At 60.5% G+C, this 54,994-nt stretch carries 56 protein-coding genes and 4 pseudogenes (1 of these 60 cut by a window edge); 42 read left to right on the forward strand and 18 right to left on the reverse strand.

What is annotated here, in order from left to right:
- From SB765_RS22120 to SB765_RS22175, 12 genes are all read left to right on the forward strand, one after another.
- Positions 1-228, forward strand: the 3' portion of a protein-coding gene (locus SB765_RS22120; RefSeq protein ID WP_410931942.1) for a host specificity factor TipJ family phage tail protein. It extends 2,829 nt beyond the left edge of the window; the window shows 228 of its 3,057 coding nt (coding positions 2,830-3,057); the start codon falls outside the window, past its left edge; its stop codon occupies positions 226-228.
- 40 nt (positions 229-268) lie between these two features.
- Entirely contained in the window at positions 269-2,983 is a 2,715-nt protein-coding gene (locus SB765_RS22125) for a hypothetical protein (protein ID WP_410931943.1), read from the forward strand.
- Between the two features lie 442 nt (positions 2,984-3,425).
- Positions 3,426-5,168, forward strand: a complete 1,743-nt coding sequence (locus SB765_RS22130) for a hypothetical protein (protein WP_410931944.1) — start codon at positions 3,426-3,428, stop codon at positions 5,166-5,168.
- A gap of 68 nt (positions 5,169-5,236) precedes the next feature.
- A complete protein-coding gene (locus tag SB765_RS22135) occupies positions 5,237-5,683 on the forward strand; it encodes a structural protein P5 (RefSeq protein WP_410931945.1) in 447 nt (148 codons plus the stop codon).
- Positions 5,680-6,189 carry a DUF2514 domain-containing protein gene (locus tag SB765_RS22140; RefSeq protein WP_410931946.1) on the forward strand — a complete coding sequence of 170 codons (510 nt, stop codon included), beginning with the start codon at positions 5,680-5,682 and terminating at the stop codon, positions 6,187-6,189. The genes SB765_RS22135 and SB765_RS22140 overlap by 4 nt, the downstream gene beginning before the upstream one ends.
- A gap of 134 nt (positions 6,190-6,323) precedes the next feature.
- Positions 6,324-7,424 (forward strand): hypothetical protein, encoded by a 1,101-nt coding sequence (locus tag SB765_RS22145; RefSeq protein ID WP_410931947.1) that lies wholly within the window; start codon positions 6,324-6,326, stop codon positions 7,422-7,424.
- On the forward strand, positions 7,421-7,747 hold the full coding sequence (locus tag SB765_RS22150; protein ID WP_410931948.1) for an STAS-like domain-containing protein: 327 nt from the start codon (positions 7,421-7,423) through the stop codon (positions 7,745-7,747). The genes SB765_RS22145 and SB765_RS22150 overlap by 4 nt, the downstream gene beginning before the upstream one ends.
- On the forward strand, positions 7,747-8,289 hold the full coding sequence (locus SB765_RS22155; RefSeq protein WP_410931949.1) for a hypothetical protein: 543 nt from the start codon (positions 7,747-7,749) through the stop codon (positions 8,287-8,289). Before SB765_RS22150 ends, SB765_RS22155 begins: the two co-directional genes overlap by 1 nt.
- A gap of 72 nt (positions 8,290-8,361) precedes the next feature.
- Complete coding sequence (locus SB765_RS22160) at positions 8,362-8,586, forward strand: hypothetical protein (RefSeq protein WP_410931950.1); 225 nt, start codon at positions 8,362-8,364, stop codon at positions 8,584-8,586.
- Between the two features lie 73 nt (positions 8,587-8,659).
- Positions 8,660-8,953, forward strand: coding sequence for a hypothetical protein (locus SB765_RS22165; RefSeq protein WP_410931951.1), 294 nt, complete (start codon positions 8,660-8,662; stop codon positions 8,951-8,953).
- Positions 8,950-9,210 carry a hypothetical protein gene (locus tag SB765_RS22170; RefSeq protein ID WP_410931952.1) on the forward strand — a complete coding sequence of 87 codons (261 nt, stop codon included), beginning with the start codon at positions 8,950-8,952 and terminating at the stop codon, positions 9,208-9,210. Before SB765_RS22165 ends, SB765_RS22170 begins: the two co-directional genes overlap by 4 nt.
- Before the next feature lie 615 nt (positions 9,211-9,825).
- Positions 9,826-10,113: a DUF1778 domain-containing protein gene (locus SB765_RS22175; protein WP_341798062.1), complete on the forward strand. Its 288-nt coding sequence runs from the start codon at positions 9,826-9,828 to the stop codon at positions 10,111-10,113.
- 180 nt (positions 10,114-10,293) lie between these two features.
- Here the strand turns inward: SB765_RS22175 and SB765_RS22180 are convergent, their stop codons facing one another.
- On the reverse strand, positions 10,294-11,163 hold the full coding sequence (locus tag SB765_RS22180; RefSeq protein WP_410931953.1) for a GyrI-like domain-containing protein: 870 nt from the start codon (positions 11,161-11,163) through the stop codon (positions 10,294-10,296).
- Positions 11,164-11,292: 129 nt separating this feature from the next.
- On the reverse strand, positions 11,293-11,709 hold the full coding sequence (locus tag SB765_RS22185; protein WP_341798064.1) for a GFA family protein: 417 nt from the start codon (positions 11,707-11,709) through the stop codon (positions 11,293-11,295).
- A gap of 216 nt (positions 11,710-11,925) precedes the next feature.
- On the opposite strand from SB765_RS22185, the gene SB765_RS22190 reads away from it, so the two are divergent.
- From SB765_RS22190 to SB765_RS22210, 5 genes and pseudogenes are all read left to right on the forward strand, one after another.
- Positions 11,926-12,453, forward strand: coding sequence for a DUF3455 domain-containing protein (locus SB765_RS22190; RefSeq protein WP_341798065.1), 528 nt, complete (start codon positions 11,926-11,928; stop codon positions 12,451-12,453).
- A gap of 108 nt (positions 12,454-12,561) precedes the next feature.
- A complete protein-coding gene (locus SB765_RS22195; protein ID WP_410931954.1) occupies positions 12,562-13,110 on the forward strand; it encodes a sigma-70 family RNA polymerase sigma factor in 549 nt (182 codons plus the stop codon).
- On the forward strand, positions 13,107-13,814 hold the full coding sequence (locus tag SB765_RS22200) for an anti-sigma factor domain-containing protein (protein ID WP_410931955.1): 708 nt from the start codon (positions 13,107-13,109) through the stop codon (positions 13,812-13,814). Before SB765_RS22195 ends, SB765_RS22200 begins: the two co-directional genes overlap by 4 nt.
- Before the next feature lie 94 nt (positions 13,815-13,908).
- Positions 13,909-14,154, forward strand: a pseudogene (locus SB765_RS22205) (MerR family transcriptional regulator); the annotation flags it as partial.
- Positions 14,147-14,941: pseudogene (locus SB765_RS22210) on the forward strand (tRNA-dihydrouridine synthase); the annotation flags it as partial. The pseudogenes SB765_RS22205 and SB765_RS22210, both read left to right, overlap by 8 nt.
- 28 nt (positions 14,942-14,969) lie before the next feature.
- Here SB765_RS22210 and SB765_RS22215 read toward each other — a convergent pair.
- From SB765_RS22215 to SB765_RS22230, 4 genes are all read right to left on the reverse strand, one after another.
- Positions 14,970-16,193 carry an amidohydrolase family protein gene (locus SB765_RS22215; protein ID WP_410931956.1) on the reverse strand — a complete coding sequence of 408 codons (1,224 nt, stop codon included), beginning with the start codon at positions 16,191-16,193 and terminating at the stop codon, positions 14,970-14,972.
- Between the two features lie 47 nt (positions 16,194-16,240).
- Complete coding sequence (locus SB765_RS22220) at positions 16,241-16,498, reverse strand: DUF2790 domain-containing protein (protein WP_061203827.1); 258 nt, start codon at positions 16,496-16,498, stop codon at positions 16,241-16,243.
- A 66-nt stretch (positions 16,499-16,564) separates the two neighbouring features.
- On the reverse strand, positions 16,565-17,035 hold the full coding sequence (cynS, locus tag SB765_RS22225) for a cyanase (protein ID WP_241799459.1): 471 nt from the start codon (positions 17,033-17,035) through the stop codon (positions 16,565-16,567).
- 26 nt (positions 17,036-17,061) lie between these two features.
- Positions 17,062-17,721 (reverse strand): carbonic anhydrase, encoded by a 660-nt coding sequence (locus tag SB765_RS22230; RefSeq protein WP_016500698.1) that lies wholly within the window; start codon positions 17,719-17,721, stop codon positions 17,062-17,064.
- A 112-nt stretch (positions 17,722-17,833) separates the two neighbouring features.
- Between SB765_RS22230 and cynR the strand changes: the two genes are divergently transcribed.
- Positions 17,834-18,745: a transcriptional regulator CynR gene (gene cynR, locus SB765_RS22235; RefSeq protein ID WP_341798069.1), complete on the forward strand. Its 912-nt coding sequence runs from the start codon at positions 17,834-17,836 to the stop codon at positions 18,743-18,745.
- A gap of 80 nt (positions 18,746-18,825) precedes the next feature.
- Here cynR and SB765_RS22240 read toward each other — a convergent pair whose 3' ends face one another.
- The 3 genes and pseudogenes from SB765_RS22240 to SB765_RS22250 form a co-directional block, all read right to left on the reverse strand.
- A complete protein-coding gene (locus SB765_RS22240) occupies positions 18,826-19,311 on the reverse strand; it encodes an AAA family ATPase (protein WP_410912125.1) in 486 nt (161 codons plus the stop codon).
- A gap of 98 nt (positions 19,312-19,409) precedes the next feature.
- Positions 19,410-19,900: pseudogene (locus tag SB765_RS22245) on the reverse strand (GNAT family N-acetyltransferase).
- A gap of 75 nt (positions 19,901-19,975) precedes the next feature.
- Positions 19,976-20,368, reverse strand: coding sequence for a tautomerase family protein (locus SB765_RS22250; protein ID WP_410931957.1), 393 nt, complete (start codon positions 20,366-20,368; stop codon positions 19,976-19,978).
- Positions 20,369-20,477: 109 nt separating this feature from the next.
- On the opposite strand from SB765_RS22250, the gene SB765_RS22255 reads away from it, so the two are divergent.
- A complete protein-coding gene (locus SB765_RS22255) occupies positions 20,478-21,359 on the forward strand; it encodes a LysR family transcriptional regulator (RefSeq protein ID WP_410931958.1) in 882 nt (293 codons plus the stop codon).
- 117 nt (positions 21,360-21,476) lie between these two features.
- Here the strand turns inward: SB765_RS22255 and SB765_RS22260 are convergent, their stop codons facing one another.
- Entirely contained in the window at positions 21,477-23,066 is a 1,590-nt protein-coding gene (locus SB765_RS22260; protein ID WP_410931959.1) for an NCS1 family nucleobase:cation symporter-1, read from the reverse strand.
- Positions 23,067-23,292: 226 nt separating this feature from the next.
- Between SB765_RS22260 and SB765_RS22265 the strand changes: the two genes are divergently transcribed.
- Positions 23,293-24,327, forward strand: a complete 1,035-nt coding sequence (locus SB765_RS22265; RefSeq protein ID WP_341798073.1) for a L,D-transpeptidase — start codon at positions 23,293-23,295, stop codon at positions 24,325-24,327.
- A gap of 85 nt (positions 24,328-24,412) precedes the next feature.
- Positions 24,413-25,129: a murein L,D-transpeptidase catalytic domain family protein gene (locus SB765_RS22270; protein ID WP_410912117.1), complete on the forward strand. Its 717-nt coding sequence runs from the start codon at positions 24,413-24,415 to the stop codon at positions 25,127-25,129.
- A gap of 69 nt (positions 25,130-25,198) precedes the next feature.
- Here the strand turns inward: SB765_RS22270 and SB765_RS22275 are convergent, their stop codons facing one another.
- Together SB765_RS22275 and SB765_RS22280 are read right to left on the reverse strand one after the other, a co-directional pair.
- The gene (locus tag SB765_RS22275; protein WP_338746672.1) at positions 25,199-25,903 is read right to left on the reverse strand and encodes an SDR family oxidoreductase; all 705 of its coding nucleotides are present in this window, start codon (positions 25,901-25,903) and stop codon (positions 25,199-25,201) included.
- Between the two features lie 97 nt (positions 25,904-26,000).
- A complete protein-coding gene (locus SB765_RS22280; RefSeq protein ID WP_341798865.1) occupies positions 26,001-26,894 on the reverse strand; it encodes a LysR substrate-binding domain-containing protein in 894 nt (297 codons plus the stop codon).
- A 213-nt stretch (positions 26,895-27,107) separates the two neighbouring features.
- On the opposite strand from SB765_RS22280, the gene SB765_RS22285 reads away from it, so the two are divergent.
- The 6 genes from SB765_RS22285 (at position 27,108) to SB765_RS22310 (ending at position 32,668) form a co-directional block, all read left to right on the forward strand.
- The gene (locus SB765_RS22285) at positions 27,108-27,662 is read left to right on the forward strand and encodes a helix-turn-helix domain-containing protein (protein WP_016500678.1); all 555 of its coding nucleotides are present in this window, start codon (positions 27,108-27,110) and stop codon (positions 27,660-27,662) included.
- A gap of 27 nt (positions 27,663-27,689) precedes the next feature.
- A complete protein-coding gene (locus tag SB765_RS22290) occupies positions 27,690-29,036 on the forward strand; it encodes a glutamine synthetase family protein (protein ID WP_233692861.1) in 1,347 nt (448 codons plus the stop codon).
- A 75-nt stretch (positions 29,037-29,111) separates the two neighbouring features.
- Entirely contained in the window at positions 29,112-29,885 is a 774-nt protein-coding gene (locus SB765_RS22295; RefSeq protein WP_016500676.1) for a gamma-glutamyl-gamma-aminobutyrate hydrolase family protein, read from the forward strand.
- Positions 29,886-29,955: 70 nt separating this feature from the next.
- A complete protein-coding gene (locus SB765_RS22300) occupies positions 29,956-31,314 on the forward strand; it encodes an aspartate aminotransferase family protein (RefSeq protein ID WP_410931960.1) in 1,359 nt (452 codons plus the stop codon).
- A gap of 133 nt (positions 31,315-31,447) precedes the next feature.
- The gene (locus SB765_RS22305) at positions 31,448-32,002 is read left to right on the forward strand and encodes a helix-turn-helix domain-containing protein (protein ID WP_016485777.1); all 555 of its coding nucleotides are present in this window, start codon (positions 31,448-31,450) and stop codon (positions 32,000-32,002) included.
- A 108-nt stretch (positions 32,003-32,110) separates the two neighbouring features.
- Positions 32,111-32,668 carry a GNAT family N-acetyltransferase gene (locus SB765_RS22310; protein ID WP_410912111.1) on the forward strand — a complete coding sequence of 186 codons (558 nt, stop codon included), beginning with the start codon at positions 32,111-32,113 and terminating at the stop codon, positions 32,666-32,668.
- Positions 32,669-32,682: 14 nt separating this feature from the next.
- On the opposite strand, the gene SB765_RS22315 is transcribed toward SB765_RS22310, so the two are convergent.
- Both SB765_RS22315 and SB765_RS22320 read right to left on the reverse strand, forming a co-directional pair.
- Positions 32,683-33,243 (reverse strand): nucleotidyltransferase family protein, encoded by a 561-nt coding sequence (locus SB765_RS22315; RefSeq protein ID WP_016500673.1) that lies wholly within the window; start codon positions 33,241-33,243, stop codon positions 32,683-32,685.
- Between the two features lie 102 nt (positions 33,244-33,345).
- Positions 33,346-35,406, reverse strand: coding sequence for a TonB-dependent siderophore receptor (locus SB765_RS22320; protein WP_410931981.1), 2,061 nt, complete (start codon positions 35,404-35,406; stop codon positions 33,346-33,348).
- Positions 35,407-36,122: 716 nt separating this feature from the next.
- Between SB765_RS22320 and SB765_RS22325 the strand changes: the two genes are divergently transcribed.
- The 9 genes and pseudogenes from SB765_RS22325 (at position 36,123) to SB765_RS22365 (ending at position 44,894) form a co-directional block, all read left to right on the forward strand.
- Positions 36,123-36,755 (forward strand): hypothetical protein, encoded by a 633-nt coding sequence (locus SB765_RS22325; RefSeq protein ID WP_341798079.1) that lies wholly within the window; start codon positions 36,123-36,125, stop codon positions 36,753-36,755.
- Positions 36,756-36,987: 232 nt separating this feature from the next.
- Entirely contained in the window at positions 36,988-37,245 is a 258-nt protein-coding gene (locus tag SB765_RS22330) for a hypothetical protein (RefSeq protein WP_410912107.1), read from the forward strand.
- Between the two features lie 103 nt (positions 37,246-37,348).
- Positions 37,349-37,465, forward strand: a pseudogene (locus tag SB765_RS22335) (DUF3077 domain-containing protein); the annotation flags it as partial.
- 176 nt (positions 37,466-37,641) lie between these two features.
- Positions 37,642-38,736 carry a dimethylsulfone monooxygenase SfnG gene (gene sfnG / locus SB765_RS22340; protein ID WP_410931961.1) on the forward strand — a complete coding sequence of 365 codons (1,095 nt, stop codon included), beginning with the start codon at positions 37,642-37,644 and terminating at the stop codon, positions 38,734-38,736.
- Positions 38,737-38,830: 94 nt separating this feature from the next.
- Positions 38,831-39,412, forward strand: coding sequence for a hypothetical protein (locus tag SB765_RS22345; RefSeq protein WP_341798082.1), 582 nt, complete (start codon positions 38,831-38,833; stop codon positions 39,410-39,412).
- 367 nt (positions 39,413-39,779) lie between these two features.
- A complete protein-coding gene (locus SB765_RS22350) occupies positions 39,780-40,262 on the forward strand; it encodes a formate dehydrogenase subunit gamma (protein WP_016500667.1) in 483 nt (160 codons plus the stop codon).
- Positions 40,256-41,815, forward strand: coding sequence for a formate dehydrogenase beta subunit (locus tag SB765_RS22355; RefSeq protein WP_410931962.1), 1,560 nt, complete (start codon positions 40,256-40,258; stop codon positions 41,813-41,815). Before SB765_RS22350 ends, SB765_RS22355 begins: the two co-directional genes overlap by 7 nt.
- Positions 41,812-44,694: a formate dehydrogenase subunit alpha gene (gene fdhF, locus SB765_RS22360; RefSeq protein WP_341798084.1), complete on the forward strand. Its 2,883-nt coding sequence runs from the start codon at positions 41,812-41,814 to the stop codon at positions 44,692-44,694. The genes SB765_RS22355 and fdhF overlap by 4 nt, the downstream gene beginning before the upstream one ends.
- Positions 44,691-44,894, forward strand: a complete 204-nt coding sequence (locus tag SB765_RS22365; protein ID WP_174369982.1) for a formate dehydrogenase subunit delta — start codon at positions 44,691-44,693, stop codon at positions 44,892-44,894. Before fdhF ends, SB765_RS22365 begins: the two co-directional genes overlap by 4 nt.
- A 47-nt stretch (positions 44,895-44,941) precedes the next feature.
- Here the strand turns inward: SB765_RS22365 and SB765_RS22370 are convergent, their stop codons facing one another.
- Positions 44,942-45,805, reverse strand: coding sequence for a universal stress protein (locus SB765_RS22370; RefSeq protein ID WP_341798085.1), 864 nt, complete (start codon positions 45,803-45,805; stop codon positions 44,942-44,944).
- Between the two features lie 157 nt (positions 45,806-45,962).
- Here SB765_RS22370 and SB765_RS22375 point away from each other — a divergent pair, with 157 nt between their 5' ends.
- On the forward strand, positions 45,963-46,580 hold the full coding sequence (locus SB765_RS22375; protein WP_410931963.1) for a tRNA-(ms[2]io[6]A)-hydroxylase: 618 nt from the start codon (positions 45,963-45,965) through the stop codon (positions 46,578-46,580).
- A 22-nt stretch (positions 46,581-46,602) separates the two neighbouring features.
- On the opposite strand, the gene SB765_RS22380 is transcribed toward SB765_RS22375, so the two are convergent.
- Positions 46,603-46,923 (reverse strand): YqjD family protein, encoded by a 321-nt coding sequence (locus SB765_RS22380; protein ID WP_341798086.1) that lies wholly within the window; start codon positions 46,921-46,923, stop codon positions 46,603-46,605.
- A 129-nt stretch (positions 46,924-47,052) separates the two neighbouring features.
- On the opposite strand from SB765_RS22380, the gene SB765_RS22385 reads away from it, so the two are divergent.
- A complete protein-coding gene (locus tag SB765_RS22385; RefSeq protein ID WP_049273556.1) occupies positions 47,053-47,316 on the forward strand; it encodes a hypothetical protein in 264 nt (87 codons plus the stop codon).
- Positions 47,317-47,333: 17 nt separating this feature from the next.
- Here SB765_RS22385 and SB765_RS22390 read toward each other — a convergent pair whose 3' ends face one another.
- Positions 47,334-47,816: an LEA type 2 family protein gene (locus SB765_RS22390; RefSeq protein ID WP_410931964.1), complete on the reverse strand. Its 483-nt coding sequence runs from the start codon at positions 47,814-47,816 to the stop codon at positions 47,334-47,336.
- A gap of 135 nt (positions 47,817-47,951) precedes the next feature.
- On the opposite strand from SB765_RS22390, the gene SB765_RS22395 reads away from it, so the two are divergent.
- Positions 47,952-49,076, forward strand: coding sequence for a sigma-70 family RNA polymerase sigma factor (locus SB765_RS22395; protein ID WP_410931965.1), 1,125 nt, complete (start codon positions 47,952-47,954; stop codon positions 49,074-49,076).
- Between the two features lie 213 nt (positions 49,077-49,289).
- Positions 49,290-51,716 carry a TonB-dependent receptor gene (locus SB765_RS22400; protein WP_410931982.1) on the forward strand — a complete coding sequence of 809 codons (2,427 nt, stop codon included), beginning with the start codon at positions 49,290-49,292 and terminating at the stop codon, positions 51,714-51,716.
- Positions 51,717-51,754: 38 nt separating this feature from the next.
- On the opposite strand, the gene SB765_RS22405 is transcribed toward SB765_RS22400, so the two are convergent.
- Entirely contained in the window at positions 51,755-52,645 is an 891-nt protein-coding gene (locus SB765_RS22405) for a LysR family transcriptional regulator (RefSeq protein ID WP_410931966.1), read from the reverse strand.
- Positions 52,646-52,747: 102 nt separating this feature from the next.
- On the opposite strand from SB765_RS22405, the gene SB765_RS22410 reads away from it, so the two are divergent.
- A complete protein-coding gene (locus SB765_RS22410) occupies positions 52,748-53,827 on the forward strand; it encodes a polyamine ABC transporter substrate-binding protein (protein WP_016500655.1) in 1,080 nt (359 codons plus the stop codon).
- A gap of 25 nt (positions 53,828-53,852) precedes the next feature.
- The gene (gene speB / locus SB765_RS22415) at positions 53,853-54,818 is read left to right on the forward strand and encodes an agmatinase (RefSeq protein ID WP_410931967.1); all 966 of its coding nucleotides are present in this window, start codon (positions 53,853-53,855) and stop codon (positions 54,816-54,818) included.
- The last annotated feature ends 176 nt before the right edge of the window (positions 54,819-54,994 follow it).

Genomic DNA, 54,994 nt, shown 5'->3' on the forward strand with positions numbered 1-54,994 from the left:
ACTGCCACGCAGGTGGATCAGTACACGGTCAGGGTTGACGCCCTTGACTTCACGCCCGTGGTCGACGGCCCGCTTGAGCCGCCGCACATCCTGTTCGGCCCGGCTGCCCGGTGGGCGTACCCAACCCTGATCACCAGCTCAGACCCAGCCAACGGCAACGTCGCCATGAAGGGCATGCCCTACGACGCCCGCGTTTACACCTACGACGACCAGTCGCCATCCGCCTGATTTAACACCGCCCGGCCCACCGGGATATGAGAGGAAACATATGACCGGCGCAGAATCCCTGCAGCTGTTCCAGCAGCTTGTGGCCAATGCAAACTCGCTGTTCCTGTCCGATGCCGATTTTGTCGCCATCAACGGCATCTCCAAGCCGACACTGAAAAAGATCTACGCCGAGTTCCTTGCCAGCATGGGGACCTATACCACTGTGGCCGCCGGCTTGGCCGCCACCAGCGGCACCGGCACCAGCAATCGCTTCTTCTCGGTACCAGGCACCGGCGACGTATTCGAAACTCGCTATAGAAACGACGCTGGGGTCGCGGTCGAGGTCTCGTCGTTGCTGTCCTGGCTGGCGGATGCGCTGACCATCAACAAAGGCAAGGCCTACCCGCTTCGCCCGATGAACCGGGGTGGCGTGACATCGCCAGCAAACCCGGTGATGAACCGCTTCCTGCTGAACTGCGAAGTGCTTGGGGCTGATCTGACCAAGTATTACCTCATCTCTCTCCAGAAGAACGGCGCCAGTTTGGGGGGGAGCTATGAATTCGGCTGGATTCTGTACGAGGCCGACCCAGCGACCTATGCATCTACCGGCGCAGTCACGGAAATTCACTCGTATACCAATCCGGCGCCGAACATCGATCGAACTGGCGGAGTTCAGACGCTGATCGTTACGCCGAATCTGCGGCCAGATCTCCGATTCAAGATCGTGGTAGATGCCAGTGCACTGCCTGCCTCTGGAACTGCTATCGACTCTAGCAGCACGGGCACAAATGGCCGAAGCTGGATCATAGATCCATCTCGTTACTCGGCCCCCCCAGTCATCAGAGATGACTCGTTGAGTATCAACCGGGGTAAGGTCTACCCGCTGCGCAAGATGACCCGCAACGGCACCACCAGTGCCGAGCCGACCGCCTTCAGCAAGGCGATCCTGAACATCTGCATCATCGGCGCACGCCCAGGTAAGTACTACCGTCTGGCCTACTTCGTGAACGGTAGCACCGCTTTGCCCTCGGCCAAGCCTGACGGCTGGATCATCGAAGAGATTGACCAGGCCAACTACGAGACGGCCGCCAACGTTGCTACCCAAGTCATTAGTGTGGTAGATGCGGGCACCCCTACAATTGCTCGGGACGGCATCCAGACAGTGGTGCTGGCCAGTACGGTGGCGATCGACCTGCGAATCCTGATCACCCTGGACACGGCCCAGCTGCCGGCCTATGGCACCTTCATCGGTGCGGCTAACACGATCAACCCGGGCTACAGCTACATCATTGACCCGAGCCGCTACATCCCGGCCAAAAGCGAATCGACCAACTCGATCAGCCTCAACGCTGGGCAGATCGTGCCTTTCCGCAACACCAGTCGCGGCGGCTCGGTATCGACTCCAAGCCCGCTGCAGACTAACGTGATCCTCAACGCTCGGGTCATCAACGCCAAGCGTGGCAAGTACTACGGCCTGCGGTATTTCCAGAACGGCAACGCTGCCGTGGTTCCGGCAGCTGATGGCTGGATCGTGGAAGAGGTAGACATTGCGGGCTATGACGTCTCGGCCATCACTACAGGCAACAGCATCTCGGCCTTGTCCGACCCGCAGCCGACGATCGACCGCACCTTGGGCATTCAGACGCTGCTGATCAACACCAAGACCGATGTGCGCATCGAGTTGGTGCTGGACGCTTCCAAGCTGCAGGCTTATGGCACCCAATACGGGATGAATGCCACTTTCCAAAACGGGTACTCGCAGGTAATCGACCCGGCCTGCTACGAGTTCCCCGTAACAAGCGGCGGCACGCCCTCCCGAGTGACCTACAGCGTTGATTCGTCGATGCGCCTTACCCTGAGCTGGCCGGATGGGGTCGGTACTCGAGGCTTCGTCTTCGGCCTGAACGGTGCCAACAGCCTGGCCAACTTTGCCCAGGTGATCCTGAATGGTGGGGTAATCAGCTCGTTCGCTACCGACTGGTTGCCGCCCATGATCTTCGACGCCGTGAACAACGGCGACGCTTGGCCAACCCTTGAGTTCACCGGTGGCAACCACCTGGTGGACGGCAAGGTGACGGCTGCTTCAGTCGCCTACGTGATTGAGGCCGATGGCGTCACCCTGGTGCCCGGGTCGAGCGGAACGGCCAGCCGGGTCACTTGCCGCATCCTCAATAAGCTGATGGCTGGTAACACTGTGAGTCTGGGGCGGTACCCGCTGCTGCAGGCCTTCCAGGTCGATTTCATGCCCGGCGTTGCCGGGGTGCACGCCGAGATCATGGCGCTGGAGGACGTGGATATCTACATCGACTACGCCTGCCAGATCGTGACAAGCGGCGTCAACGACACGCTGTTCTACCTGGGCGGTCAGTTCCCCACACCGATTCCGTTCGACGGCACGGTCAACTCTGGTGCGCCTTCGGCGTATCCCGATGCGTGGGCCGTGCTCACCACCAGCGCCAATGGCCAGCTGGGGGCATGGATCGACCGGAACTATGGGGTGGCTGCCGAGGAGCATATCTATGAGGGCTACGGGAAGATCATAGGTGGCGGATCGGCGAGCTCCAAGCAGTACACCTCAGCTATCCACAAATTCCTGCAGCGAGACCCAGCCAATGCGATGCGGCTGCAGGCAGGCAAGTCTTACCAATGGCGAGGCGGCTACTCCTGGGGGCCGGTCAGCCTGCCGGATGGCATGGTTGCCACTCTGCGCTACATGGACGAGTGGCGGATCCGCCGAGCGTTCGCAGTTTCGGCAAACAAGGTGCTAAAACCGTAGGTCCTGCCTCATATCAATGCCCGCATTCGCGGGCTTTTTTATGCTTGGAGAAAACATGGCCAGACTCACCGAAACCCAGGCCGGAGGCGCGAACGTCTCCCGGATTTTGGACCCGTTTGTCTTTTCTGAAGATACATCTTCGATTGAGCCCTGCGATAGGGCTTTTGGTCGATGCGGTGGACCTAAAGACGGCCAGCGAGGCGGAGGCTGAAATGCCAACGGACTGGTGCACGGTTCTGCGTACTGCTGAGCCGTGCGCCAGAGCAGGCCAGTTGGCCAACTGAAGTTGACTGGTCGGCGCTACCGCCTGACTTGCGGCAACACCTAAACCCAACCGCCACCCGGCGGTACTTTTTTGCCTGGAGAAACCCATGCCTTTCTTCGTTAACGTAACTATTTCTGTAACCAACCCTCTCGAACAAATGGTAGAGGGGGACGTCTAATGGCTATTTCGGATAATATGACCAATAGCACAGATGCTCTGCCACAAGTCGGCGAAGTGAACGATGCTGAAAATGTACTATATACTCCTAATTGCCCAGGTCAGCTGAGTCGCTCTGTTCAGGAAAGACTTCGCGATGTGGTCTCAGTTAAAGACTATGTTGAAGTTTCTGGCTCAGCAGTCAGTCAAGTTGGCTTGGAATCAGCTATCGCTGTTGCAGTTTCTAATGGTGCGGATCTCTATTGGTCGAATGGAGTCGTTCCATTAGTGAGTGATCAGCCTATATCAGGCCTTCATTCTGTTCGTCACGCTGGTGCAGGAAGTATTAGAGCTGGCTCTAATGTGTTCAATCTTAAGCCGTTGAGTACCGACATCAACAAGCTTTACATGGCGCCGGGAGGTACAGGAGATGGCTTGGGTCCTGAGCGTCCACTTAATGGCTTTGCTGGCGCCATAGCGGCATTGCGGAATTACATGCCGCTTACAGGAAGATGGATCATCGTAGGTTCCGCTGGTGTCTACAATGAGGCGGTAACTTTGCCAGACTGGTTGGCCAATGGCGCTAATTATCTTGCGTTTGACTTTCCGGCGGTTGGAGGTGCCCAGGTGGAGCCAAGCGCGTATACCGCGTTCCTTGATGGAACTGGTTTAACCGCAATAAGTGGCTTTACTTCTGGTCAGGGCAACCGAATCAGTATCAGTAACCTCTGTATGAGAAACTGGTACGATCAAAATTTGTCGAACGTTAAGCAGGTTCGACGTGCACTGGCGGTCTCTTCAGGGAGCGTAGCGTTCATCCAGAATTGCGGATTCTACAGTAACGGATTGTCCAATATTTCCGCGCTTCCAGGTGGGTCTGTAACGGTGTCTGGGGGGATTTTGGATGGGGCCAGATATGGCCTGGATAATACGGGTGGGCGAATGTCGCTAAGTGCGACAAGTTCTACTTATACCGTAGTCAGGAATGCCCTTGAATACGGTTTGTACTCCAAGCATGACTCCAGTACGGTTCTTGATTATACGGAGTTCCGTAACAATGGGAAGCTGCAAGCGGCAGCAGCGTATGGTGCAGCTCTTTTTGGGTATAAATCGAATTGTTCGATCGATACGCGGGGCTGTAAGTTTTATCGGAACAATATTTGTTGGAATCTCCGAGGTGGATTCGGTGCCGACAACCCAGGTATTCCGGATGTGTATGGCGTAGGTGCAGAGGCCAATATCAGACGGTATTTGTGTCGTGCGGGAGGCGTCGACGATATCTCGCAATACAGATCGAATCGTTGGAGCGATATCACACTTAGGTATACAGGAGGGTCGGTCACTGGCACCGGAGAGGCTACTATTTTAAGTGGTGTCGCGGCAACACGCACTGGGTATGTGGCTGATCAGGATCAGGCAATTCGTGTGATTATGACTTGTCGGGCCCAATCAGCAGACGGACTTTTTACACCGACGATTCGCTTACTTAACGGTGAGTCTATCCCTCTAGGGACTTACCGGGTCGCCTCTGGATCTTACGGTCGTATTGAGATTTTTATGCGTCCAGCAAGTTCTCGTAATGCTTTTCAGTTGCAGTTTTCGTGCGTGGGGGCAACGCAAAATTTAGGTGGTGCAGTAGGCCAGATCTTGTCCGGACACATAGATCTTCCGAATGAGGGACTTACTTTCGATGTCGCTGCTCGTTCTCTTAGCGAAAGCGGTGTCGCTGTGCTTCACAGCTGTAACGTTGAGTTGAGTGGTTGAAGCTGATCGAAAAATGCAAACTCTTTTACGCCCGCATTCGCGGGTTTTTTTGTGCCTGGAGCAAACCTATGACCACACCACGCGGTGTACGCAACAACAACCCCGGCAACATCGATTTCAACCCACGGAACGCTTGGCAGGGCCAACTGGGCATAGAGGAGGGCGTGGCCAAGCCGCGCTTCGCCAGGTTCGACCAAGCCGAGAACGGCATCCGGGCCTTGGGCAAGCTGCTGCTGAACTACCGGGGCAAGGACGGTATGCCCGGGGTAGGTCGCCCGGGTATCGACACCCCGCTGGAGTTCATCAGCCGCTGGGCCCCGTCCAGTGAGAACAACACCCTGGCCTACGCGCAGGCAATTGCCAAGCGCCTCGGCGTTGGCGTGCGCGACTCTATCGACATCTCAAGGCCGCAGGTGCTGCGCGAGGCGGTGGTGGGCATCATCGTCCACGAGAACGGCGGCAACCCTTACAGGCCCGAGGTGATCGACGAGGGTGTCCGGCGGGCCTTGGCATGAAGGGCTGGGCCCTATTGGCTGTTGCTGTGCTGCTGGCATCCCACTGGGCGGCCTACCAGCACGGCCGCTCGGTAGAACGAGCGAACGCCGGACAGGCAGCAGCGCAACGAGACAGCGGTGACCGGCTGGCCGAAGTGATCGGCGAGCGCGGCGCTCGGCAGGAAGAACTACGACGCGCCACGGCGCAGGAGGAGGCGAGAGCCCATGCCCAGGAAGAACGAACGATTGCTGATGCTGGCGCTGCTGACGCCGATGCTGCTGGTCAGCGGCTGCGCAGTGACGCCACCCAATTCGCTGCCGCCGTCAGTTGCCCCGGCCCGGATGCCGCCGCTATCGCCCGAGGCCAGGCAGCCACCCGCGCCGCCATGGTGCTCTCCGACCTGCTCACACGGGCTGATGCTCGAGCGGGAGAACTGGCTAAAGCTTACGACTCGGCCAGAATAGCTGGAAGGCAATGTGAGCATGAGTACGACGCGCTGCACGGCAAAGGTGCTGAGCCTTACTAAATTCAAGGCCAGGAGTGACCACTTGAGCTGCATTTGGTACTGTGCGCTGCTGTGCGGCGGTCCGGAAGGCGGGCGCTATAGCACCAGTTCAGACAGGGGGTCGGAGCTGAGACCTTGAGAACCTTGAGACGACGATGAAGCGGCTTGATCAAAATACCAAGGAAATCAACTTTGCCATCGGGCAATCCCGGTGGCGTCGTCGTCTAGGGCGGAAAGGGAAAAAATATAATCCGGACAAAGTTCAGCCGGTTCGTCCATTGCTTCACAAAGATGTGATTCAGGCGCCGAAATATATTTCTATATATGAGTTTGAGGGGAGGATGAGCCCGTACTTACAAACTATGGCGTTTATTGAGGCGATCCGGGACAGGTATAAGGCTCGGGACTGTATTATAGATTTCTCTCAGACTGAAAAGATATCGGCGGCGGCTTTGGTTGTGGTCTACGCTGCTGTTGAGATGGCGGGTGCTGGTAGAACAGGAAAGGCGGAGGTTTCCTTCTCTCAAAAGTCTCCAGCAGTCAACGTTGCTATTAGGTCGAGTAATCTGCATAAGCTTATACATGGTTTGGAAATAAAATACTCGCTGGATAGCGCTAGGCATATGCCTATTGTTTCCAGTGTCGGTCGTGAACAGATGGACGAAATCGTAGATTTCATCCAAGGGCGTATTTATGATGACCAAATGAGCCCAGACAAGGAGCATGTTTATGGTGATGCAGTATCTGAAACCATAAATAATGTTCGGCTTCATGCTTACCCCAACTCTCCGGCAGAACAGAAGCGCTGGTGGTTAATGTGTAATACCTTTGGTAAAAAACTTTACCTTGCGATCTACGATTGCGGGGTTGGTATTCCAAAAACTGTAGTTGAAAAGCCTTGGTTTTTTCAGTTGGTTAAGCATAAAGATCCGAAGCTTTTCGATGAGTTACTTAAGGATTTGCCTGATCTGGATGGTTTGGGTATTCAAATCCTGAAGCCTATTGTGGTTCGCGTTCCTGATGAGCGGCTCATATATTATTCGATGCAGAATGATGTTACTGGGACTAATCAGGAGAAGCATGGCCAAGGAAGTAAGAGTATAAAGGCTTTGGTCAACGACACTCAGGGAGGGGTGTTGTGGGTGTTTAGTAATAATGGGCTCTACACTTTCAGGCAAAAGAATCAGCAGCCGGCCGAGGCTAAGTTGCGGAAAAGGTTTCCTGGTACGTTAGTCCAATGGAATATTGAGATATGAGCACTTATACTATTGATGTTGTCAAGCAGTTCAGCAAAAAGCCATACGGTCGATACCCGGAAGACGGTGAGGGTTGTGGCGAAGCATTTAGAAAGATATGGCTGGCTCCTAAGCTTCGTGAGTTTGATCACGTACATGTCGTTCTTGACGGTTACAATAGGTACGGTCGCTCATTTTTGGACGAGGCTTTCGGCGGGCTAATTCGCGAGGAGCATTTTACCTTCGAGGAGTTGCAGCGAAAGTTGACCTACTCGCACAGTCTTGTTAAGAGCATTGAAGCCCTCATCAAAGATCGGATTGAAGCGGCGGCTGGGCTGAACTAATGAACTTCCAAAATCTCCCGGGTCAGCTGTTGGTTTTGCTATTTGGGTGGATGTTCACCCTGTATTTGCAGCATAACTCAAACCGACGAACTGAAGCTCTAAAACGTAAAGATAAGATTGTAGATCGTTTGGGAGATTTGGCGGGCTGGGTTGACGGCGAAGTGACTAAGGATAATTTCAAACCAGACTTGAGTGAAACGGCCTATACGGGGTTGTTGTTAGAGCTTGAGCTACGCATCAAGCAGTTCAATGGTCATGTGGGTAGTGAGCTTATAAACTTGACTTCGCTAGGCAAACTGAGGGGTATTGATTTCTTTGATGAGGCCGGACGCGAAGAGCTTACTTATCAAATGAGAGAATTGGCTTCCGAGGTTGTCGAAGAAATTGAGCTTGGCTGTAATGAACTTTATTTCAATAATTCGCTACTACATCGTGTGAAGTTTTTCATGCAGGACTTGACGGGAATAGTGGTAGGGCTGCTTGCCTTGATTCTTTTCGTTGCTTTAGTCGGTTTAATAGATCGTACTTTTTTTCACCGATAGAATGACATTGTCGCTAGGGTGGCCTCCAATAAGGCCATTTGTATCCCATGTCAGCTGGCAGGAGCAATCACCATGGACAAGCGCACATTCATTGGCATGGTCGAGGCTGGCGAGCCGCTGATTCAGCAGGCTATCGACGCCATGCGTGAGTATCACCAAGCTCAAGATCGCGGTGCGCCGGCAGAAGAGATCGAGCGTCTGCGCCTGCTCGCCGAATCATTGTTCCGGGCGGTATCCGACTACCAGCTTCGCGCTGTGGCAAAGGCTCGCGGCAAGGAGTTACCGCCTCTTCACTGATCCGCTGATCGGCGATTGCCCGGGGCCGGGCTCGCCTATACGATACTGTATCTTTATACAGTATTGGTGTCCCATGTATTTCCTCCTCGTTCGCCGCCGCGTGAATGGTGCGGCGATCCCAGCTGATCAGCTCAGGAAAGTTCAGCCTCTGCGCGCCGACGTCCACATCGGTGACCACCACAGCGAGCCGCTGGGCCGGGTATCGACCCAAGCATGGGTGCTCAACCCAGCGCCCGGGCCCGATATCATCCCGCGCCTGCACGACGCCAGGGTCAACGGCATGGCCCAGCTTGGCATCAACATCAATGGGCTTGAGGAAGTCGATGGCGTTCTGTACGCCCAGTCCTGGTGGTGCAGGGCAGAATGATGGCGGGAATACCACAGGCCTGGGTGGCGGAACTGAATGACCATACTGCCCTGGTAACTGACCCTGATGGGCGAGCGGCTGTGCTCAGTGAAATGGCCTATGCCGCGCGCCGGCGCCGGGACATCGACGATGGTGTTCTGGTCGACATGCTCGAGCTTGCCGAGGCGGCCAGGATGTGGGCGCTGATTGAGCACGAGGAAGCCTGGGCGCTGGGTTTGTTTGTCGACTATCCGCAGGATCATCCCGGCGGCGCTTAGGTGATAAAGGGAAGCGGCAAGCCCTTTGCCTGTGAGTAGCTTTATGAAGGACGCAGCCGATCAGGTTTCTTGCGGTCCCGGTTTCCAGCCAAGAGAAACACCGGCAATGCCATACCGGAGTGCCACCTTTTTCCTGCCCAAAAAATAGCCACTTATGTGGCTATCCCCTCACCCTTGCTTAATTTTTGCTACAGCAAATATTTGGCATGTCTACAGCCCCCGTAAAGACTGGGTCGTCTAAATTAATCGGCACGATCCATCATAGGTGCAACGCTGAAGCGGCGTGACGGCTCAGGCCGCGTGGTTGTTGGGTTAGAGCCTGTATTAGCGGTCATATCGTTCAACGTTTTCGGTACCGGATGCTGGATTTTGGGGCGTAGCAGCAAATTGCTGGGGGCGGCTTAGCAAATGCTGGCAACAAAAAGGATCTGCGCTTGCCCTGGGTGTTGGCTAGTTTACCAAGACAGCTTGGTATCCGTCTGGTAACAGGTCGACCGCTCGCTCTACGGCCAACATGCGCTTGTAAGTCAAATTGATACACGCGTGTAGACGTTAGCTAGACGTGCCGGTACCGTCGCTGTGTGGAGATCGCTCCACAGCTATGGAGAAATAGTCATGTCGGCTCAAATCAACGAGGGTGATAAGCCCGTACCGATCAACATGCGAGTGGATACCAAGAGACGCAGCCTGATCGATGCGGCGGTAGAGCTGCTGGAAACGGACAGAACCAGCTTCATCCTGGATGCTGCCTGCCGGCGAGCAGAAGAGGTGATCATGGACCGTCAGGTTTATCTTCTCAGCGACGAAGCCTTCGACCGCTTTGAGCAGGCACTGGTGCAGAACGCGTTAAAGGATAACAAGTGCCTAGAGAAGGTCATGTCGAAACCCGCCCCGTGGAGCTGAGCAAGCCCCTTCGTCGGCGATTCTGGTTCATCCGCTTGATTAACCGCTTGGCGATTTCTATGCCCGCAAGGCCGGTTTTGCTCGCTGTCCCGATTTTTCGCCGCTGACCATGATGTTGTCCTTGCGCTAGGGGCGCAGCAAGCGAGCAGGCCGTGGCCTGCCGCCAAGGCGAACCTTGGCCTACTTCAGCGGTACATAGATATCCGTTTCCCACTGCTCCAGCGGCGTTTCCGGATACACGCTCAAATAATGGAAGAACAACGGATGGTCGCGCAGTTCTTCATTGCTCGACGGCAACCAGTCCCGGTACAGCGGGTAGATGGTTTCGCCAATGTAGTCAGGCGAGCCGCTATGCCGAATCACGGCACAGCGGCTCGCCGGTATAACCCGTTCATGCACACCGAACTCATTGGGCTGCACAGCCTCGTCCATCTCCCCACAAACGGCGAAGCGAAAGGCGTGGGGAGGGGGGGTGTCGGGGTTGTCGTAGGGGATGCCGAAGGTGCGGCTGCTGGCCACCGGCGACTGGCCGCTGTTTATGCGCCATTGGCGAAAACGCGCAACGCTTTCACCGACCAGGCTGGGCGGCCCTCGGTGTTCGAGCGCGGCCACGCGGGTTTCGGCGAACTCGACTATACGGATCTGCATGGTGATACTCCTGCAAAGGCGTGGAACAACGAATACCGCACTCCAGGCCTGCCAATTCGGCGCCTTGGCGAACACGCTCGGCGCCATGCCGAACGCACGCTTGAACGCTCTGGAAAAGGCTTCGGGGCTTTCGAAGCCGGCGCCGAATGCGGCGTCCAGAACGGGTGTTGCGGGCGAGGCGACCAGCTGGTGCGCCGCACGTCGAAGCCTCATCAGTTGCACATACCGTGAAACCGGAACGCCCATGTATGCCGTGAACTGCCGGTGAAAGTGAAACGCCGAAAAGTTGGCGATGCGGCTCAGGGCATTCACCGACAGGTCACCTTCGAGGTGGCTGTCGATGTAGGCAAGCACGGCTTCGAACCGTTTTGCATAGGCAGGGCTGTGCTGTGAGTCAGTCAACGAGCGAAGTCTCCGGAAGGTGCGGTGAGCGCTAGCATCCGTTGTTCAGGCATCGAGGTGCCTAGCCGTGATTGCTCTGTTGCGGATTATCCTGACGCTACCGTGGATGGCAGCGCCGTTGCATTGAGCTCAGCGGTCAACTGATCTGTTCTTGCAATCAGACGGGATGAGCGGAAAGCACCAAGGGGCAGCAGAGTCGACGTGCAGATGTTTCTGCTTTTTGGGCAGGAACGGTGTATCAAGCGTGCCCAGGGCTATCGAAACCCAGTCGGCAAACTCACCTTCAGAGCGTGACCAGAACAAGGTCGAGCCGCACTCTACGCAAAATTCCCGCACCACCGTCGGCGAAGACGCGTAGGTCTTGATACTGGTGGCCCCACGAAGGATGCGCAGCATGCTGCGCGGAACGCTGCCGTATGAAGCGAATGCTGCCCCGTGCCCTTTGCGGCACTGGCTGCAATGGCAGTGGCTCACAGCTTTTGGCGTGGTAAGCAGCAGGTAACTGACCGCTGCGCATAAGCAGCTTCCTTGGTATGCCTCTTTCACTGGCGCTTCCGTGCAGGTGGAAAACGCCAGCGTAACTGCCCCGGCGTGATCAGTCGACCGTGGCACGCCTGTACACCTGCTTCGCTGTCAGCACGGTATCGATAACGAGCATGCAAAATTATTGTTGAGCCGGTGCATCCAGAACGGCACCCGATGGGTAGTTCTTATCAGGCAGTCGGTGATTGCCTGACCCATGACCCCCACGGAGTTCGCCCCATGATCATCAAGCCCGCTTTCTCCCTGCTCGCCGCCTGCCTTGTACTGGCATCTGCCCCCGCCCATGCCCAGTCGGGCGTCCCGGAGGCGGTCAAGGTTCCCGATGGCCACGCCATAATGCTGGAAACCGTCGGTGTCGGTGAGATCACCTACGAATGCCGCGACAAGGCCAATGCGCCAGGCCAGACGGAGTGGATCTTCGTCGGCCCCAAGGCGGTGCTCAATGATCGCAGCGGCAAACCTGTAGGTGACTATTTTGGTCCTCCGGCCACCTGGCAGGCCAAGGACGGTTCGAAAGTGACCGGCACCCAGCTTGCCGTCGCCCCGGCGGCCAAAGGCGATATCCCGTATCAACTGGTCAAGGCCAACCCTGCCGAGGGCAAGGGCGCGATGCAAGGGGTCAGCTACATCCAGCGCCTGGCGACGCGCGGTGGCGTAGCGCCTTCTGTGGACTGTACGGCGCAGAGCAAAGGCGCGCAGCAGATGGTCAAGTACCAGGCGGACTACGTGTTCTGGTCCGCCAAGTGACGAGGGCTTGAGCGGCACACCAGCGATTGATCATCTACGCTGCTGGACGTGCCCCAGGCCGCTAAGCCAGGGCACCGTCCAGGTTTCATGATGAAGGAACGCCCCATTTTGAATTCGCCCGTTGTTCCATTTGATTTCGAGGGCTGTCTTGCCGCTTGTGCCCAAGGAGACCGCCACGCCTTGCAGGCGCTCTATGAGCATGAGGGGGCACGTTTGCTGGGCGTCGCACGGCGCATCGTGCGCGATCACGCGAGCGCGGAGGACATCGTTCACGATGCCTTTGTGCGTATCTGGACACGTGCTGCCAGCTATGACCCATCGCGCGGTTCAGCCCGAGGCTGGGTGTACAGCATCACCCGTCACCTGGCGCTGAACTTCGTGCGTGACGGCCGCTGGGAAACCGACCTGGGCGAGCCTGGCATGATCGCGGCTGTAACCCTGGCCCCGGAGCTGGACGACCTGCAACTGTGGTCAGGTTCGGCGAAAATCTATCGCTGCCTTGAGCAACTGCAACCCTCTCCCCAGCGTTGCATCCTGCATGCGTATGTGGACGGTTGCAGCAATGCCGAAATCGCAACCCTGCTGGGTGCGCCGTTGGGCACCGTGAAGGCATGGATCAAGCGAAGCCTGAAGGCCCTGCGGGAGTGCATGACATGAAGCGTACCCCAGGTGATGACAGCGCCGAGGACCTGGACGACCTGGCAGCCGAGTATGTGCTGGGTACCTTGAGTGGCGAGCAGCGTGCTGCCATGCAGGACCGGTTGAAAACGGAGCCGGCCGTACGAGCCGCGGTTGATGCCTGGGAGGCGCGACTGCTCGAACTGACCACGCAGGTTGAACCCATCACGCCAAGCCACCGCTTGTGGGGCCGGATCGAGCGCAGCCTTGAAGAGGCTTACCCGCCCAGGCATCCACGCGCTGGCTGGTGGCAGCGGCTTGGACTCTGGCAGGGCTTGAGCGCTGCGGGGCTTGCAGCGAGCTTGCTTCTGGCCTTGGCGCTGTTGACCAAGGCACCGCCTGTGACCACCTACATGGTGGTGCTCGTGGCGCCGTCGGGCCAGGCCCCGGGTTGGGTAGTGCAAGCCAACGATGCGAGCATGATCGAACTGATCCCCCTTGGCGTGGACGATGTGCCCGAAGGCATGACCTTGCAGTTCTGGACCAAGGGCGAGCAATGGCGCGCACCTGTTTCGCTGGGGTTGGTCAAACCGGGCGAACAGTACCGCGTGCCGCTGAGGCGCTTGCCTGCGCTTGAGCCGAACCAGTTGTTCGAGCTGACCCTTGAGAAAGCGGGGGGCTCTCCTACTGGTGCTCCAACAGGCCCGGTCAAGTTCATCGGCCGCGCAGTGAAAGTAATATGACGTAGGCGGGCCCAGGCAATACTGATTCGCTTGGCTGACCGATGACTCCAGCTTTAAAGTCAACTCAGGGTCGATAGCATTTTCAGGGTGGGTTATGAGAATTGGCGAACTGGCGAAAATCAGCGGGTTGGCACCGTCACGCATCCGGTTCTACGAGGCAAGCGGCTTGATCAGATCTGTCGAGCGCAAAGCAAATGGCTACAGGGACTACGCGCCTGATACCCAGTGGGTTCTGCAGATCATCACCGGGGCGCAGGCGGCGGGTTTTTCATTGGACGAAATCCGCCAACTGATGCCGATGAATGCCAGCGGCTGGCAGCACGATGAGTTGCTCAGCGGCCCTCGGCGAGCGCGCAGGGTTCACTGGCGTGGAAATCCACGCTGCCCATGGCTATTTACTGAGCCAGTTCCTGTCGCCGTTGACCAACCAGAGGACGGACGAGTGGGGCGGGGCTCTGGAAAACAGGGCACGCCTGTTGCTCGAAATCGTCAAGGCGGTCAGGGCTGTGGTTTCTGCGGATTTTGCAGTGGCGGTCAAGCTCAACTCGGCTGATTTCCAGCGCGGAGGCTTCACCGCCGATGACGCGAAAAGGGTAGTTGGGTGGCTCAACGACCTGGGCGTGGATATGGTGGAGTTGTCGGGAGGCAGCTACGAAGTACCGGCCATGCAAGGTGACGCGCGCGATGGCCGTACCCTGGCTCGCGAAGCATATTTCGTCGAGTTCGCCCGTGATATCCAGACCGTCGCCAGGATGCCGGTGATGGTCACCGGCGGTATACGTCGCCGCCCGGTGGCCGAAAGCGTCGTGCAGCGGGGTGTGGACATGGTGGGCATCGGAACCGCGTTAGCCATCGACCCGCATTTGCCTCGTGACTGGCTGCAGGGCAAGGACAATGCCCCGCAATTGCCGCCCATCACCTGGAAAAACAAAGCCCTGGCAGCCTTGGCGAACATGGCAGTAGTGAAGTACCAATTGCGCAAACTCAGCCGAGCTAAAAAGCCCGACCCGAGTGTTTCACCAGTACGCGCGCTGATCTTGCAACAGCTCTCCATGGCCGTTCGTACTCGCCAGTATCGGAGATGGATAGAAAAGGCTTCGCCTAATGGGCTGGGAGACGCAGGGTGAGCATGCCCTGGAACACTCCCCGATGACCTCAGAATGCGACTGACCTGCGGTGCTCAGCGGTTGCCACCACCCTGCCGCGCTTGAGTACCACCAGCCGTGTCGGCAGGTCGAGAATGACATCGCCCACAGCCCGGCAATCCACCATCACCAGGTCGGCATCATTGCCCACCGCCAAACCGTGGCGTTTCAAGCCCAAGGCTTTGGCAGGGTTGGTCGTGAGCATCGACAACACGGTGGCCTGATCATCCGCGCCGCCCAAGTGGCACGCGGGAATGGCCAGTTGCGCAATGTGCAGCAGGTCGCCAGTGCCATACGGTGTGAATGCGTTGCGGATGTTGTTGGTGGCCAGGCAAACCGTGACACCGCCGTCGCGCAGTGCACGCACCGGTGTCAGGGTGCGTCTGACATTGTGACTGTCACCCCGAGCCCCCAGGTGCAGGTCGGTGGCGGGCAGGCACATCACGCTGATGTCGGCCTCACGTAGCAACGCAATCACCTGTGCCTGTCGCGCTGGCGAGGCGGCGGCCAGGCTGGTCAAATGCCCAACGCAGACCCGTCCCTGGTAGCCTTCGGCAATGGTTCGACGTGCCACGTACTCGATGGTCATGTGCTCGGCGTCATCGGCGAAGTCCTGGTGCAAGTCGATGTCTTTGCCGTAGCGCTTGGCCAAGTCAAAGACGAAATCAATGTGCTCCGGCGGCGACACGTCGTTGTAGGGAATGCCGCCCACCACATCGGCGCCCATCTCCATTGCCTGGGCCATCATGGCCTGCATGCCAGGCAGCTTGAGAATGCCTTCTTGCGGAAAGGCCACGACCTGGATGTCGATCACCTCTCGGAACTGCTCGCGCAACTCCAGCACCACTTCGAGCCCGGTGAAGCCTTGGGCGGGGTCGAACTCGGCATGGGCACGTACATGCGTGGTACCGGCCTGAACCAGTGCGCGCAGCACCTGGATCGAACGTTCGCGGATATCCTCACGGGTCAGTGTGGGCTTCAGTTCGGCGGTGACGGCGATCGCTTCCTTCAAGGTGCCGGAACGGTTGGCCTTGCGGTGCATCACGTTGGCTTTTTCCAGGTGCAGGTGGCCTTCGACAAACCCGGGAACAAGCACTTTGCCGTCGCCTTGGATTTCGTGCGCTGCGGTGGTGGCGATGTGTTGCGCGATCTCGGCGATTTTGCCTGCTTGCACGGCCACGTCTACCAGTGGCTGGGCGTCGTCAATGCGTACATTGCGAAAGATAAGGTCCATCAACTTCAGTCCTCATATAGAGTGCTGCCGCGCTGCGAAGGCCGGGCTCAGTTATTCGAGCAGCCATTGCCCATCACGCGGTATTCAAGCACATGCTCATTGCCTTGGGAGTCTTCGTACGTCATGCGAGCGGGTACCACCTCGCAGACATCAGGTACCTGGCTCATGGAAATGACGCGAGCGATATCGAGGTGCCGGGAGTAGCTGTATTGTTCAACCGGTGCCTGCTCGACCTGATGCTCGACGTCGGTCGCCATCGCCACGTTGCACAGCCCGCCTAGTATCAATGCGAACAACGCTTTCATTTTTGATCACCTTCAGGTTGTGGCTCGGCCGCAACATTGCGGCCGCGCCCATGTGTTGCAGCCAGATCAGAACGGTTTGGTGGGCAGGTATTTGCCATCCAGGGTGATCACCGCGCGCGAGCCACCCTCGGGGTCTTCGACTTTCTGGATGTCCAGCTTGAAATTGATGGCGCTGATAATGCCGTCGCCGAACTTTTCATGAACCAGCGCCTTCAAGGTGGTGCCGTACACCTGCAACATCTCGTAAAAGCGGTAGATGGTCGGGTCGGTCGGGACGCCATTTTGAATGCTGCCGCGCAGTGGCACGGTCTGCAGCAGTGCAATGCCGTCCGCGTCGAGGCCGAGCTTGTCACCCACCACCTGGGCGGCGGTCGCCGGCAACGGGTGCTGGCCCAACAGTGCTGCGGTGACGAACGCTTCGGACAAGCCGGTGCCTTCGGTGATCTGGGAGAACGACAGGTCTTTGCGGGCTTTGGCCAGAAGGATGACTTCGCTCAGGGCAAGGCGGGCGTTCTGGCTGATTTGCGATTGGATCATGGTGTTTCTCCTTGGTTGAAAAATACTTAGGCAACACGCTTGGGTTGATGGGAAACGGCGTGTACTTCGGGGTTGTGGGCGAGGGATACGAATGTGCCTGTACCGCCATCGAAGGCCTCGATTAGCCCGCTTTCGATGTCGTAGATCCAGCCATGCAATGTCACGCGGCCTTCTTCCAGGGCCAGGCGCACCGAGGGGTGGGTCTGGATGTTGGCAAGCTGGGCGATCACGTTTTCGCGCACCATGGCCTCGACCTTGGCCTGCGGGCCGAAATGGTTGCGGGCTTCGTTTACCACTCGTGCGGAATCGGCGTAGCGCAGCCAGCCGGCCACTGCGGGCATGTGGTCCAGGCATTTGCAGGTGGCGATGGCCGTCATGGCACCGCAATCGGAGTGGCCGCAGATGACGATGTCGGAAACCTGCAGGGCCGCCACGGCGTATTCCACCGAGGCCGATACGCCTCCAGGCTCGGGTCCGTAGGACGGCACGATGTTGCCTGCATTGCGGATGACGAACAGGTCTCCGGGTTCACGCTGGGTGACCAGCTCCGGCACCAGGCGGCTGTCGGAACATGAGATGAACAAAGCACGTGGGCTCTGCTGGCTGGCCAGGTCCTTGAACAGTTTGACGCGCTCGGGGTAGGCCTCTTTCTGGAACTTCAGAAACCCGTCGATGATGTCTTTCATGGTTGACTCCTTGAATGACGCGATGTGTTGAAGCAAAGGTTACGCAGGCCTTTCAATAAGGTAAAAGTCTGATTTATGATCTGGTAGATCAGATAATCTTATAGGTGCGTCCATGCTTGCCCGACACATCCAGTACTTCATCGCAGTGGCAAACCATCGCAGTTTCACGCGCGCTGCAGCGGCCTTGCATGTCTCTCAACCGGCCTTGTCGCAGCAGGTCCGGCAGCTGGAAGAGAGCCTCGGCACAACGTTGTTCGATCGCTCCGGCCGCACCACGCGGCTGACGGATGCCGGCGAGGTGTATCTGCGCTATGCCAAGCGGGCCGCGCAAGAACTGCAGGAGGCAAAGCGAGCCATTGATGACCTCGGCGATCTGAGCCGCGGGTCACTTAGGGTGGGGGTAACACCGACATTCACCAGCTATCTCGTTGGCCCGCTGGTTGAAGCGTTCCATGGCCGCTACCCGAACATCACGCTGGTGGTGCGAGAGATCGCCCAAGAGGCGATGGAAGAATTGTTGTTGGCCGACGAGGTTGATGTGGGCATAGCGTTCGACAACGGCCATCATCTGGACCTGGAGGCCCAAGCGCTCTTGGTCGAAACCCTCGCGCTGGTGGTAGGCAAGCAGCATCCCCTCGCCACGACGGCCAGTATTGGCCTGGAGGCGTTGAACTCAGAATCGTTGATACTCTTGAGCGCCGAATTTGCCACGCGTGAGCAGATCGACAGCTACTGCCGCCAGCACAACATTCGCCCTCACGTACAAGTGGAAGCCAATACCATCAGTGCGCTTATCGAAGTGGTCAGCAGGACCACGCTCTCGACCTTGTTGCCGGCCACCATCGCCCAGGCTCACGAGCAGCTGGTCGCTATCGAGCTTGACCAGCAGCGCTTGCAGCGCACTGCTGTTCTGATGCAACGAAGAGGGGTTTACCAAACGGCTGCAGCGAGAGCCTTTGTCGAACTGGCGATGAAAGTGGCCAAGCAACTTGAGGCGCCCGGCTGCTCCGCCCGGTTGATGTAGAAGGGCGCGATTGACTGCTATCGACCCATAGAGGCCATCCGATGTGGGCCGCTAGCGGCCCAAGTCCGCATTAGAGATCGTCATTGTCGGTGAATTTTAATCTGAAGCCCTTCATCCTCATGTGGCGCTCGAAAGTAGCTAGTGATCAGATCGAACTCCGCGTCAGTCGCCGCAAACTCATGCTCACCACGGTGGTTGCGAAGATGCAACCTTTCTCGACAGGTATCGTCGTCCACCTCGATGTAGTGGACGCAATGTGAAACCTCGGCTGCGTCAGCCAGGTTGCGCAGCCATAGTCGATCTTGAGGAGTATTTGCAGGTAAATCCAAAACGACAGTCACTCCAGCCCGAAGAAGATCGATGACGAGCGGGCCCAGCACCTGCCGAATCTGGTGCGCAAGACGCACATAGTCGTTTACTGACTTAATCTGTTCAGGGTATAGCCGTGAGAGCCAATGATCCTCACTCAGCAGAACCGTCGATACTTCAACTGCCAAGCTTTTGGCTAGCGTTGACTTACCGGATGCAATTTTTCCTGAGATGAGATGCAGCACTGGCTTGGGCATAGAGACTCTCCTTGTCGAACCCCGATGATGCTCATTGAAAAGCACCGAAGCAATCACCGAGCATTCACACGTCCGCTCTCGTTCGAAAGAGGTCACTATCAGATGATGGATTTGGCCATTTCCGACGTTCCAGTCCAACCGCTCTGCTCATAGATCGGTTTACCCGTCTGGGTGGCATGCAGGACAGCGAAAGTGATTCCTCGGCGAGCGAACTCGGCGTCAGCAGCTTGCATTAATGCCGAAGCTAAACCTCGGCGGCGATAGGCCGGCTCGACGAACACATTCAACACATACCCACGCTTATCCAGGGTTGGGTGCGATGGATGGGGAGGCCAGTCAATACTCATCAAGGCAATGGTTGCGACGGTTGATCGCCATCCAGGAGTTTGAATCCGTAATACCTGCCGTCACCGAGCCGCTTCTACAACCATGGGCGAAAGTGCTGAGTCATGATCTGTAGTTCTTCAGGATTTCCACCCGCCTCAAGAAACATCTCCTGGCGATGTGAGCAGATCATTTCTATGTCAAAGGGCCCAACACGCCGGCACTCCAGACCGCAAATTTCTACACATCCTTGTAGTTCGATCATCGTTTATCCAACGTCCGTAGCAGCGATTCATAATGAGGCAGACTATGGCATCACGAGGCGTATTTGCAATCACCATCATGGATGGTGAAGCGTGTACTCCTGACTCAAACCGCCGTATCCGTAAGCGCTGGCTCGGCAGTCGATCACATGGATGTTGGAGTGCGGATGTACATTTCCTATTTCTTGTGCCAGTAGTTCGAACGCATCGTGTTGGAAGCGTGCCTTCTGCGCCTTGGTATTGGTTTCATCGGTGATGGTGACTTCCAGGCGGAACGAGTTACGGCCTTGTTCTGCTAGTGATCGACTATCGATGAACCAATGCTCATGGGGCAGAAACTGCAACATCACCATGGTCTGCTCCGGTCGCTTATCCAGTACTTCACAGGTGAGGGCGGTAAGTTTGGGGACGATACTGCGGATCAGCTCACTGTCCGGCTCGCCAGAAATATTGAGTGTAAGACCAGGCATGATTGACTCCTCTGCTGGAAATGGGTGGCCCGCGCAGACTAGGAGGTTGCGGTGATGATGAAAAGCCGGAAGATGTGCATCTATCTATCAGTAAAACCGCAGGATGAATATGCGTCCCTTCGATCTTGATCTCTTGCGTTCCTTCTCTGTCGTCGTGGAGCTTGGCAGCCTATCGCAGGCCGCACCGCATCTGTGCCGCTCGCAATCGGCGTTAAGCGAGCAATTGCGCAAGCTCGAAGCGTTCGCCGGAGTTACGCTGCTGGAACGAGGCAAAACGGGCGTTTGGCCCACACCGGCAGGCAAGCGATTACTGGTACATGCCCGGGAGCTGCTGGCCTTGAGTGATCGCGCGCTTGAAGACGTACGCGGAGTGACATTTGCGGGCGAGTTGAGACTGGCAATCACCGACTACTTTCTGCCTGGCTCGATTACCGAGCTGTTGAAACAACTACGCCTTAGTTATCCGCGTCTTAGAGTGCACGTCTCGGTGCAGAAGAGCATGGAAATAGAGAGCCGGTCTGATCCGTTTGACTTCGACATAGGCCTCTCGATGCGCATACTAGACGGCCGTAGCCTGCCCGAGGGTATCCCGTTACGTCGAGAAGCGTTGCATTGGCTATCGGCTCCTGGGTTTGAAGCGCCGAACGAAGGAGAGAGTTCGTTGCCACTGCTGGTACTGCCCCAGGGATGCGGCCTTCAGCGCCTGGCCCGAGAGATGCTGGACGCACACAAGGTGCCTTATGTCATTGCGCATTCCGCGTCCGGCGTAGCAGGGCTGCAATCAGCGCTGATGGCAGGACTGGGAGTCGCTTGCCTGAATGCTTCGGCGGTGCCGCCGGGAGCAGAGGTTTTCAGGCCGGTCCTTCCTCTGCCAATATTGCCCGAAGTTGAGTTCAGCCTTTTACCTGAGCGTGCTGGGGAACCTGAGCTGGTTGGTGCTGTGCGGGAAATGCTTGCCAGCAAATTTCGCGGTTGGGATACAAATCTCTGAAGTGAATAGGCCGCGTTTCAACTAGTGCGGTGAGGTTCAGCTACTGGCAGGAAGCGGTCATAGCAGAACGTCTGCAATGGGTCGAAAGCAGCCACACATGGCTGCTTTCAATCCCGGTCAGTGCTGCGCGCTATCTACCGCAATGCTTTCGCCGGACACTTCCAGGTACCTGGCGCTTCGATTGGCAATGGCGTAATGAATCAATCCGCCCAAACCCGCCCCGAAGAACCAGGAGAACTGCGACAGCGTCTCGAACGCCGGCACCAGTGCCAGCACGATGGCGATCAGCGCAGCGGGTATGAACGCCGCGACGGCGCGCAGGTTGACCCCGCCGCTGTAGTGATAGGCGGCCGCTGTGCTTTCGCTGTACAGCTGCGGCAGGTTCACCCGGCTGCGGCGTACCAGGTAATAGTCGGTGACGATGATGCCGTACAGCGGGCCGAGCAGGGCGCCCAGGCCGCCAAGGAAATACACGATCACGGACGGGCTGTTGTACAAGTGCCAGGGCAGGATCACCACCGCGATGGCGGCGCTGAGCAGGCCTGCGCGGCGGAAGTTCAGCAGGTTCGGCGCCAGGTTGGCGAGCACGTAGGCCGGGGCGACGAAGTTGGCCATGATGTTCACCGCCACGGTAACGATCAGGAAGGCCAGGCAGGCCAGCACCAGGCCGGCGGTGTCGGGGATGGCGGCGACGATTTCGGTCGGGCCCTGCACCAGCTTGCCGTCGATGCTGAACTGCGCACCGGCCAGCACCACGGCGATCAGCGCGAAGCCGAGCATGTTCACCGGCAGGCCCCAGAAGTTGCCCACGCTGATGGTGCGCCGGTCCGGGCAGTTACGGGTAAAGTCGCAGAAGTTGAGAATCATGGTGCCGTACAGCGAGACCCACAACGCAGCGGCGCCGAGCACCTTCAGCCACATTGTGGAGCCGGTTGGCGCGTTGCCGCTCGACCAGGCGATCGTCAGGCCGCTGCGCCAGTACATCCAGCCCGCCAGGCAAGCGAAAGCTACCAGAATGATCGGCCCGGTGATGGACTCGAAGCGGCGCACCATCTCCATGCCGTAGGCGAAGATCGCCACCTGTACGCACCAGATGCCGAGGAAGGTGAGCCAGCCCAGGGTCGACAGGCCGAGGATCGAGTTCTGGTCATAGGCCTTGAGGTCTGGAGCGATGGCGGTCAGCAGCACGCGCAAGACAACCGAGGCGAGGTAGGTCTGGATGCCGAACCAGGCAATGGCGATCACGGCGCGGATCAGCGCCGGGATCTGCGCCCCATGAATGCCGAAGCTGATTCGGCACAGGACGGGGTATGGCAGGCCGGTCTTCTGGCCCATGTAGCCGGACAGGTTCATCAGGCCGTAGATCACCAGCGCGCCGAGCGCGAAGGCGGAGAGGATCTGCGCGCCGCTCATGCCCAGGGCGAAGAGGCCGATGGCGAAGGAATAGTTGGCGATGTTATGCACATCGTTGGTCCACAGCGCAAACAGGCTGTAGCGCCCCCAGGTGCGATTTGCCGCGCGAGTCGGTGCAAGGTCGGCACTATACAGGCGCGGGCTCAACGCCAGCGGGCTGGGCCCAGCCGTATCGGCGGGGAGAGCATCGAGCTGGTCAACATCGGAACGTGAAATCGACGCCATCGGAACTCCGTGATGGTTGTGTACTTTTATTTTTGGATTTGTATACAGACAAGAATCATACCAACCCATGCGTATGGCCAGATCTAGGGTTTCAGCGCCTTCATCCGGCAAGTTCCATGGCGTGCGCTGCGCTTTTGAGTGGGAATTTTGTGCACATTTACTGTGCACAGTTGTTACCACCAGCTCCCGGTCTGGTCGCGTGGTATTCCGACAGCCTGGGCCGGTGCGTTGAACGTGTGGCTTTGCGGGTCATGTTCCGACTAAGCTGGCGGCAGGGTTCTATGGGGGCAATAGGATGTTGCATGTAACGCTCGGGCTGGGTCTGTTACTCACCGCTGCCTTGGTCGAAGCGGCTCCACTGCAGGTGCCCACACCGGCTGCACTCAGGAGCCAGCTTGAAAGCCTCAAGCCTGGCCAGTTTCTCTGGTACCCGCAGGTCTCGCCGGTGGGGCCGGTGACCGTCGTGGTCAGCCTTACCGAGCAACGTGCCTACGTTTATCGCAATGGCATTGCCATTGGTGTCAGCACCGTGAGCAGCGGCAAGGCAGGGCGGGAAACCCCCACCGGGGTATTCAGCATTCTGCAGAAGAAGGTCGAGCATAAGTCCAGCCTCTACAACAGCGCACCGATGCCCTACATGGAGCGCCTGACGTGGGACGGCATTGCCCTGCACGCAGGCCATCTACCGGGGTACCCCGCCTCGCATGGTTGCGTGCGCCTGCCGATGGACTTTGCCAAGAAGCTGTACGAAGTCACCGGTTTCAGTTCGACCACCGTCATCGTTTCCGATACCAGCAGTGCCCCGGTGGAGGTCTACCACCCCGGCGTGCTGGCGCCCACGGTCAGCGATGGCAAGGCCCAAGGCCCGCTGATACTGAGCAACCAGCAATTCTGGAACGACCCAGACCCCACGGCAGGGCCCCTGTCGATCCTGATCAGCCGCGCCGACTTGCGTGCCTACGTGTATCGCGGTGGCCAGTTGGTCGGCTCGGCGCCAGCACTTTCGCCTGAAGGCAGCCAGCATCGCAGTGGCATGGCGGTGTATTCCCTGCTGCAAAAACCATCCGCCCTGGCACTCGATGGCGCGCTACCCTTACGGTGGTCGGTGGTGGGCCTGAGCAACCCGGAGTACGGGAATACCCCCTATGAACAACTGGGGCAACTGAACATCAACCCGGAGTTTCGCCGTCATTTACGCACGGCGATGGACGTCGGCACGATGCTGGTGATCACCGACTGGGCGTCCACCCGGGAAACCCGCACCGAAGGAAAATTCACGGTGATCACCACCGAAGGCAGTGAAGAATCTAAACCATTGGTCAAGAAGTGATCGGCTTTCCTGAGGTAATCAAGCAAAGTAGCCGCTTTTGGCTGCAAACAAGGCAAGAAAAGACAGGTTTTCAACAGGGTATTCCATGTCGATGTTCGAACCATTGCGGGGAGCCTTCCGGTTCTCAGCGGCCAGTATTGGCCTGTTTTTCCTCAGCGCCTGGCACGCTGCCTACGCGCAACCCCTGCCTAGCGCTGCCGAGCTGCAGCAGTTGGCGCCTAACGCCAGCCTTTCGACCCTGGCTCTGGCACTCACCGCCTACGCGTGCGCCAGTCACAGCGACGCGGACAAGTTGCTGACGGTGATCGATTACTCCAAGGCTTCGCGTGACAAGCGCCTGTGGGTGTTCGACCTGCGCGCCAGGAAGCTGTTGTTCGAGGAGTGGGTCGCCCATGGCAAGAACAGCGGCGCTGATGTGCCGACCACGTTCTCCAACGCGCCGAACAGCTACCAGTCCTCCATCGGCCTGTATGAAACCGGTCAGACCTACAGCGGCAAGCACGGCCGCTCGCTGCGCCTGCAGGGGCTGGAGCCGGGGTTTAACGATAACAGCATGTCGCGGGCGATCGTGATGCATGCCGCTGCGTATGCCGACCCCAAGGTCGTGCCCGGCCTCGGGCGCCTGGGGCGCAGCCAGGGCTGCCCTGCGGTTCGGCCGGCAATTGCCGGCAAGCTGATCGAGACGCTGCAGCGCGGCAGCTACGTGTTTGCCTATTATCCCCAGCAAGACTGGCTGAAGAAATCGCGTTTTCTTAACGCCCAGAGCTGTCCGCTCGTTAATCAATCGGTTGCCAGCAAGTAACTTGTCTCATTCCCTGGCTTGCGCGGCCCCTCGCAGGACCGCAGCAGCGCACACCACGGCCACAGGCAATCACACGCTGCGTGTCAGGCCGCCGTCGACCTTGATGTTTTGCCCGGTGATATAGGCAGCGCCCTCGCTGGCGAGAAACGCGATGGTGGCGGCGATTTCCTCGCTGGTGCCATAGCGTTTGAGCGGCACGCTGTCGCGGCGTTGTTCGGTGGCCGGCAGGCTGTCGATCCAGCCGGGGAGCACGTTGTTGATGCGCACGTTATCCCCGGCAAAATTGTCGGCGAAGATCTTGGTGAATGCGGCCAGGCCCGAGCGGAAAACAGCGGATGTCGGGAACAGCTCATTCGGCTCGAACGCCCAGGCGGTGGAAATGTTGATGATCACGCCCCCCTTCTGGCGTTGCATGTAAGGCGTTACCAGGCGAGTAGGGCGAATGACATTCAGCAGGTAGGTGTCCATGCCCTTGTGCCAGTCCTCGTCGCTGATCTCCAGGATCGGTGCGCGCGGACCATGGCCGGCGCTGTTGACCAGCACGTCGACGCGGCCCCACTTTTCCACCACGGCGTCGACCAGGCGTTTCAGGTCATCAACTGACTGGTTGCTGCCGGTTACGCCAATGCCGCCAAGCTCGGCAGCCAGTGCTTCGCCCTTGCCCGAAGAGGAAAGGATGCCAACCTTGAAGCCGTCAGCGGCCAGGCGCCGTGCTGCTGCCGCGCCCATACCGCTGCCACCGGCCGTGATAATCGCAACTTTTTCTACTGACATGCTGCCTCCAACGTGAACGGTTGATTGCTTAGGTGCAACCACCTTAGCAGCAGCCCCAGCGGTGAGGGAGGCAGCCAAACTTTACCGTGGCAGTAGATTAACTATTGTCAGCCTGTTGCTTGAGCCAGCGCTGCACAACGCTTAGCGACTCAGGCTGCTGCAGCTTGCGTGGCCACACCAGATAGAACGACTTATCGAGCCTGAGCTGCTGACCGAAGACCTGCACCAGCCTGCCCGCAACGATTTCATCGCTGACGAACGCCAGGCTGGCCAAAGCAATGCCTTGACCACTGATGGCCGCGTCGATGGCCAATGAAGTCTGATTGAACCGCAGGTTTTTCGCAGTCGGTTGGGTGTGTTGCGGGAACACTGCAGCAAGGTACTGAGGCCAGAAATTATGGGCATCGTGCAGCATGATGAATTCTTGAAGCTGGGCAAAGCTGGCGGGGGCATGAGTGCCTTCAAACAGCTTTGGGCTGGCCACGGCAACGATGCGCTGCTCCATCAGCAGTTCGCTGTTCAAACCCGCGCCGATTTCGGGCTTGCCATAGCGCACTGCGATATCCACGCCATCGGTGCTGAAGTGCGACAGCCGATCTGTGGCCAGCACACGCAGATCGATGTCTGGGTAGCTTTGCGCAAAGCTGCCCAGCCTCGGAATAAGCCATTTGGAGGCAAAGGTAGGTGTAACGCTGACCGTAAGGTGCGACGGCTGCGGCCGGAGCAGGCGGGTGGCTTCATCGATCATCGCCAAGGCGCTGCGAATGCTGGTGCTGTAACCCAGGCCCGCATCGGTCAGCGCCAGGCCCCGGGGCAGGCGCTCGAACAGGCGAAGGTTCAGGTTCGCTTCCAGCCCGCGTATCTGTTGCGCGACTGCCGCCTGGGTCACACCCAGTTCCTCGGCAGCCAGGCGGAAGTTCAGGTGGCGGGCAACCACTTCAAACACGCGTAGCGCGTTAAGCGGCGGCAATTCAGGGAAACCGTTTGGCATGACGAGGGCAATGGCCGGGCTGGGAAGATTCACCCCCGAGGCTACTCCCTGAGCACCTCTAAAGAAACCCGCGGCACCGCTGCCAATCCGGATCCTTGCACCCCAAACCCTCTGTTCGCTGCTGCACAAATTCAGCGTTCGGCTTGACTCGTGAAAATTTTCATGTAATTTTTCATGAAAAATAACTCTAAAAATTTCACGGCAGCCCAATCGATGAAGATGCACGAAGAGGTAGAAGCCCTCGCGATCCTTATTCACGACCTGCGCAAATTCAAGAACCTGACCCTGGGCGAGCTGGCCGAGCGCATCAACCGCTCGGTCGGCTTCCTCTCTCAGGTCGAACGCGGTGTTTCGCGCCCTACCGTGGCGGACCTCACTGCCATCAGCGAAGCGCTCGGCGTATCGACCGCGTACTTCTACAACCTGAGCAAGCCCCGCAGCATTGGTTGGGTCACGCGCCCCCACGAGCGGCGCACGCTGTACCTGGAGTCGGGCATTACTGATGTGCTGGCTTCGCCCACCATCGCCGGTGCCTTCGCCATGCTCGACAGCCATCTGGAGCCAGGCGCCACCAGTGGCGAGGCATACCTGAGTGACCGTTCCGAGCAGGGTTGTTTCGTGCTTGAGGGCGAACTCACGGTATGGCTGGACGACGGCGAGGCCGTGACCCTGCAGGCCAACGACTGCTTCCAGGTGCAACCCCACGCGCAGTTCCGTTACGCCAACCTGACGGCAAAACCCACCCGCGTGCTCTGGGTCTTCAATTGAATTCGTTCACCTCACAAGGATAAGAAGATGAGTGTCATCTTTGCGGATCTGCTGGCTGAAGTGCGCTCGTTCCGAGCGGAGCACCCAGAAATTCGTTATGTCGACCTGATTGCGCTGGATATCCCCGGGCACTTCTACGGCAAGCGCTACCCCATGGACATGCTGGAGAAAGTCGCAGCCGGCGCGCCGCTGAAGCTGCCGCAGAACTGCGTGTTGTTGGGTACCCAGGGTGGCCTTTACCCGATTGGCGATTACTGCTTTGCCGACGGCGACCCGGATGCTGCCCGGCGCCTGGTGCCGGGTACCCTGAAGCCGGTGCGCTGGGAAAAGGAAGTGATTGCCCAGATGCTCATCACCTCCGACGGCACCGACAAGCCGATCGAGTTCGAGCCCCGTGAAGTGCTGGCCCGCGTGATTCAGCGCCTGGCCAAACGCGGCATACGCCCGGTGGTGGCTTTCGAGCTGGAGTTCTACCTGTTCGACCGCAAGCTCGACAACGGCCTGCCACAGTACCCGCGGGACACGGCGACCGGGGACGAGGACGACCAGCCGAACATGCACATCGAGCGGCTTTCACGCTTCTCGTCGGTGCTGCACGAGATGGTCGATGGCGCCAACGAGCAGGGCGTGCCGGCAAACGTCATTACCGCAGAGCTGGGCCCCGGCCAGTTCGAGATCAACTTCTCCCACAGCGACGATGCCCTGAGCGCGGCGGACTGGTCGGCGCTGTTCTGCCGCAGCACCCGTGGTATCGCGATGAAACACGGCTACCGTGCCAGCTTCATGAGCAAGCCATACCTGGACGCGCCGGGCAGCGGCATGCATGTGCACGTCAGCCTGTATGACGCTGCCGGCAACAACATCCTGGCCGGCGCTGAACAGCGCAAGCTGCGCCATGCAGTGGCGGGGTGCCTGGAGCTGCTGCCGCACTGCATGCCGATCTTCGCCCCCAACCACAATGCTTACCGCCGCTACGGCGCCATGGTGAACGCGGCGAGCAAGGCCAGCTGGGGCTTCGAAGACCGTGATGCGTGCATTCGCATCCCCGAGTCCGACCCGCGCAACCTGCGCATCGAACACCGCATCGCCGGTGCCGATGCCAACCCGTACCTGGTGTTGGCGGCCATCCTGACCGGCATGGAGCATGGCCTGGACCGCGGCGTCGAGCCCATCGCCCCGCTGAACGAAAACCGTCAGAGCGGCATCGACTTCCCCAAGGATGCCCTCAGCGCCCTGGCCGCCATGCGTCACCACCCGGTGGTCAACGAAGGCCTGGGCAGTGAGTTCGTGATGGTCTATTGCGAAAACAAATACCAGGAGCAACTGGACTTCATGCGCCACATCGATGCCCGCGAATACCGCTGGTTCCTGTAGGTGCCGAAGGTCGAACAGCGACGCTGCACCCTCCCTTTCAACACAACGCGCAATATGGATTTGCCGGAGGAAGATATGCCACGTGTGCCCGTTATCGGCATTACCGCATGCACCAGCATGATCGAGCTGCATGCAACCCAGACCATCAGCGAGAAGTACGCACGCGCGGCAGCCAAGGCAGCGTGTGGGCTGCCCATCGTGATTCCCAGCCTCGGTGAACTGATGGACAGCGCCGATATTCTCGACGTGGTGGATGGGCTGATCTTCACCGGTTCGCCGTCCAACATCGAGCCGTTCCATTACAACGGCGCGGCCAGTGCAGCGGGCACCCATCACGACCCGCTGCGTGATGCCACCACGTTGCCGCTGATGCGTGCGGCCATCGCCGCCGGCGTGCCGGTGCTCGGCATTTGCCGTGGCTTCCAGGAAATGAACGTGGCACTTGGCGGCACCCTGCACCAGAAGGTCCACGAGACCGGTGTGTTCATGGACCACCGCGAAGGCAAGGGTGAGCCCATCGACAAGCAGTATGGGCCGCGCCACACCATGCATGTAGAGCCCGGCGGCCTGCTCGACCGCATGGGCTTGCCGGCGGTCTTCGACGTCAACTCCATCCATGGCCAGGGCATCGATGTACTGGCCCCGGGGCTACGGGTGGAAGCGCTGGCACCCGATGGCCTGGTGGAAGCGATTTCGGTCGAGAACGGCAAGGGGTTTGCCCTGGCCGTGCAATGGCACCCCGAGTTCCAGGTCATGGACAACCCGCATTACCTGACCATCTTCCAGTCGTTTGGCAAGGCCTGCCGGCATCGCTCGGTACTGCGCCAGAGGCTGTTGCTGTCGGCCTGAACGCCGACCGTTACCAACTATAAAAAGTACCCGCGCAGCCTGGCTGCGCCACTTGATGGAGTAGAAGTCAATGAGTGAAAAGAATTCGCAGACCCTTGCCTGGCAATCGATGAGCCGCGACCACCACCTGGCTCCGTTCAGCGATGTCAAACAACTGGCCGAGAAAGGCCCGCGCATCATCACCTCGGCCAAGGGCGTGTACCTGTGGGACAGCGAGGGCAACAAGATTCTTGATGGCATGGCGGGCCTGTGGTGCGTGGCGGTCGGCTACGGTCGCGATGAGCTGGCCGAGGTCGCCAGCCAGCAGATGAAGCAGCTGCCTTACTACAACCTGTTCTTCCAGACCGCGCACCCGCCTGCGCTGGAGCTGGCCAAGGCAATCGCCGATGTGGCGCCGCAAGGCATGAACCACGTGTTCTTCACCGGCTCCGGTTCCGAAGGTAACGACACCGTGCTGCGCATGGTTCGCCATTACTGGGCGCTGAAGGGCAAGAAGAACAAGCAGGTCATCATTGGCCGCATCAACGGTTACCACGGCTCTACCGTGGCGGGCGCAGCCTTGGGCGGCATGAGCGGCATGCACCAGCAGGGCGGGGTAATCCCGGATATCGTGCATATTCCGCAGCCATACTGGTTCGGCGAAGGCGGTGACATGACCGAGGCCGAGTTCGGTGTGTGGGCGGCCGAGCAGTTGGAGAAGAAGATCCTCGAAGTTGGCGTTGACAACGTTGCCGCCTTCATCGCCGAGCCGATCCAGGGTGCCGGTGGCGTGATAATTCCGCCGCAAACCTACTGGCCGAAGGTCAAGGAAATCCTGGCCAGGTACGACATCCTCTTCGTCGCCGACGAAGTGATTTGCGGTTTTGGCCGTACCGGTAAGTGGTTCGGTACCGACTACTACGACCTCAAGCCCGACCTGATGACCATTGCCAAGGGCCTGACCTCTGGTTACATCCCCATGGGCGGGGTGATCGTGCGTGACGAAGTGGCCAAGGTCATCAGCGAAGGCGGCGACTTCAACCACGGCTTCACCTATTCCGGCCACCCGGTGGCGGCTGCGGTGGGCCTGGAGAACCTGCGCATCCTGCGTGATGAGCAGATCATCCAGCAGGTGCACGATAAAACCGCGCCTTATCTGCAACAACGCCTGCGCGAACTGGCTGACCACCCGCTGGTAGGCGAAGTGCGCGGCCTGGGCATGCTCGGCGCAATCGAGCTGGTGAAAGACAAGGCCACCCGCGCCCGGTACGAAGGCAAAGGTGTCGGCATGATCTGCCGCCAGCACTGCTTCGACAATGGCCTGATCATGCGCGCCGTGGGCGACACCATGATCATCGCGCCGCCGCTGGTGATCAGCATCGAAGAGATCGACGAGCTGGTGGAAAAAGCCCGCAAGTGCCTGGACCTGACCTATGAGGCTGTTTGCTGAAGACACCGGGGCCGCAAGGCGGCCCCGGATTGCTTGCCTCACAGGGAGCAAATCCTTCAAGCAATTTGCTTTGTGAGATGAATCATGTACTTTTCAGGGCATTATTTTCCCGTCCGAAAGTCGCGATTCAACTATGAAAGTGCACGAAGAAATCGAAGGCCTGGCAGTACTGATTCGCGACCTGCGCAAGTTCAAAGGCCTGACGCTGGGTGAGCTGGCGCAGCGTATCGGCCGTTCGGTGGGCTTTCTGTCCCAGGTCGAACGGGGCGTATCGCGCCCGACCGTGGCCGACCTTACGGCTATTAGCGAAGAGCTCGGCGTCTCGACCGCCTACTTCTACAAACTGGACAAGCCCCGCGAGCTCGACTGGGTCACCCGCCCTCACGAGCGGCGCACGCTTCACCTGGCCGGTGGCATCACCGATGTGCTGGCATCCCCTACGATAACGGGCGCGTTCTCCATGCTCGATAGCCACCTGGAGCCAGGGGCGAGCAGTGGCGAGGAGTACCTGGACGACAGCTCAGAGCAGGGCTGCTTTGTGCTCGAAGGCGAGTTGACTGTGTGGCTGGGTGGCGGCGAGCCGGTAACGCTGCGCGCCAGTGACAGTTTTCAACTGCAACCCCACGCCAGTTTTCGCTACGCCAACCTCACCGACAAGCCTACCCGCGTGCTTTGGGTGTTCAGCTGAGAGGCGTCTGGATGCAGGTCACATAGGTAAGCTGTTGTCCCGCTCGACAAGAAACGACCCAGCGCAGACTATCAGAAGCTTCCACAAGGATGCCCAGGAACGAATGCCATGGATTGCTTGCCGACGCTGTATACCGATCGCCTTGTACTCACGCCCCTGCGACTGGAGGATGCACCTGCAATCCAGAAGTTGTTCCCGCAATGGGAAGTTGTCCGCTACCTCGATCGTCGCGTCCCATGGCCATACCCGGAAGACGGTGCGCTGGTTTATGTGCGGGATATCGCCCTGCCTGCCATGGCTGCGGGCCGTGAATGGCACTGGATGATCCGCCTGCGCAACGAGGCTGACTGCACCATTGGCAGCATCAGTTTGTATGAGCAGCCTGGAAACAACAGAGGCTTCTGGCTTGCGCCGCAGTGGTGGGGCATGGGCTACATGCGCGAAGCCTGCAGGGTTATCAACGCCTATTGGTTCGAGGCGTTGTCACGCCCGCTCATGCAGGTTCCCAAAGCCGTTGCCAACCATGCCTCGCGCAAGGTTTCAGAGCATGAGGGCATGCGTAGGGTGAGTACCCGTGATGGATATTTTGTTTCTGGGCCAATGCAGGTCGAGGTATGGGAGATGACCCGCAGTGAGTGGTTCGGCGGGTCGAAAACCGGACAGTAGCTTGAGCATTCTGGTCACTCGACCAAGACAAGCCATGGCCAACGCTCCCGGTAGCTGGCGGCTTTTTCCCTGAACAAGCCTGGCCGTGGGTTCAGCTCGTTCATGTTCAGCAGATCGTGCTGCAGGTCATCCAGGCCATGGGTGCTGTACAACGTGCCCGTGCACACATCAACCCCAAGGCAGGTCGAGCGGATCAGGTAGCGGTCGATGCCATCCGTGACCTTGAGCAATGGCGAGTAAGCACCGCCGAATTTCCCCTGGTACCACAGGTGGACGCGGGCCTGGTTGCGCACTTCCACGTTGACGCCCAAGTGCGCGCAGGCCTGCTGCACCCTGGTGATAACCCGGTCCTCTGCCTCCCAGGACACGTCGGCGTCGAAATAGGCGATGTCATAGTCCTTGATACCCCAGCCGGCAGGCAGCCCTGCGCGGTGGTTCCAGAAGGTCTGGAACAGGGCGCCTGCCACCAGCATGCAGTGGGGGATCTCCAGCGTTGCCAGCAGCGCCAGAAGTGCTCGGTTTACCGGGTTCTCGCGGATGATCGCCAGTACCTGCTCGTCAGTCAGTGAATGCATGGGTACCGTCCTTGATGGTTGCATTGCAGGGGCTGAGCTTACCTGAATGGCGCCAGGCCCATCACTGGATGCCGTACAGTGCGCCGCTACACACGGGCGGGGTCAATACTTCCAGGTCACCGAAGCCGTCAGGTTGCGGGGCGCACCATAGCTGGCGGTTGTCGCGTTGTTGTACAGCGACAGGAGGTATTTGCGGTCGGTGACGTTGTTCAGGTTCAGCGACGTGCTCCAGTTGCTGTCAATGTCGTAGCTGGTCATCAGGTCAACCAGACCGTAGGCGTTCTGGTGGATGGCGCTGTTGGTGTCGTTCTCGACGCCGGTCTGCCAGCTGACACGGGCACCAACCTTCATCTGTGGCAGGGTCGGCAAGCGGTAAGTGACCATGCCGCGCAAGCTGTGGGCCGGCACATATTTGCGCGCACGCTCGCCGTTGTCATCGTCAATACGTACATAGGTGTAGCCGGCGAGCAGGTCGAGCCCTGGCGCCACTTCGCCGGACGCCTGCAGCTCTACGCCGTGGCTCTTGAAGTCGCCCGGAGTGTAAACCTCCTGAACCCCGTCGAATCCGGCATCCACGGCCACGTTGCGCTGCTCGGTCTTGAACAGCGCAGCGGTCAGGTGCAGGCGCTGGTCCATCACGCTGCCTTTTACGCCCACTTCCATGCTCTTGCCTTCCAGTGGGTCGAGCAGCTTGCCGTCGGTACCGACCACGTTGTATTGCGGGTTGTAGATCTTGGTCCAGCTGCCGTAGATGCTCCATACCTCGTTCAGGTCGTAGACCAGGCCGGTGTAGGGCGTGACCTTGCCGTGGGCGCGCGTGGAGTGTTCTGAACCGTAGCTCTCGCCCTTGCCGTCGGCGCTGAGCATGCGTGCACCGGCTATCCAGTGCAGGTTATCGACCAGGCTGAAGCGCGCACCGGCGAATACGCTTTTTTGCGTGTCCTGGAAGTTCTGCGCCAGGTCGTCACTGGTGACGCCAAACGAGGGCATAGGCGTATTGCCCGCCAGGATGCCCGAGAACGACGTGTTGAAGAAACTGCCATGCTCCAGGTCTTCGTCATACTCCTGGCCTTTTTGATGCGTGCGCCCGTACGCGGCACCGAAGGTCAGCTGGTGCTCGCGACCGAACAGGCTGAACGGGCCTTGCACCTTGGCCTCGCCCAGCAACTGGTGGGCCTCGCTGCGGGTGTGGTTGGCATACGCGTCGGCAACATCACCGGAGACGCCACCGACATAGAGCATGTTGGTGTTCTGCTTTTCCTGCTGCCCGGTGGCCGTGAGCGTGGCGTTCCAGTCATTGCCGAAATCATGCTTAAGCTCGACGAAGGCCCGCTGGGTGTGCAGGTTCCAGTAGGTCCACGGCTGGCCGATGCTGTTGCTGCGCCCGCTGTAGTGGATGGCATTGCCGTCATTGTCCACCAGTGGCAGGTTTCCCCAGGTGCTGCCGTTGGAATCACTGTTGTGCTGGGAGAAGCCCACAGTCACGGTGTCGGCGTCGGACACATCGAACGCCAGCAGGCCGGCAGCAACGTTGCGCTCGTGGCTGTAGCGGTCCATCCATGAGTTGCCCTTGTCGTGGGAGTAGATGAACCGGCCGCGCACATTGCCGCTGTCGGTCAGCGGGCCTGCAACATCGACGTCGATACGGCGGCTGTCCCACGAGCCGACGCTGGTGTCGACCTGCGCCTGGAAGGTATCTGTCGGGCGTTTACGCACGAAGTTGACCGTGGCCGACGGGTTGCCGGCACCACTCATCAAGCCATTGGCGCCGTGCAACACGTCGATCTGCTCGTACTCGGCCAGGTCCTGATCACCTACCAGCGTGCTGCTTACGAAGGGCATGCCCGTACCATCGTATTCGAAGGTATTGATGTCGAAGCCACGCGAGGTGAATTCGGTACGGTCGGTTTCGGTTTGCTCGACGGTTACCGACGGTGCTGCGCGCAGTGCGTCCTTGATACCGGTGATCTTGAAATCGTCCAGCGCCTGGCGGGTGATGGTTGTCACGCCCTGCGGGGTCTGCTTGTCGGTCAGGCCCAGTTTGGTGGTGCTGGATGAAGCCCTGCCTTCGTAGCCCTGGCTCACGCCATCCACCACTTCGCTCGTGCTGTCGATCTGGGTCGCGGGCAGGGTGAGGTTGTCGGCGGCATGAACGACAGGCATGGCGCCGCATGCGCCGACCAGCAAGAGGCGGGCAGGGAGATGACGTTTCACGGGGAATTCCTGAGGCGGGGGACTGATAAAAGGGTTACAGATTTCGTGCGAATGAGAAGCTACATCAAATGGGAATTTATATTGATAAATAATGTTTCATGCTTCTTCACATCTCGCGAAACAAGGCCTGGGTGGATGGCAGCAGCTAGCCGGTGCTCACGCAGGTTTCAAGCGGCTGCCGCGAGCAGCCTTGAAAGCGTTGGTTACAGTGCCCTGCGCTGTCTTGCGGCTGCCAGGGCCATAGTTCATACGTGTTCCGGGTCATCGCTCGAATCGGGGGGGACCGCTGGTCGCTTTGGCTTCGCAAGCGCTAGATTTGATCCGGATTTTGTACGATGATTTTCGTAATGGCAGGGATTAGCTATGAAAACCGGTTTCAGGGAGGCCCAGCGCGCAGTGATAGCGGCGCTTGAATCAGGGGAGTACCAACACGTTTCACGCGGGGATATCGATATAAAGAACCTGTTGGCTACAGGGGAGGTGTCAGCCCGAGAGGTTGTCGAAGTCGTGCGCTCATGCCGGGGCATTCACCACGCAAGCAGCCCTCACCACGCTGTCGCTGCCGTAGAGGTGCATGTGCTCAAACGGGATGGCTGGTACATCAAGTTCTTTTTTATCGAACCAGACACCTGGTTCATTAGCGTTCACCAGTGAGTACCCAGATCATGAAGATTCTGTTCGAAGGGGATAGCGGAAAAGCACTGTGCGAGCAGTGCCAGGCAGTGGTGACCACTCGCTATGCCCGCCGGGATGTACCGTTCAGCGATGGCAAGGGTGTGGCCAGGGACATATTGGTGGGCGTGTGTACCCGTTGCGATGGCGTGGTCGCGCTTCCACCGCAATCCACACCAGCCATTCATGAGGCGCGCAAGCAGCAGCTCAAGTCTATCGAGGCGCGCTTGCCGGCCGTCTACGTGGACGTGCTGGATGCGGCCATGCATGCAGTCAGCAGCGACGCCGGGGCCAATTTACGCAAGTTGTTTCTGGCCCACTATGTTCAGAGGTTGGCGCAGGTTCAGCAGGGGGGGCGATTGCGGGCTGCGCACCTGGCGTTCATCCAGGCGCTGGATGAGCAGCGGGAGCAGCGCGGGCTTGCAAGGTCCAATGCAACCCGACGGTTGTCGATGAAGGTTAATCCGCACATGGCGGAGGACCTGCTTGCGCTGCAACAGCAAACAGAGATGAACCAGACTGAACTGCTGAAGGCAGTGATCGCCCTTATCCAGGCGGATGTGCTCGAAGAGCGGGACGAGGAAGTGATTGTGGCGCTGCAGCGGCTGGCGCGGTTGGCGGTATAGTCAGCACTGAACATTGTCGCTTGTGCGTGGGGCAACCACGCACAGGGCTCTTCGTTGGCCCGCCAGATTTTTTTTGCGCTCAGCTGCGTTTTATGGTGGCTGCGTACGGGTGGTCTTCGGACCAACCGGGCTTTCTAGTTGCCTCGGTCTTGCAGGCCCTTACGTAGCCGCCACCCAATCATCTGCAAGTGAGCAGGTGGCGATCTTGGTAGTGCAACTAGAGAGATTCGCCATGCTCAAAATTGTTCCCGATCCACCTTTCTCCGCTGACCCTTCGCACCACCTGGAAGACACCCTGATCCAGGCCACCGAATACGTCCTCTGCGCCTTGTCCGTAGGCCATCACGCCATCTCCACGCTGCCCAAGGCTCCCGCCACCGTCATGACCTTGGCGGTGATGCATGAAGTGGAGGCTGTGCGATCGTTGCTGGAGACGGCGATTGCGCAGGTGCAGTTCAAAGGCAAGCCGCAAATGCATACCTTGCATTGATGGGCTGAAATCAAGTTTTGCCAGCGGTGGATGGCACGGGCTGCGCCCGTGTTCGCGGGTGAACCCGCTCCCACAGGATAGTGGAGGGCAGTACCACTGGCTGGCATTTATCGGGGTAATGGACAACGAACCGGTGCTGGTCTGGGCCTCGCACTTCCTCTGCGACATGGCCAAAGCCTTGATGGATGACGCTCACATGGGCATGCGCAAGAACCGGTGAGCCAGCAACAAGCGGCGATGTTGCGCAGGCAACAGTGATCCGACAGCGTGTTTGACCACATGCAGTCAACATCGTCGACTAATTCCACTAACCCGTTGAAAGTAAAGCACTCCAGCCGTTGGCACGCTTGCTGCTCATGCCTCCTTGAACCCCAAGGACTCTCAAGGAGCTTCCCCATGAGCCACACCCCACTCAAGTTCGCCTACTGGGTCCCCAACGTCAGCGGTGGCCTGGTGGTCAGCACCATCGAGCAACGCACCAGCTGGGACATCGACTACAACCGCAAGCTTGCGCAAATCGCTGAAAAAGCCGGCTTCGACTACGCCCTGTCGCAAATCCGCTTCACCGCCGGCTATGGTGCCGACAACCAGCATGAGTCGGTCACCATCAGCCATGCGCTGCTGGCTGCCACGGAAAAGCTCAAGGTCATCGCCGCCATCCTGCCAGGGCCGTGGAACCCGGCGCTGGCGGCCAAGCAGTTGGCCAGCATCGACCAGTTCACCAATGGCCGCATCGCCATCAACGTGGTCTCGGGCTGGTTCAAGGGCGAGTTCCACGCCATTGGTGAGCCGTGGCTGGACCACGACGAACGCTATCGCCGTTCCGAGGAGTTCATCCGCGCGCTCAAGGGCATCTGGACGCAGGACAACTTCACCTTCAACGGCGACTTCTATCGCTTCCGTAACTACAACCTCAAACCCAAGCCGCTGCAGCAGCCGCACCCCGAGATCTTCCAGGGCGGCAGTTCGCGTGCGGCGCGGGACATGGCCGCGCGGGTGTCGGACTGGTACTTCACCAACGGCAACAGCGTGGAAGGGATCAAGGCCCAGGTCGATGACATCCGGGCCAAGGCCGCAGCCAACGGCCACTCGGTCAAGGTTGGGGTAAACGCCTTCATCATTGCCCGCGACACAGAGGAAGAGGCGCGGGCGGTGTTGCAGGAAATCATCGACAAGGCCAACCCCGAGGCGGTGCGGGCGTTCGGCCACGAGGTAAAGCATGCCGGGGCAGCCAGCCCGGAGGGCGAGGGCAACTGGGCCAAATCCAGCTTCGAGGACCTGGTGCAGTACAACGATGGCTTCAAGACCAACCTGATCGGCACGCCTGAGCAAATTGCCGAGCGCATCGTTGCGCTGAAGGCAGCCGGGGTGGACCTGATTCTGTCCGGCTTCCTGCATTTCCAGGAGGAAGTGGCGTACTTCGGCGAGCACGTATTACCGCTCGTGCGTGAGCTGGAAGCCGGGCGCAGCGTAGACAAGGCAGTGGCCTGAGGCCTGGAGGCAGGGTGGCTTGGCACCCTGCCAGTATTGTCGGATTGTCGTGCAGGGGTTAGGTTGCCGGGCTTACTTCAAGGAAGATAACCCCATGAAACGGACCTTACCGCTCCTGTTCGCCTGCGCGATGTTCCCCCTGCAAGCCTGGTCAGCGCTTGAAATCGGCCAGTTCACCCTCGGCATGCCCAAGCCCCAGGTGTTGGCCATCCTGCAGCAGCAGTTTGGCGAGGTTGAGCATTTCACGGGGTATCACTATCAGGTACCGACCGAGTTCTACAAGGGCGCCGGCCCGAAGGGGGACCTCAACCTGGGCGGCATTCCCATCTCGCAGGTGCAGGCGGCGTTCAACGAGGCAGACCAGCTGCGCCAGGTTGAGGTACGTTTGGACACCACCGATGAAGCGCGGGTGCAGCAACTGCTGCCAATGACCAGGGATGCGAAGCCTGTGCCGGATACCGGTGGCCGGCTGGAAGCGTTTTCCGCAGATGGCGAACTGGTTTACTGGGTGTCCAGGAACTGGGACAGGACGGTGGTGACCATTGCCGACAAGGCCAGTTCGGAAGACAACATCAAGGCGCGGGCCAAAAGCGACGAGAAGTTTGCCCAGTTGAACCGCAAGTTCGACAAGTTGATCGAGACGGCCAAGGCGGTGGAGGGCAAGGGCGCGCCTTGATCGATGGCGAGGATCGGGCGGTCTGTGAAGGTGAGTCGCGTTTGCTGGGTGCCGATGGCTGCGACCTGTGCAACTGTTACAAGGATGGCGGGCTGGCCACTGCCCTGAAACCTCGCCTACCGTGCAGGGGGGCGTGCACTTGGCGTCGGTTTCAGGATGCGCCTGGTCGTTCGCACGCAACCCCCTGGCGCCACAAGTGCCATGCTTGCAGGATGCCTTCGGACCAGCGTGCGCAGATGCGCGGCCGTGGGCAAGGAGGCCGTCGGCGCCGCGCAACCGTGACGTGGCCGACGTGCCGCAGCAGAACACGCTGGATACCTGCCCTCACAATAATTCAGGCGGGGTCCGTGATGCCGAGGTCCGCTGTATGCCTGATGAACTGCTCCACCTGCCCGTGATCCAGCGCATTCTGGCTCGCGACAAGGACGCCCCTGGTGCCTTGTTGCCTATCCTGCATGCCATCCAGCACGACATCGGTTTCATCCCCGATGCTGCTGTACCCGAAATTGCCCATGCCCTGAACCTCAGCCTGGCTGAAGTGCGCGGGGTGATCAGCTTCTACCACGACTTTCGTACATCGCCACCGGCGCGCCACACCCTGCGCCTGTGCCGCGCCGAATCGTGCCAGAGCCGTGGCGCCGAGGCCCTGGCCGCGCAACTGCGCGATCAGCTGGCACTGGACGACCATGGCACCAGCGCCGACGGTGCCATCAGCCTGCGGCCGGTGTACTGCCTGGGTGCCTGCGCCTGCTCGCCGGCCCTGGAGCTGGACGGCCAGGTGCATGCGCGGCTTACCCCTGAGCGCCTGCGTGCATTGGTAAACGCTTGCCGGGAGGACGCAGCATGCTGAAGCTCTACATCCCGTGCGATTCGGTGGCCCGTGCCGTGGGGGCCGACCAGGTTGCCGATGCCTTGCAGCGCGAGGCCGAGCGCCGCCAGTTGCCGCTGGATATCCAGCGCACCAGCTCTCGCGGGCTGTACTGGCTGGAGCCGCTGATCGAGTGCGACAGTGCGCAAGGGCGCTTGGGCTTCGGCCCGGTTACCCCACAAGACGTGCCGGCATTGCTCGACGCCCTGGCCGGTGAGCCAGGTGGCCACTCGCTGGCGTTGGGGCTGGTCCAAGAAATCCCTTACCTGAAAACCCAGCAGCGGTTGCTGTTCGCCCGCGCCGGCATCTCCCGCCCGTTGTCGATGGACGACTATCGCGCCCATGGTGGTTTCGCCGGCCTTGAAGCGGCCGTGGCCCTGAACGGTGACGAAGTGGTTGCGGCCGTGCTCGACTCCGGCCTGCGTGGCCGTGGCGGTGCGGCGTTCCCGGCCGGCATCAAGTGGCGCACCGTGCGCGACGCCGGGGCTGGGCAGAAGTACGTGGTGTGCAACGCCGACGAGGGCGATTCCGGCACCTTCGCCGACCGTATGCTGATGGAAGGCGACCCCTTCCTGCTGATCGAGGGCATGATCATTGCCGGCCTCGCCGTGGGGGCCGACAAGGGCTACATCTATGTGCGCTCGGAATACCCGGATGCCATCCGCGTGCTCGACCAGGCCATCGCCATCGCCCGTGATGCCGGCTACCTCGGCACCGACGTAGCCGGCAGCGGCCAGGCGTTCGACCTTGAAGTGCGGGTGGGTGCCGGTGCTTACATCTGCGGCGAAGAAACTGCGCTGCTCGAATCCATCGAGGGCAAGCGTGGCATTGTCCGTGCCAAGCCGCCACTGCCCGCGCTACAAGGCCTGTTCGGGCTGCCCACACTGGTGCACAACGTGCTCACCCTGGCTTCAGTGCCCATCATTCTCGCCAAGGGGGCAGCGTTCTATCGCGATTTCGGCATGGGCCGCTCGCTGGGCACCATGCCGTTCCAGCTGGCCGGCAATATCCGCCAGGGCGGCCTGGTGGAGCGTGCGTTCGGCCTGACCCTGCGCGAGCTGGTGGAGGGCTACGGCGGCGGTACGGCCAGTGGCCGGCCGCTGAAGGCTGCGCAGGTCGGCGGCCCGCTCGGCGCCTGGGTACCCCCCAGCCACTTCGACACCCCGCTGGATTATGAAGCCTTCGCCGCCATGGGCGCGATGCTCGGCCACGGCGGTGTGGTGGTGGCCGACGACACCCTGAACATGGCCAGCATGGCGCGCTTCGCCCTGCAGTTCTGCGCCGAAGAATCCTGCGGCAAGTGCACCCCATGCCGCATCGGCTCCACCCGTGGCATGGAAGTGGTCGACCGGTTGATCGCCACGACTGATTTCACCGAGCGCCACGACCAGGCCCTGTTGCTGCGCGACTTGTGCGACACCATGCAGTACGGCTCGCTGTGCGCCATGGGCGGCATGACTGCCTACCCGGTGGCCAGCGCCCTCAAGTACTTCCCCGCCGATTTTGGGCTGACCACCACGGAGGCCGCGCAGTGATCAATTTCTTCGACCCCGCTTCTGATAAAAGCAGCGACCTCGGCACCCCGGCCCGTGATAGCGAAGTGCAGGTCAGCCTGAGCATCGATGGCCGCGCCATCAGCGTACCTGCCGGCACCTCGGTAATGCGCGCCGCGGCCATGCTCGGCACCAGCATCCCCAAACTGTGTGCCACCGACAGCCTCGAAGCCTTCGGCTCATGCCGCATGTGCATGGTGGAAATCGACGGCATGCGCGGTTACCCGGCGTCCTGCACCACGCCGGTCAGCGAAGGCATGGTAGTGCGTACCGAAACGCCACGCCTGGCCGGCCTGCGCCGCAACGTGATGGAGTTGTACATCTCCGACCACCCGCTGGACTGTCTGACGTGCTCGGCCAACGGCAACTGCGAGCTGCAGACCGTGGCCGGCCAGGTGGGCCTGCGCGAGGTGCGCTACGGCTACGACGGCGCCAACCACCTGGCTGAGAAAAAGGACGTATCCAACCCGTATTTCGATTACGAGCCCAGCAAGTGCATCGTCTGCAGCCGCTGCGTGCGCGCCTGCGAAGACATCCAGGGCACCTTCGCCCTGACCATCACCGGCCGCGGTTTCGAGTCGCGGGTGGCGGCAGCGGGTGGCGATAACTTCCTCGCCTCCGAATGCGTGTCGTGCGGCGCCTGCGTCCAGGCCTGCCCAACCGCGACGCTGACGGAAAAGAGCCTGGTGCAGCTTGGTCAGCCTGAGCGTTCGGTGATCACCACCTGCGCCTACTGCGGCGTCGGTTGTTCGTTCCGCGCCGAAATGAAAGGCGACCAGCTGGTGCGCATGGTCCCGGACAAGAACGGTGGCGCCAACCACGGCCACGCCTGCGTCAAGGGCCGCTTTGCCTGGGGCTACGCCACCCACCCGGATCGCATCACCAAGCCGATGATCCGCAAGCGCCTGGAAGACCCGTGGCAGGAAGTGAGCTGGGACGAAGCGGTCACCTACGCTGCTAGCGAGTTCCGCCGCATCCAGCTCAAGTACGGGCGCGATTCCATCGGTGGCATTACCTCCAGCCGCTGCACCAACGAAGAAGCCTATCTGGTGCAAAAACTGGTGCGCACGGCGTTCGGCAACAACAACGTCGATACCTGCGCGCGGGTGTGCCACTCGCCCACCGGCTATGGTCTCAAGCAGACCCTGGGTGAGTCGGCCGGCACGCAAAGCTTCGATTCGGTGATGCAGGCAGACGTGGTGCTGGTGATTGGCGCCAACCCCACCGACGCTCACCCGGTGTTCGGCTCGCAGCTCAAGCGCCGCCTGCGCCAGGGTGCGCGGCTGATCGTGATCGACCCACGGCGCATCGACCTGGTCGACTCGCCGCACGCCCGCGCCGAGCTGCACCTGCAACTGCGCCCGGGCACCAACGTGGCCATGCTCAACGCCCTGGCCCACGTGATCGTCACCGAGGGCCTGCTGGCCCAGCGTTTCATCGATGCCCGCTGCGAAACCGAAGACTTTGCCCGCTGGCGCGACTTCGTCAGCCAGGCAGACAACGCCCCCGAGGTGCTGGGCCCGGTGTGTGGCGTGCCCGCCGAGCAGATCCGCGCCGCGGCGCGCCTGTATGCCACCGGTGGCAACGCGGCCATCTACTACGGGCTGGGCGTGACCGAGCACAGCCAGGGCAGCACTGCGGTGATGGGCATCGCCAACCTGGCCATGGCCACCGGCAATATCGGCCGTGAAGGGGTAGGGGTGAACCCGCTGCGTGGGCAGAATAACGTGCAGGGTTCGTGCGACATGGGCTCGTTCCCCCACGAGCTGCCCGGCTATCGGCATATTTCCAACGAGGGCGTGCGCGCCGAGTTCGAGCGCGCCTGGGGCGTGACCTTGCAGCCCGACCCGGGCCTGCGCATCCCCAACATGTTCGAGGCAGCGCTGGACGGCAGCTTCAAGGCCCTTTACTGCCAGGGCGAGGATATCGCCCAGAGCGACCCCAACACTCAGCACGTCACGGCGGCCTTGCACGCCATGGAATGTGTGGTGGTGCAGGACATCTTCCTCAACGAAACGGCCAAATTCGCCCATGTGTTCCTGCCGGGCTGCTCGTTCCTGGAAAAGGACGGCACCTTCACCAATGCCGAGCGGCGCATTTCGCGGGTGCGCAAGGTCATGGAACCGCTGGCCGGCAAGGCCGACTGGGAAGCGACCGTGGCCCTGGCCAACGCCTTGGGCTACCCGATGAACTACCGTCACCCGTCCGAGATCATGGACGAGATTGCCCGCCTGACGCCGACCTTCCGCCGCGTCAGCTACGCCGAAATCGACCGCCATGGCAGCCTGCAGTGGCCGTGCAACGACGCGGCGCCGGATGGCACGCCGACCATGCATATCGACCAGTTCGTCCGTGGCAAGGGCCGCTTCATGCTCACCGGCTATGTGCCCACCGACGAAAAGGTCAACAACCGTTACCCGTTGCTGCTCACCACCGGGCGCATCCTCAGCCAGTACAACGTCGGCGCCCAGACCCGGCGTACCGGCAACGTTGCCTGGCATGACGCCGACCGTCTGGAAATCCACCCGACCGACGCCGAAAGCCGCGGCATCCAGGACGGTGACTGGGTGGGCATCGGCAGCCGCGCGGGGCAGACCGTGCTGCGCGCCAAGGTCAGTGCGCGGGTAGCGCCGGGGGTGGTGTACACCACGTTCCACTTCCCCGAGTCGGGGGCCAACGTGATCACAACGGACAACTCCGACTGGGCCACCAACTGCCCCGAATACAAGGTGACGGCAGTGGAAGTGGTGAAAGTGTTCCAGCCATCGGAGTGGCAAAAGCGCTATCAGGACTTCAGTGACGAACAGCGGCGCTTGCTGCAGGAACGCCGTACAGCGGAGAAAGCCGAGGTGCGCCGATGAGCAGCGATAACCTGGTCAAGATGGCCAACCAGATTGCCCATTACTTCGACAGCGAGCCAAACCGGGCGCTGGCGGTGCAAGGGGTGCGCCAGCATTTGCAAAGCTTCTGGACGCCGGCCATGCGCCGGCAGCTGGCAGAATGGATCGAGGCCAATGCAGGAGAGGGGCTGGACCCGAAGGTGCTGGAGGCGATGCCGTAACGGGTCTGCGCGGTCCTACAGGGACCGCGCCAATTGTGGAAATTGCGTCAGCCGCGGGCTAGTTCGGCCTGGTGGGCGATGGCTTCTTCGCTCTTGAGCACCAGCACATCCCCCTCAAGCGCATCCAGTACCACCTCCGAAGTATTGCCAATCAACGCCCCGGAAATCCCCGTGCGGCACACCGTACCAATCACCGTCACCACCGCGTTCAGCAGTTTCTCGGTATGCGGAATCAGTACATCTGCCGGCCCTTCAGCCACATGCAGGCACTCCTCGCTGATGCCGTACTCTGCCTGGAACGCCTTGCACGCATCGCGGTAGCGCTGCTCGATGGTCTCGCTCAACTGGTACGTCGGGTCCGAGGCCGACAGCATTGGCGACGGGTGCGCGCTGATGACATGCAGTTCGCCCTTGGCCAGCCCGGCGATGGCGTAGCCATGGTCGATGATGCTCGCATGCAGGCGGCGGTGGTCGTCGTCCTGGTTGCCCACGTCTACCGCAGCCAGAATCTTGCCACCGGTCCACGGCCGTTCGCTCTTGACCATCAGCACGGCACACGGGCACTGGCGCAGCAGCTTCCAGTCACTGGGGGTGAGCAAGGCTTTTTTCAGCGGGTTGTCCGGGCGGTGTTCCTTGATCACCAGCTCGCAGCCCTCGGCCTGCTGCACATAGATGATGGTGTCGTGCAGGTTGTCGCGCCAGGCCTCCTCGTGGGTGACGTTGTCGTACCCGTCATCGTGCAACTGGCTACTTAGCAGGCTAAGCAGTGCAGTGTGGTCATGCTTTTTGTCACACATCAGCAGGTGCAGGCGTGCGCCAGTGACGCCGGCAATCAGCTTGGCCCGGGTGAGCGCCCGGCTGTGGGCGTGCTCGGGGTCGAGGACGACGAGGATGCTGCGGACGGCTTGCATGGGCGTTAGCTCCCTTCAAAGGTGGCGACCAATGCCTGACTATAGACGGCGCGCCCCCCGCTGGCGCTTGATGTACATCAACAAGCATAGTCACTGGCGCCGCCCGCCGCCGCCGGTATAATCGCCGGCCCTGCCTGTTCTGTGTGGTTGCATGCTTATGTCCCTGATCCCCGAAATCGATGCCTTTCTTGGCTGCCCGACGCCAGACGCCTGGATCGAAGCGGCGCTGGCCGACCAGGAAACCCTGCTGATCGACCACAAGAACTGCGAATTCAAGGCCGCGAGCACTGCCTTGAGCCTGATGGCCAAGTACAACACCCACCTCGACCTGATCAACATGATGTCGCGCCTTGCCCGCGAGGAGCTGGTGCACCACGAACAGGTGCTGCGCCTGATGAAGCGCCGTGGCGTGCCACTGCGGCCGGTGTCGGCGGGCCGCTATGCCTCGGGGCTGCGCCGCCTGGTGCGCGCCCACGAGCCGGTCAAGCTGGTGGACACGCTGGTGGTAGGGGCGTTCATCGAGGCACGCAGTTGCGAGCGCTTTGCTGCGCTGGTGCCGCACCTGGACGAAGAATTGGGCCGCTTCTACCAGGGCCTGCTGAAAAGCGAAGCCCGCCATTACCAGGGCTACCTGAAACTGGCGCACAACTACGGTGATGAGGCGGACATCGCCCGCCGGATTGAACTGGTGCGCGCTGCAGAAATGGAGCTGATCCAGTCTCCGGACCAGGAACTGCGCTTCCACAGCGGTATCCCGCAAGCGCTGGCCGCCTGATTCGCACCAGGCGGCCCAGGCTTCAGTTGCGCCGCCCCAGCAGCAGGCCCACCACCAGCCCCAGGCCGGCGGAAATGGCGACGGTCTGCCAAGGGTGGCCGCCGATGTAGTCCTGGGTGGCGTGCACCACCGGTTGCGCTTTGTCGCGCATAGTGCCAGCGGCCTGGCGCGCCTGTTTCAGTTTCAGGCTGACCTGCGCTCGCAGGGTTTCTGCTTCTTCGCCGACCAGGGCGGCGCTGTCGTTCAGCAGCTTTTCCGATTCTTCGATCAGCGATTGCAGTTCGCTGAATACCTGGTCCTTGATCTGGTCGCTGTCCGCCAGTGTGGCGTTTTTACGGGCCATGAACTCGTCCTCGTTGATGGGGTGGTGTGAACAATGGATGCCGCTGCGTCGGGAAAGTTGCGGTGGCTTTCCGATGTTGGGTTGCCTGGGTGTAAGATAGCGGCCATTTTCAAACCTGCAGGTACCTTCATGAGTTTCAATCTGGCCAACATGAGCTTCGAGGAACGGGCGCAGATCGAGGCAGAGAAGGCGCGGCTGTTCGAGATGTGGCAGAGCAGCCTGGGCAAGGCCAAGGGCGATGCGGCCCGGCTGATCGCCGAAAAGCCCCGGCGCAAGGGTAAATGGGCCGAGTGGGTGCGCGCCGAACTGGAGGGCATGTCGCCGCCCGAATACGCCAGCATGGTGCGCAGCGAAGTCAACAAGCTGATGGCCGCCGCCAGCGCCAGCCGCTGAATACCCCTGGCGGGCGCTTACCAGGTCGCGCCTTTCGGCAGGTCCAGCTTGCCCTCGTCAGTAAAGCGCACGGTCCCCAGCAACCCGCCCGCCAGCTTGCCGCGCAGCTTGTAGGGCAAACCCTTCAGTGAGTCCACCGTGCCCAGCCCATAGGCCTGGCGCAGGAAGGAAAACGCCGTGATGCTCACCGGCACCACGATCACCGCTTCGTCATAGCGGCCAATATGCCCCTGCTGGTCGCTGACCCCGGCGGCCAGCGGCTGGCCGTTCACTTCCAGGTTCAGGGCAATGCCGTTGTAGTCGATCGGCGACTCGTTAGGGTTTTGCACGCGCATTTTCACCGCCATGCGCAGTTCCAGTTCTTGGCCGGGCAGCGGCTCGATGCCGATCACGCTGATGTTGACCGGGTCGCGTGGCTGGAGCAGTGCGCAGGCACCCAGGCCATACGCCATCAGCAGGACGAGAAGCAGGCGGCTACAGCGGTGCAGGCGGGCAGTCATTGCGGGCGACCTTGCCAGAGTGAGCGAACCGCCAGTGTGGCAAATGCGCGTCGGCGTTGAAAGTCTCCTTGCAGATGAAAGATACTGTTTCTCATTAACGCCCGATAACTCATCCTGCTGGCAGTGCCCAAACCCATGCTGACGTCACCCGTGTCGGGCCTGCTGGCGACTTTCCAGGAGCACTACGACGACCTGCTGCAGTTCCTGACGCGGCGCATGAGCGACCGCCAGCGCGCAGCCGACGTGGCGCAGGAAACCTATCTGAAGCTGGTGAAAGTCGATGAACAGGCGGTGCCGGTGCTGCACGCCCGTAGCTTCATCTTCCGCGTGGCCGGTAACCTGGCAATTGATGCCTTGCGCCGTGAGCAGCGCTTGGCTGCCAGCCATGACGACTGTGACGGGACCTGTGAACTGACCTGCCCGGCGCCAGCGCCCGAGGCGACGTTGCTGGCCCGTGAGCGCCTGCAAATCCTTGACGATGCGCTGCTGAAACTGCCCGACAATGCCCGCCAGGCGTTGTTGCTGAACCGCGTCGAAGGCCTGACCCAGGCGCAGATTGCACAGCGGCTGGGGGTTTCCGAGAGCATGGTGGCCAAATATATCGGCCAGGCCCTGCGTCATTGTCGCGACTGGCTCAAGCAGGCCGGTGTGGCTGCCTCCGTGGTGTTGCTGGTTGCCGCTGTGGCGGGTTGGCAGCAGGCACCGGTGTTGTTGGCGGACTACCACACCGCTGTGGGTGAGCGGCAGGTGATTACCCTGGCGGACGGCACGCGGGTAACGCTGAACAGCGCCAGTGCGCTGAGTGTGGTGTTCAGTGAGCACGAACGCCGTGTGGTGCTGGCTGCCGGTGAGGCCTTGTTCGAGGCCACGGATGATCCGCGGCCGTTTGTGGTCGATACGGCAGGCGAGCGGGTGCAGGGTGGTGCCGCCACCTTCAGCGTGCGTCGTGATGGCCGCGTGGTGTTGGCACGCGGTGAAGCCAAGGTCGGCGAACATGAACTGGCGGTGGCGACCGATGCCGGTGCGCAGATGGCCTGGCAGCGCGGCAAGCTGATCTTCAACGGCAAACCGCTGGGGCAGGTGTTGACGGAGCTTGAGCGTTACCGGCATGGGCGCATCGTGCTGTCTGATAGCAAGCTGGCGGCGATGGAGGTGAGCGGGGTGTTTGACCTTGACGAGCCTGAAGCACTGCTGCGCACGCTTGAGCAGCGGTATGGGCTGAAGGTTACCTACCTGCCGTGGTTGGCTGTGGTTCATTGATCAGCCTGTGCCGGCCTCTTCGCAGCACAAGGCTGCTCCTACCGGCATGTGCGGTTCCTGTAGGAGCAGCCTTGTGCTGCGAAGAGGCCGGCACAGAAATAAAAATATTTTCCATTTGGCACTGCAAGTTCCTGCAAGCCAGATCGTCGTAGTGGGACTGATCAGCAACCCATTCTCATTTACGACTTGTCAGGAAGCTCATTCGTGCCTCTGATGCTCAAGCCCTTGCACCGCAGTCGCGGTCCTCTTCACCATGCCCTGATGTCCTGCAGCGCCCTGGCCATGCTGGTCGGCCCGCTGCATGCGTCGGCCGCGACCACCGCCGAACAAACCCAGATGCAGGCTCGCCAGGTTCAGCTCGACCTGCCAGCGCAGCGGCTGGACCAGGCCCTGACCACCTTTGCCGACCAGGCCGGGCTGCACTTGCTGTACACCACAGGTGACGTCGCAGGTATTGCCAGCCCGGCGTTGCACGGCAGCTACAGCGTCGAGCAGGCCCTGCAGCAGTTGCTGGCCGGCAGCGGCATGAGCTGGCACTTCAGTGACGCGGGCACCGTGACCCTGCGCAAGGCCCAGGCAGCGCCACAGGCGGTCAACCTCAAGCCGATCGAAGTCAGCGTGGCCTCGCGCACCAGCACCGCAATCAGCGAAATCCCCGGCACTGTGTGGGTAGTCGACCAGCAGCAGCTGCGCGAGCAGATCGACAGCGGCGTCAGCCTGAAAGAAGCCATCGGCAAGCTGGTACCTGGCCTCGACCTGGCGCCGGAAGGGCGTACCAACTATGGCCAGAACATGCGCGGGCGCAACGTGCTGGTGATGATCGACGGGGTCAGCCAGAACAGCTCGCGCGGCCTGTCGCGTCAGTTCGACAGCATTTCGCCGTTCAACGTCGAGCGTGTCGAAGTGCTGTCTGGCGCCAGCGCCATCTACGGCGGTGGTGCCACTGGCGGCATCATCAACATCGTCACCAAGAAGGGCGAACCCGGCCCGGCGCGCTTCGAGACCCAGCTTGGCGCCAGCAGCGGGTTCAACAACAGCGATGACCTGGCCACCCGCTTCGCCCAGTCGATCAGTGGCGGCAACGAGCGGGTCAATGCCCGGCTGGGTATTTCCGGCGAGCAGAACGAAGCCTTCTACGACGGTGCCGGCGACCAGATCTTCATCGACAACACCCAGACCGACCTGCAATACAACCGCACCATCGACGTGCTCGGCACCCTGGGCTTGCAGTTGAACGACCAGCAGAGCCTCGACCTGCTGGCCCAGTACTACGACTCGGGCAACCACGGCAGCACGGGGATTTACTTTCCCAACCTCAACTACAACGCGCCATCCGACCTGGAAGACGCCGAGCTGCGCAGCGGCTATTCGTCCGACCTGGAGCCGCGTACCCGGCGTTTGTTGCTGAACGCTAATTACCACCACAGCGATGTGCTGGGCCAGGATTTCTACCTGCAGGCCTCGTACCGCAAGGAAGACGACAACTTCTACCCGTTCCCGTACTACAACCGCGCCACGCCCACCGGCTCGCGCGGGGTGTACTTTGCTGCCTCGCAGCAGAACTTCGAGGTCACCAGCCTCAAGGGCTTGTTCGCCAAACAGTGGGATACGTTGAAGCTGACCTATGGCCTCGACCTGGATCGCGAGCGCTTCAATGCCGAGCAGACCACCTTCAACGCCCTGACCTCGTCCGAATCGGGCGGCCTGGAGATGGAAAAGGACAGCAAGGCCGCGCGCTATCCCAGCTACCGGGTCGATGGTGTGTCGGTGTACGCCCAGCTGGACTGGCATGCCACCGACAACCTGACGCTCTCCGGCGGTGCCCGTCGCCAGCAGATGGACGTCGACGTCAGCGACTTCAAGGGCGTGCCGGGCGGCAGCAACGATTACCAGGTCAACCTGTTCAACGTAGGCGCCATCTACGACTTCAAGAACGGCCACCAGGTATGGAGCAACTATGGCGAAGGTTTCGACCTGCCAGACCCTGCCAAGTATTACGGCAAGCCGGGCCTGAGCGTGGCCGACAACCCGCTGGCCGGCATCAAGAGCCGCCAGGTGGAACTGGGCTGGCGCTATGCCGACCTGGACTGGGATGCCCAGGCGGCGCTGTACTACATCTGGTCGGACAAGATCATCAACGTCGATTCGCAAACGCTGACGATCAACGTGGAAGAGCAGAAGAGCCGCGACTTCGGCTTTGAAGGTGCGCTAACCCGGCACTTCCAGACGGGCTGGGAAGCGGGCGGTACCCTGCACCTGACCCGCTCCGAGGAAGAGGCTGTCGACGGCGGGTGGAACAAGCGTGATGCCCGCTATGCATCCTTGTCCAAGGCCACTGCGTTTGTTGGCTGGAAGGGCGATGGCCGCAGTGCGCGGCTGCAAGCCAACCATGCGTTTAGCCTGAAGGACGATGCCGACCACGAGATCGACGGTTACACCACCTTCGATTTGCTGGGCAGCCAGGACACCGGCTTCGGCACCTTCAGTGCCGGCATCCAGAACCTGCTGGACAAGCAGTACAGCACGGTCTGGGGCCAACGCGCGACGCTGTTCTATTCGCCGACCTACGGCCCGGCGTACCTGTATGACTACCAAGGGCGCGGGCGCACCTACACCCTGACCTGGAGCATGGCTTACTAACCCTTCTCCAAGGCGTGCCCGGCCCTTGTAGGAGCGCATCAGGCAAACGCCGCGAGTAAATCCTCGGCAATCGCCTGCTGCGCTTCACCCGTCACCTGTGCCCGATGCCTGGCCAGGGTAAACGGCACCACAAAATCCAGCCCTGGGTTTAACGCCCACAACAACCCCTCCGCCTCCCAGGCGTGCGCGCAGTGGCAGGGCAGGTAACCAATATGCCGCCCCGACAGAATGAACGTCAGCACGCTCTCGATCTGCTCCGCCACAGCCATGCTGTGCCGGCTCTGGAACGGCTCACCGCCTTTGAGAAACCGGTATGGATGGCGCACCTGGTCCATCTCCAGCAACCGCTCAAGCTCAACACCCGATTCGCCGAACAGCACATGCCCCTTGCCGCAATACAGCCGTTGCCGCTCCTGGAACAATGGCTGGTAATCAAAGGCCGCCTGGTTGCCGGAGAAGTAGCTGATGGCGTAATCCAGCCGCTGCTCCAGCAACAACCGCTCCAGCTCCGCCGGTGGTGCACTGATCAGCTCCAGCTGCACTGATTCCTCTCGTGTGCGGAACGCGGCAATGGCCGCCGCCAGTTTCAGGCTCACTGCCTTGTCCTGGTTTTCCGCCATGCCGATGCGCACGGTCCCTAGCAACCGCCCGGCAACGCCGGTGGCCTGCTGGCGAAACTGCTCGATGTTCAGCAGCAGCCCGCGCGCTGCATCCAACAGCAACGCGCCTTTCTCCGTCAGGTGAAAGCCACCTTTGCCTCGGCTGCACAGGCGGTAGCCAAGGCGTGTTTCCAGCTGCGCCATGCGCTGGCTGATGGTGGGCTGGCTCAGGCCCAGCACGCCTTGCGCGGCGCTGAAGCCCCCGGCCTCGACTACAGTGACGAACAGCCGCAGCAGGTGCAGGTCGGGATCGTGCACTTGTCCGAGCATTACATTGCTCCTGATGAATGTCAGCTTTGCAAACTTGCCATTTCTGCAATGTAACCCGGCTGGCATGCTCGCGGCATCCACCCATTTGCCGAGGTGTCCGTCATGCGTCGATCGTTGTGCCTGTTGTCCCTGGTTCTGGCCCTGCCGCTGCAGGCCGAAGAAAAGGTCGTCAACCTCTACAGCTGGGCCGACTACGTCGCCCCGCAAACCCTTCAGCGTTTCGAACAGGAAACCGGCTACAAGGTGCGGTATGACACCTTCGACACCACCGAAGTGCTGGAGACCAAGTTACTCACCGGTGGCAGTGGTTACGATGTGGTGGTGCCATCGTCGACCGTGCTGGCCCGGGCGCTGAAGGCCAATGCCCTGCAAGCGCTCGACCCCCAGGCCATGCCCGGCTACAGCAACCTCGACAAGGACCTGCTGGCCAAGCTCGCCGAGGCCGACCCCGGCAACCGCCATGCCGTGCCGTACACCTGGGGTACGCTGGGCCTTGGGGTGAATGTGGAGGCGGTGCGCCAGCGCCTGGGCGACGTGCCGCTGGACAGCCTCGACCTGCTGTTCAAGCCCGAATACGCCAGCCGGTTGAAGGACTGTGGCATCGCCATGCCCGATTCGCCGCAGGAAGTGATTGGCGTGGCCCTCAACTACCTCGGCAAGGACCCTTACAGCCAGGACAAGGATGACCTGGCCGCCGCGCAGCAGCTGCTGAGCCAGCTGCAACCCTCGATCAGCTACGTCGCCAATGGCCGGCAGATCAGCGACCTGGCCAACGGTAGCGTGTGCCTGGCGCTGACCTACAATGGCGATGCCGCGATGGCGGCCGACCAGGCCCGCCGCGCCGGCAAGCCGTTCGAGCTGATCTACCGCATCCCGCGTGAAGGCACGCTGGTGTGGCAGGACAACCTGGTCATCCCCAAGGACGCGCCGCACCCCGAGGCCGCGCGGGCGTTCATCGCATTCATGCTCAAGCCCGAGTCGGTGGCTGCGCTGACCAACACACTGTTCTTTGCCAACGCCAACCAGGCTGCCACGCCGTTGGTGGACGAGGCGGTGCGCAATGACCCGGACATCTACCCGCCTGCCGAAGTGCGCCAGCGCCTGTTCGCCGACCGCAGCATGGCCCTGGCCGACCTACGCCAGCGCAACCGCCTATGGACGGCCTTTCGCAGCCGCCAGTGACTGATAACAACAAAGGAGCCCCACCGTGGAGCAAGCCGCAAGCAACGACCAGGCGATGACCCGCGACAGCCTGTATGGCACTGCCGCTGAAAGTACCTACGCCGGCATTACCAGTTTCTCCCGCCGCCGCTACAGCCGCGATTTGCGTGGTGTGGATGTGGTGGTCAGCGGAGTGCCGTTCGACACTGCCACCAGCAACCGCCCAGGTGCGCGTTTCGGTCCGCGGGCGATCCGCGCCGCCTCGGTGCAGCAGGCCTGGGCCCGGCACTGGCCGTGGGCGTTCGACCCGTTCGACCACTTGGCAGTGATCGACTATGGCGACTGCGCCTTCGACAGTGGCACACCGCAGTCGGTGCCGGACAGCATCGAGGCCCATGCCACCCATATTCTGGAAGCGGGCTGCGCCATGCTTACCCTCGGTGGCGACCACTTCATCAGCTACCCGCTGCTCAAGGCCCATGCCCGCCGCCATGGCCCGCTGGCGCTGATCCACTTCGATGCCCACAGCGACACCTGGCCGGACGAGGAGGGCAAGCGTATCGACCATGGCACCATGTTCTGGCATGCCGCCCGTGAGGGCCTGGTTGATCCTGCCTGTTCGGTGCAGATCGGCCTGCGCACCACCAATGACGACAGCCAGGGCTTTGCCATCCTCGACGCCCGCCAGGTGCACCGTCAGGGCACCGAGGCGGTGATTGCGGCAATTCGCCAGCGTGTAGGTGAGCGGCCGGTGTACCTGACCTTCGACATCGACTGCCTCGACCCGGCCTATGCGCCTGGCACAGGTACGCCGGTGTGTGGTGGGTTGAGCACGGTGCAGGCGCTGGAGATTCTGGGCGGGCTGCGGGGGATCAACCTGGTGGGCATGGACGTGGTGGAGGTGGCGCCGGCTTATGACCATGCTGATATCACTGCGCTGGCGGGGGCGACCCTGGCGATGGAAATGCTGTGCCTGTATGCGGCGCGGCACAGGGTAGACAAGAGCCAGTGATCCGGGGCCGCTTTGCGGCCCATTCGCAGCACAAGGCTGTTCCTGCAGGGCCTTGCGTCGCAATGGTCTGCAAAGCAGCCCCACGAGCACATACTGAAACATCAGGAATCATCTCCGCCCAAATTCACACTTTTGTCTCGAACCCCTCGCGCCTTAGGCTATCAAACCCACCAGGC

Origin of the sequence: Pseudomonas sp. SIMBA_067 (assembly GCF_046534675.1) — a bacterium.
Taxonomy (GTDB): Bacteria; Pseudomonadota; Gammaproteobacteria; order Pseudomonadales; family Pseudomonadaceae; genus Aquipseudomonas; species Aquipseudomonas putida.

What these genes read in the sequence shown, in the direction of transcription:
- SB765_RS22190 (WP_341798065.1), top strand. Translation starts at nt 11,926, where the DNA reads ATGATCATCAAGCCCGCTTTCTCCCTGCTCGCCGCCTGCCTTGTACTG.
- SB765_RS22305 (WP_016485777.1), top strand. Translation starts at nt 31,448, where the DNA reads ATGAAAGTGCACGAAGAAATCGAAGGCCTGGCAGTACTGATTCGCGAC.
- SB765_RS22295 (WP_016500676.1), top strand. Translation starts at nt 29,112, where the DNA reads ATGCCACGTGTGCCCGTTATCGGCATTACCGCATGCACCAGCATGATC.
- SB765_RS22300 (WP_410931960.1), top strand. Translation starts at nt 29,956, where the DNA reads ATGAGTGAAAAGAATTCGCAGACCCTTGCCTGGCAATCGATGAGCCGC.
- SB765_RS22315 (WP_016500673.1), bottom strand. Translation starts at nt 33,243, where the DNA reads ATGCATTCACTGACTGACGAGCAGGTACTGGCGATCATCCGCGAGAAC.
- cynS (WP_241799459.1), bottom strand. Translation starts at nt 17,035, where the DNA reads ATGATCCAATCGCAAATCAGCCAGAACGCCCGCCTTGCCCTGAGCGAA.
- SB765_RS22345 (WP_341798082.1), top strand. Translation starts at nt 38,831, where the DNA reads ATGAAACGGACCTTACCGCTCCTGTTCGCCTGCGCGATGTTCCCCCTG.
- SB765_RS22380 (WP_341798086.1), bottom strand. Translation starts at nt 46,923, where the DNA reads ATGGCCCGTAAAAACGCCACACTGGCGGACAGCGACCAGATCAAGGAC.
- SB765_RS22280 (WP_341798865.1), bottom strand. Translation starts at nt 26,894, where the DNA reads ATGCCAAACGGTTTCCCTGAATTGCCGCCGCTTAACGCGCTACGCGTG.
- SB765_RS22410 (WP_016500655.1), top strand. Translation starts at nt 52,748, where the DNA reads ATGCGTCGATCGTTGTGCCTGTTGTCCCTGGTTCTGGCCCTGCCGCTG.
- SB765_RS22405 (WP_410931966.1), bottom strand. Translation starts at nt 52,645, where the DNA reads ATGCTCGGACAAGTGCACGATCCCGACCTGCACCTGCTGCGGCTGTTC.
- SB765_RS22310 (WP_410912111.1), top strand. Translation starts at nt 32,111, where the DNA reads ATGGATTGCTTGCCGACGCTGTATACCGATCGCCTTGTACTCACGCCC.
- SB765_RS22165 (WP_410931951.1), top strand. Translation starts at nt 8,660, where the DNA reads ATGTATTTCCTCCTCGTTCGCCGCCGCGTGAATGGTGCGGCGATCCCA.
- SB765_RS22330 (WP_410912107.1), top strand. Translation starts at nt 36,988, where the DNA reads ATGCTCAAAATTGTTCCCGATCCACCTTTCTCCGCTGACCCTTCGCAC.
- SB765_RS22275 (WP_338746672.1), bottom strand. Translation starts at nt 25,903, where the DNA reads ATGTCAGTAGAAAAAGTTGCGATTATCACGGCCGGTGGCAGCGGTATG.
- SB765_RS22160 (WP_410931950.1), top strand. Translation starts at nt 8,362, where the DNA reads ATGGACAAGCGCACATTCATTGGCATGGTCGAGGCTGGCGAGCCGCTG.
- SB765_RS22250 (WP_410931957.1), bottom strand. Translation starts at nt 20,368, where the DNA reads ATGCCTGGTCTTACACTCAATATTTCTGGCGAGCCGGACAGTGAGCTG.
- SB765_RS22230 (WP_016500698.1), bottom strand. Translation starts at nt 17,721, where the DNA reads ATGAAAGACATCATCGACGGGTTTCTGAAGTTCCAGAAAGAGGCCTAC.
- SB765_RS22395 (WP_410931965.1), top strand. Translation starts at nt 47,952, where the DNA reads ATGCTGACGTCACCCGTGTCGGGCCTGCTGGCGACTTTCCAGGAGCAC.
- SB765_RS22255 (WP_410931958.1), top strand. Translation starts at nt 20,478, where the DNA reads ATGCGTCCCTTCGATCTTGATCTCTTGCGTTCCTTCTCTGTCGTCGTG.
- SB765_RS22365 (WP_174369982.1), top strand. Translation starts at nt 44,691, where the DNA reads ATGAGCAGCGATAACCTGGTCAAGATGGCCAACCAGATTGCCCATTAC.
- SB765_RS22370 (WP_341798085.1), bottom strand. Translation starts at nt 45,805, where the DNA reads ATGCAAGCCGTCCGCAGCATCCTCGTCGTCCTCGACCCCGAGCACGCC.
- SB765_RS22175 (WP_341798062.1), top strand. Translation starts at nt 9,826, where the DNA reads ATGTCGGCTCAAATCAACGAGGGTGATAAGCCCGTACCGATCAACATG.
- SB765_RS22385 (WP_049273556.1), top strand. Translation starts at nt 47,053, where the DNA reads ATGAGTTTCAATCTGGCCAACATGAGCTTCGAGGAACGGGCGCAGATC.
- SB765_RS22350 (WP_016500667.1), top strand. Translation starts at nt 39,780, where the DNA reads ATGCCTGATGAACTGCTCCACCTGCCCGTGATCCAGCGCATTCTGGCT.
- SB765_RS22130 (WP_410931944.1), top strand. Translation starts at nt 3,426, where the DNA reads ATGGCTATTTCGGATAATATGACCAATAGCACAGATGCTCTGCCACAA.
- SB765_RS22400 (WP_410931982.1), top strand. Translation starts at nt 49,290, where the DNA reads ATGCTCAAGCCCTTGCACCGCAGTCGCGGTCCTCTTCACCATGCCCTG.
- SB765_RS22125 (WP_410931943.1), top strand. Translation starts at nt 269, where the DNA reads ATGACCGGCGCAGAATCCCTGCAGCTGTTCCAGCAGCTTGTGGCCAAT.
- SB765_RS22260 (WP_410931959.1), bottom strand. Translation starts at nt 23,066, where the DNA reads ATGGGTTGGTATGATTCTTGTCTGTATACAAATCCAAAAATAAAAGTA.
- SB765_RS22135 (WP_410931945.1), top strand. Translation starts at nt 5,237, where the DNA reads ATGACCACACCACGCGGTGTACGCAACAACAACCCCGGCAACATCGAT.
- SB765_RS22170 (WP_410931952.1), top strand. Translation starts at nt 8,950, where the DNA reads ATGATGGCGGGAATACCACAGGCCTGGGTGGCGGAACTGAATGACCAT.
- SB765_RS22375 (WP_410931963.1), top strand. Translation starts at nt 45,963, where the DNA reads ATGTCCCTGATCCCCGAAATCGATGCCTTTCTTGGCTGCCCGACGCCA.
- SB765_RS22155 (WP_410931949.1), top strand. Translation starts at nt 7,747, where the DNA reads ATGAACTTCCAAAATCTCCCGGGTCAGCTGTTGGTTTTGCTATTTGGG.
- SB765_RS22140 (WP_410931946.1), top strand. Translation starts at nt 5,680, where the DNA reads ATGAAGGGCTGGGCCCTATTGGCTGTTGCTGTGCTGCTGGCATCCCAC.
- SB765_RS22355 (WP_410931962.1), top strand. Translation starts at nt 40,256, where the DNA reads ATGCTGAAGCTCTACATCCCGTGCGATTCGGTGGCCCGTGCCGTGGGG.
- SB765_RS22150 (WP_410931948.1), top strand. Translation starts at nt 7,421, where the DNA reads ATGAGCACTTATACTATTGATGTTGTCAAGCAGTTCAGCAAAAAGCCA.
- SB765_RS22220 (WP_061203827.1), bottom strand. Translation starts at nt 16,498, where the DNA reads ATGAAAGCGTTGTTCGCATTGATACTAGGCGGGCTGTGCAACGTGGCG.
- SB765_RS22240 (WP_410912125.1), bottom strand. Translation starts at nt 19,311, where the DNA reads ATGCCCAAGCCAGTGCTGCATCTCATCTCAGGAAAAATTGCATCCGGT.
- SB765_RS22265 (WP_341798073.1), top strand. Translation starts at nt 23,293, where the DNA reads ATGTTGCATGTAACGCTCGGGCTGGGTCTGTTACTCACCGCTGCCTTG.
- SB765_RS22285 (WP_016500678.1), top strand. Translation starts at nt 27,108, where the DNA reads ATGAAGATGCACGAAGAGGTAGAAGCCCTCGCGATCCTTATTCACGAC.
- SB765_RS22290 (WP_233692861.1), top strand. Translation starts at nt 27,690, where the DNA reads ATGAGTGTCATCTTTGCGGATCTGCTGGCTGAAGTGCGCTCGTTCCGA.
- SB765_RS22320 (WP_410931981.1), bottom strand. Translation starts at nt 35,406, where the DNA reads ATGCCTGTCGTTCATGCCGCCGACAACCTCACCCTGCCCGCGACCCAG.
- cynR (WP_341798069.1), top strand. Translation starts at nt 17,834, where the DNA reads ATGCTTGCCCGACACATCCAGTACTTCATCGCAGTGGCAAACCATCGC.
- SB765_RS22390 (WP_410931964.1), bottom strand. Translation starts at nt 47,816, where the DNA reads ATGACTGCCCGCCTGCACCGCTGTAGCCGCCTGCTTCTCGTCCTGCTG.
- SB765_RS22325 (WP_341798079.1), top strand. Translation starts at nt 36,123, where the DNA reads ATGAAGATTCTGTTCGAAGGGGATAGCGGAAAAGCACTGTGCGAGCAG.
- sfnG (WP_410931961.1), top strand. Translation starts at nt 37,642, where the DNA reads ATGAGCCACACCCCACTCAAGTTCGCCTACTGGGTCCCCAACGTCAGC.
- SB765_RS22200 (WP_410931955.1), top strand. Translation starts at nt 13,107, where the DNA reads ATGAAGCGTACCCCAGGTGATGACAGCGCCGAGGACCTGGACGACCTG.
- SB765_RS22145 (WP_410931947.1), top strand. Translation starts at nt 6,324, where the DNA reads ATGAAGCGGCTTGATCAAAATACCAAGGAAATCAACTTTGCCATCGGG.
- SB765_RS22270 (WP_410912117.1), top strand. Translation starts at nt 24,413, where the DNA reads ATGTCGATGTTCGAACCATTGCGGGGAGCCTTCCGGTTCTCAGCGGCC.
- SB765_RS22215 (WP_410931956.1), bottom strand. Translation starts at nt 16,193, where the DNA reads ATGGACCTTATCTTTCGCAATGTACGCATTGACGACGCCCAGCCACTG.